Annotated in this window: 55 protein-coding genes, 3 pseudogenes and 1 other annotated feature (1 of these 59 cut by a window edge); of the genes and pseudogenes, 29 read left to right on the top strand and 29 right to left on the bottom strand. The window is 49.1% G+C overall.

The features are described 5' to 3' along the window. The first annotated feature begins 39 nt into the window (after positions 1 to 39). Positions 40 to 798 carry an SDR family oxidoreductase gene (locus ACLD72_RS08260; RefSeq protein ID WP_285889889.1) on the top strand — a complete coding sequence of 253 codons (759 nt, stop codon included), beginning with the start codon at positions 40 to 42 and terminating at the stop codon, positions 796 to 798. A 62-nt stretch (positions 799 to 860) separates the two neighbouring features. Here the strand turns inward: ACLD72_RS08260 and ACLD72_RS08255 are convergent, their stop codons facing one another. Beyond that, on the bottom strand, positions 861 to 1,715 hold the full coding sequence (locus ACLD72_RS08255) for an SDR family NAD(P)-dependent oxidoreductase (protein WP_410999016.1): 855 nt from the start codon (positions 1,713 to 1,715) through the stop codon (positions 861 to 863). Positions 1,716 to 1,906: 191 nt separating this feature from the next. Here ACLD72_RS08255 and ACLD72_RS08250 point away from each other — a divergent pair, with 191 nt between their 5' ends. From ACLD72_RS08250 to ACLD72_RS08230, 5 genes are all read left to right on the top strand, one after another. Continuing rightward, complete coding sequence (locus tag ACLD72_RS08250) at positions 1,907 to 2,395, top strand: MerR family transcriptional regulator (protein WP_410999014.1); 489 nt, start codon at positions 1,907 to 1,909, stop codon at positions 2,393 to 2,395. A 148-nt stretch (positions 2,396 to 2,543) separates the two neighbouring features. Beyond that, complete coding sequence (locus ACLD72_RS08245; RefSeq protein ID WP_036622993.1) at positions 2,544 to 2,813, top strand: ACT domain-containing protein; 270 nt, start codon at positions 2,544 to 2,546, stop codon at positions 2,811 to 2,813. 22 nt (positions 2,814 to 2,835) lie between these two features. Further along, positions 2,836 to 4,194 (top strand): PFL family protein, encoded by a 1,359-nt coding sequence (locus ACLD72_RS08240; protein ID WP_410999012.1) that lies wholly within the window; start codon positions 2,836 to 2,838, stop codon positions 4,192 to 4,194. A 44-nt stretch (positions 4,195 to 4,238) separates the two neighbouring features. After that, positions 4,239 to 6,218 carry a GTP-binding protein gene (locus ACLD72_RS08235; protein ID WP_410999010.1) on the top strand — a complete coding sequence of 660 codons (1,980 nt, stop codon included), beginning with the start codon at positions 4,239 to 4,241 and terminating at the stop codon, positions 6,216 to 6,218. Between the two features lie 117 nt (positions 6,219 to 6,335). Continuing rightward, positions 6,336 to 6,425 (top strand): sporulation protein YjcZ, encoded by a 90-nt coding sequence (locus ACLD72_RS08230; RefSeq protein ID WP_128633637.1) that lies wholly within the window; start codon positions 6,336 to 6,338, stop codon positions 6,423 to 6,425. Between the two features lie 127 nt (positions 6,426 to 6,552). On the opposite strand, the gene ACLD72_RS08225 is transcribed toward ACLD72_RS08230, so the two are convergent. Further along, the gene (locus ACLD72_RS08225) at positions 6,553 to 6,915 is read right to left on the bottom strand and encodes a hypothetical protein (protein WP_410999008.1); all 363 of its coding nucleotides are present in this window, start codon (positions 6,913 to 6,915) and stop codon (positions 6,553 to 6,555) included. Between the two features lie 159 nt (positions 6,916 to 7,074). Then, positions 7,075 to 7,306 (top strand) — a binding site (T-box leader). A 102-nt stretch (positions 7,307 to 7,408) separates the two neighbouring features. On the opposite strand from ACLD72_RS08225, the gene ACLD72_RS08220 reads away from it, so the two are divergent. After that, entirely contained in the window at positions 7,409 to 8,935 is a 1,527-nt protein-coding gene (locus ACLD72_RS08220) for a 2-isopropylmalate synthase (RefSeq protein ID WP_410999006.1), read from the top strand. Positions 8,936 to 9,008: 73 nt separating this feature from the next. On the opposite strand, the gene ACLD72_RS08215 is transcribed toward ACLD72_RS08220, so the two are convergent. Next, entirely contained in the window at positions 9,009 to 9,188 is a 180-nt protein-coding gene (locus ACLD72_RS08215) for a small acid-soluble spore protein H (protein ID WP_410999004.1), read from the bottom strand. A 206-nt stretch (positions 9,189 to 9,394) separates the two neighbouring features. Here ACLD72_RS08215 and ACLD72_RS08210 point away from each other — a divergent pair, with 206 nt between their 5' ends. Both ACLD72_RS08210 and ACLD72_RS08205 read left to right on the top strand, forming a co-directional pair. Continuing rightward, on the top strand, positions 9,395 to 10,015 hold the full coding sequence (locus ACLD72_RS08210; RefSeq protein WP_410999002.1) for a VC0807 family protein: 621 nt from the start codon (positions 9,395 to 9,397) through the stop codon (positions 10,013 to 10,015). Positions 10,016 to 10,045: 30 nt separating this feature from the next. Continuing rightward, positions 10,046 to 10,639 (top strand): TetR/AcrR family transcriptional regulator, encoded by a 594-nt coding sequence (locus ACLD72_RS08205; RefSeq protein ID WP_458475690.1) that lies wholly within the window; start codon positions 10,046 to 10,048, stop codon positions 10,637 to 10,639. Positions 10,640 to 10,696: 57 nt separating this feature from the next. On the opposite strand, the gene ACLD72_RS08200 is transcribed toward ACLD72_RS08205, so the two are convergent. Beyond that, positions 10,697 to 11,164, bottom strand: coding sequence for a GreA/GreB family elongation factor (locus ACLD72_RS08200; protein WP_410998998.1), 468 nt, complete (start codon positions 11,162 to 11,164; stop codon positions 10,697 to 10,699). Between the two features lie 242 nt (positions 11,165 to 11,406). On the opposite strand from ACLD72_RS08200, the gene ACLD72_RS08195 reads away from it, so the two are divergent. From ACLD72_RS08195 to gerPC, 6 genes are all read left to right on the top strand, one after another. Beyond that, positions 11,407 to 13,581 (top strand): 5'-nucleotidase C-terminal domain-containing protein, encoded by a 2,175-nt coding sequence (locus ACLD72_RS08195; RefSeq protein ID WP_410998996.1) that lies wholly within the window; start codon positions 11,407 to 11,409, stop codon positions 13,579 to 13,581. Between the two features lie 119 nt (positions 13,582 to 13,700). Continuing rightward, positions 13,701 to 14,021, top strand: coding sequence for a spore germination protein (locus ACLD72_RS08190; protein ID WP_458475687.1), 321 nt, complete (start codon positions 13,701 to 13,703; stop codon positions 14,019 to 14,021). Continuing rightward, positions 14,021 to 14,233, top strand: a complete 213-nt coding sequence (locus ACLD72_RS08185) for a spore germination protein GerPB (RefSeq protein WP_410998992.1) — start codon at positions 14,021 to 14,023, stop codon at positions 14,231 to 14,233. Before ACLD72_RS08190 ends, ACLD72_RS08185 begins: the two co-directional genes overlap by 1 nt. 51 nt (positions 14,234 to 14,284) lie before the next feature. Continuing rightward, on the top strand, positions 14,285 to 14,458 hold the full coding sequence (locus tag ACLD72_RS08180; protein ID WP_251588812.1) for a spore gernimation protein GerPD: 174 nt from the start codon (positions 14,285 to 14,287) through the stop codon (positions 14,456 to 14,458). A gap of 3 nt (positions 14,459 to 14,461) precedes the next feature. Next, entirely contained in the window at positions 14,462 to 14,830 is a 369-nt protein-coding gene (locus tag ACLD72_RS08175) for a spore germination protein GerPE (protein WP_251587322.1), read from the top strand. A gap of 65 nt (positions 14,831 to 14,895) precedes the next feature. Beyond that, a complete protein-coding gene (gene gerPC, locus ACLD72_RS08170; protein WP_410998990.1) occupies positions 14,896 to 15,522 on the top strand; it encodes a spore germination protein GerPC in 627 nt (208 codons plus the stop codon). Here the strand turns inward: gerPC and ACLD72_RS08165 are convergent. Further along, on the bottom strand, positions 15,501 to 15,872 hold the full coding sequence (locus tag ACLD72_RS08165) for a YmaF family protein (RefSeq protein ID WP_410998988.1): 372 nt from the start codon (positions 15,870 to 15,872) through the stop codon (positions 15,501 to 15,503). The genes gerPC and ACLD72_RS08165 overlap by 22 nt on opposite strands. A 99-nt stretch (positions 15,873 to 15,971) precedes the next feature. Here ACLD72_RS08165 and ACLD72_RS08160 point away from each other — a divergent pair, with 99 nt between their 5' ends. Then, positions 15,972 to 16,670, top strand: a complete 699-nt coding sequence (locus ACLD72_RS08160) for a nucleotidyltransferase domain-containing protein (protein ID WP_410998986.1) — start codon at positions 15,972 to 15,974, stop codon at positions 16,668 to 16,670. A gap of 76 nt (positions 16,671 to 16,746) precedes the next feature. Here ACLD72_RS08160 and ACLD72_RS08155 read toward each other — a convergent pair whose 3' ends face one another. Then, entirely contained in the window at positions 16,747 to 17,220 is a 474-nt protein-coding gene (locus tag ACLD72_RS08155) for an Hsp20/alpha crystallin family protein (protein WP_410998984.1), read from the bottom strand. A gap of 173 nt (positions 17,221 to 17,393) precedes the next feature. On the opposite strand from ACLD72_RS08155, the gene ACLD72_RS08150 reads away from it, so the two are divergent. The 3 genes from ACLD72_RS08150 (at position 17,394) to xerS (ending at position 19,915) form a co-directional block, all read left to right on the top strand. Next, the gene (locus tag ACLD72_RS08150; RefSeq protein WP_410998982.1) at positions 17,394 to 17,840 is read left to right on the top strand and encodes a ferritin-like domain-containing protein; all 447 of its coding nucleotides are present in this window, start codon (positions 17,394 to 17,396) and stop codon (positions 17,838 to 17,840) included. A 166-nt stretch (positions 17,841 to 18,006) separates the two neighbouring features. Next, entirely contained in the window at positions 18,007 to 18,720 is a 714-nt protein-coding gene (bglS, locus tag ACLD72_RS08145) for a beta-glucanase (protein ID WP_410998980.1), read from the top strand. Positions 18,721 to 18,844: 124 nt separating this feature from the next. Continuing rightward, positions 18,845 to 19,915, top strand: coding sequence for a tyrosine recombinase XerS (gene xerS / locus ACLD72_RS08140; RefSeq protein ID WP_410998978.1), 1,071 nt, complete (start codon positions 18,845 to 18,847; stop codon positions 19,913 to 19,915). A gap of 126 nt (positions 19,916 to 20,041) precedes the next feature. On the opposite strand, the pseudogene ACLD72_RS08135 reads toward xerS, so the two are convergent. After that, positions 20,042 to 20,266, bottom strand: a pseudogene (locus tag ACLD72_RS08135) (TetR/AcrR family transcriptional regulator); the annotation flags it as partial. A gap of 437 nt (positions 20,267 to 20,703) precedes the next feature. Between ACLD72_RS08135 and ACLD72_RS08130 the strand changes: the two are divergent. Further along, entirely contained in the window at positions 20,704 to 21,363 is a 660-nt protein-coding gene (locus ACLD72_RS08130) for a TetR/AcrR family transcriptional regulator (RefSeq protein ID WP_410998976.1), read from the top strand. Between the two features lie 53 nt (positions 21,364 to 21,416). Then, on the top strand, positions 21,417 to 22,553 hold the full coding sequence (locus ACLD72_RS08125; protein WP_410998974.1) for an alpha/beta hydrolase: 1,137 nt from the start codon (positions 21,417 to 21,419) through the stop codon (positions 22,551 to 22,553). Positions 22,554 to 23,030: 477 nt separating this feature from the next. Here the strand turns inward: ACLD72_RS08125 and ACLD72_RS08120 are convergent, their stop codons facing one another. Then, positions 23,031 to 23,618 (bottom strand): TetR/AcrR family transcriptional regulator, encoded by a 588-nt coding sequence (locus tag ACLD72_RS08120; protein ID WP_410998972.1) that lies wholly within the window; start codon positions 23,616 to 23,618, stop codon positions 23,031 to 23,033. A gap of 154 nt (positions 23,619 to 23,772) precedes the next feature. Here ACLD72_RS08120 and ACLD72_RS08115 point away from each other — a divergent pair, with 154 nt between their 5' ends. Next, positions 23,773 to 24,450 carry an SDR family NAD(P)-dependent oxidoreductase gene (locus ACLD72_RS08115; protein ID WP_410998970.1) on the top strand — a complete coding sequence of 226 codons (678 nt, stop codon included), beginning with the start codon at positions 23,773 to 23,775 and terminating at the stop codon, positions 24,448 to 24,450. Positions 24,451 to 24,496: 46 nt separating this feature from the next. Here the strand turns inward: ACLD72_RS08115 and ACLD72_RS08110 are convergent, their stop codons facing one another. Continuing rightward, positions 24,497 to 24,880: a MerR family transcriptional regulator gene (locus ACLD72_RS08110; RefSeq protein ID WP_410998969.1), complete on the bottom strand. Its 384-nt coding sequence runs from the start codon at positions 24,878 to 24,880 to the stop codon at positions 24,497 to 24,499. A gap of 230 nt (positions 24,881 to 25,110) precedes the next feature. Here ACLD72_RS08110 and ACLD72_RS08105 point away from each other — a divergent pair, with 230 nt between their 5' ends. Then, positions 25,111 to 25,899, top strand: coding sequence for an SDR family NAD(P)-dependent oxidoreductase (locus ACLD72_RS08105; protein WP_410998967.1), 789 nt, complete (start codon positions 25,111 to 25,113; stop codon positions 25,897 to 25,899). 212 nt (positions 25,900 to 26,111) lie between these two features. On the opposite strand, the gene ACLD72_RS08100 is transcribed toward ACLD72_RS08105, so the two are convergent. Then, on the bottom strand, positions 26,112 to 27,611 hold the full coding sequence (locus ACLD72_RS08100) for an alpha/beta hydrolase family protein (RefSeq protein WP_410998965.1): 1,500 nt from the start codon (positions 27,609 to 27,611) through the stop codon (positions 26,112 to 26,114). A 688-nt stretch (positions 27,612 to 28,299) separates the two neighbouring features. Here ACLD72_RS08100 and ACLD72_RS08095 point away from each other — a divergent pair. Both ACLD72_RS08095 and ACLD72_RS08090 read left to right on the top strand, forming a co-directional pair. Beyond that, a complete protein-coding gene (locus tag ACLD72_RS08095) occupies positions 28,300 to 31,149 on the top strand; it encodes an alpha-amylase family glycosyl hydrolase (protein ID WP_410998963.1) in 2,850 nt (949 codons plus the stop codon). A 739-nt stretch (positions 31,150 to 31,888) separates the two neighbouring features. Continuing rightward, positions 31,889 to 32,803, top strand: coding sequence for a hypothetical protein (locus ACLD72_RS08090; RefSeq protein WP_410998961.1), 915 nt, complete (start codon positions 31,889 to 31,891; stop codon positions 32,801 to 32,803). A gap of 187 nt (positions 32,804 to 32,990) precedes the next feature. Here ACLD72_RS08090 and ACLD72_RS08085 read toward each other — a convergent pair whose 3' ends face one another. From ACLD72_RS08085 to ACLD72_RS08040, 10 genes are all read right to left on the bottom strand, one after another. Next, the gene (locus ACLD72_RS08085; protein ID WP_410998960.1) at positions 32,991 to 33,833 is read right to left on the bottom strand and encodes a hypothetical protein; all 843 of its coding nucleotides are present in this window, start codon (positions 33,831 to 33,833) and stop codon (positions 32,991 to 32,993) included. A 555-nt stretch (positions 33,834 to 34,388) separates the two neighbouring features. Next, positions 34,389 to 35,396 carry an SGNH/GDSL hydrolase family protein gene (locus ACLD72_RS08080; RefSeq protein ID WP_410998956.1) on the bottom strand — a complete coding sequence of 336 codons (1,008 nt, stop codon included), beginning with the start codon at positions 35,394 to 35,396 and terminating at the stop codon, positions 34,389 to 34,391. Then, positions 35,393 to 36,781: an FAD-dependent oxidoreductase gene (locus tag ACLD72_RS08075; RefSeq protein WP_410998954.1), complete on the bottom strand. Its 1,389-nt coding sequence runs from the start codon at positions 36,779 to 36,781 to the stop codon at positions 35,393 to 35,395. Before ACLD72_RS08075 ends, ACLD72_RS08080 begins: the two co-directional genes overlap by 4 nt. A 367-nt stretch (positions 36,782 to 37,148) precedes the next feature. Next, positions 37,149 to 38,159, bottom strand: coding sequence for a glycoside hydrolase family 130 protein (locus ACLD72_RS08070; protein WP_410998952.1), 1,011 nt, complete (start codon positions 38,157 to 38,159; stop codon positions 37,149 to 37,151). A 32-nt stretch (positions 38,160 to 38,191) separates the two neighbouring features. Then, positions 38,192 to 39,094 (bottom strand): carbohydrate ABC transporter permease, encoded by a 903-nt coding sequence (locus tag ACLD72_RS08065; RefSeq protein WP_410998950.1) that lies wholly within the window; start codon positions 39,092 to 39,094, stop codon positions 38,192 to 38,194. 77 nt (positions 39,095 to 39,171) lie between these two features. Continuing rightward, complete coding sequence (locus tag ACLD72_RS08060) at positions 39,172 to 40,071, bottom strand: carbohydrate ABC transporter permease (RefSeq protein ID WP_410999200.1); 900 nt, start codon at positions 40,069 to 40,071, stop codon at positions 39,172 to 39,174. A gap of 293 nt (positions 40,072 to 40,364) precedes the next feature. Continuing rightward, positions 40,365 to 41,771, bottom strand: a complete 1,407-nt coding sequence (locus ACLD72_RS08055; protein WP_410998948.1) for an ABC transporter substrate-binding protein — start codon at positions 41,769 to 41,771, stop codon at positions 40,365 to 40,367. A gap of 129 nt (positions 41,772 to 41,900) precedes the next feature. Beyond that, positions 41,901 to 43,535, bottom strand: coding sequence for a response regulator (locus tag ACLD72_RS08050; protein ID WP_410998946.1), 1,635 nt, complete (start codon positions 43,533 to 43,535; stop codon positions 41,901 to 41,903). After that, complete coding sequence (locus ACLD72_RS08045) at positions 43,522 to 45,297, bottom strand: cache domain-containing sensor histidine kinase (protein ID WP_458475684.1); 1,776 nt, start codon at positions 45,295 to 45,297, stop codon at positions 43,522 to 43,524. Before ACLD72_RS08045 ends, ACLD72_RS08050 begins: the two co-directional genes overlap by 14 nt. A 141-nt stretch (positions 45,298 to 45,438) precedes the next feature. Beyond that, positions 45,439 to 47,640 carry a family 16 glycoside hydrolase gene (locus ACLD72_RS08040; RefSeq protein WP_410998942.1) on the bottom strand — a complete coding sequence of 734 codons (2,202 nt, stop codon included), beginning with the start codon at positions 47,638 to 47,640 and terminating at the stop codon, positions 45,439 to 45,441. Positions 47,641 to 47,899: 259 nt separating this feature from the next. Here ACLD72_RS08040 and ACLD72_RS08035 point away from each other — a divergent pair, with 259 nt between their 5' ends. From ACLD72_RS08035 to ACLD72_RS08025, 3 genes are read left to right on the top strand one after another with little or no spacing between them, the layout of a single operon-like run. Further along, a complete protein-coding gene (locus tag ACLD72_RS08035; RefSeq protein WP_410998940.1) occupies positions 47,900 to 48,847 on the top strand; it encodes an iron-hydroxamate ABC transporter substrate-binding protein in 948 nt (315 codons plus the stop codon). 16 nt (positions 48,848 to 48,863) lie between these two features. After that, positions 48,864 to 49,886, top strand: coding sequence for a FecCD family ABC transporter permease (locus tag ACLD72_RS08030; protein WP_410998938.1), 1,023 nt, complete (start codon positions 48,864 to 48,866; stop codon positions 49,884 to 49,886). Then, positions 49,883 to 50,896: a FecCD family ABC transporter permease gene (locus tag ACLD72_RS08025; RefSeq protein WP_410998936.1), complete on the top strand. Its 1,014-nt coding sequence runs from the start codon at positions 49,883 to 49,885 to the stop codon at positions 50,894 to 50,896. The genes ACLD72_RS08030 and ACLD72_RS08025 overlap by 4 nt, the downstream gene beginning before the upstream one ends. A gap of 302 nt (positions 50,897 to 51,198) precedes the next feature. On the opposite strand, the gene ACLD72_RS08020 is transcribed toward ACLD72_RS08025, so the two are convergent. The 6 genes and pseudogenes from ACLD72_RS08020 to ACLD72_RS07995 all read right to left on the bottom strand — a co-directional run bounded on the left by ACLD72_RS08020 (position 51,199) and on the right by ACLD72_RS07995 (position 54,780). After that, entirely contained in the window at positions 51,199 to 51,834 is a 636-nt protein-coding gene (locus tag ACLD72_RS08020; protein ID WP_410998934.1) for a hypothetical protein, read from the bottom strand. Between the two features lie 109 nt (positions 51,835 to 51,943). After that, positions 51,944 to 52,105, bottom strand: a pseudogene (locus ACLD72_RS08015) (RCC1-like domain-containing protein); the annotation flags it as partial. 285 nt (positions 52,106 to 52,390) lie between these two features. Continuing rightward, entirely contained in the window at positions 52,391 to 53,140 is a 750-nt protein-coding gene (locus ACLD72_RS08010; RefSeq protein ID WP_410998932.1) for an ABC transporter permease, read from the bottom strand. Then, positions 53,141 to 53,902 (bottom strand): ABC transporter ATP-binding protein, encoded by a 762-nt coding sequence (locus ACLD72_RS08005; RefSeq protein ID WP_410999199.1) that lies wholly within the window; start codon positions 53,900 to 53,902, stop codon positions 53,141 to 53,143. 173 nt (positions 53,903 to 54,075) lie between these two features. After that, on the bottom strand, positions 54,076 to 54,417 hold the full coding sequence (locus ACLD72_RS08000; protein WP_410998930.1) for a DUF1048 domain-containing protein: 342 nt from the start codon (positions 54,415 to 54,417) through the stop codon (positions 54,076 to 54,078). A gap of 42 nt (positions 54,418 to 54,459) precedes the next feature. After that, positions 54,460 to 54,780 (bottom strand): PadR family transcriptional regulator, encoded by a 321-nt coding sequence (locus ACLD72_RS07995; RefSeq protein WP_410998928.1) that lies wholly within the window; start codon positions 54,778 to 54,780, stop codon positions 54,460 to 54,462. Positions 54,781 to 55,046: 266 nt separating this feature from the next. Between ACLD72_RS07995 and ACLD72_RS07990 the strand changes: the two are divergent. After that, positions 55,047 to 55,643, top strand: a pseudogene (locus tag ACLD72_RS07990) (amidohydrolase family protein); the annotation flags it as partial. Here the strand turns inward: ACLD72_RS07990 and vanX are convergent. The 3 genes in view from vanX to ACLD72_RS07975 are tightly spaced (at most 4 nt apart) and all read right to left on the bottom strand, a layout consistent with a single transcriptional unit that may run on beyond the window. Beyond that, complete coding sequence (vanX, locus tag ACLD72_RS07985) at positions 55,618 to 56,268, bottom strand: D-Ala-D-Ala dipeptidase VanX (RefSeq protein ID WP_410998926.1); 651 nt, start codon at positions 56,266 to 56,268, stop codon at positions 55,618 to 55,620. The pseudogene ACLD72_RS07990 and the gene vanX overlap by 26 nt on opposite strands. A gap of 4 nt (positions 56,269 to 56,272) precedes the next feature. Then, positions 56,273 to 57,304 (bottom strand): D-alanine--(R)-lactate ligase, encoded by a 1,032-nt coding sequence (gene vanA / locus ACLD72_RS07980; RefSeq protein WP_410998924.1) that lies wholly within the window; start codon positions 57,302 to 57,304, stop codon positions 56,273 to 56,275. After that, positions 57,305 to 57,671, bottom strand: the 3' end of a protein-coding gene (locus ACLD72_RS07975) for a D-isomer specific 2-hydroxyacid dehydrogenase family protein (RefSeq protein WP_410998922.1). It continues 596 nt past the right edge of the window; the window shows 367 of its 963 coding nt (coding positions 597-963); the start codon falls outside the window, past its right edge; its stop codon occupies positions 57,305 to 57,307. It abuts the gene before it with no gap.

Below are 57,671 nucleotides of genomic sequence, written 5' to 3'. Positions count from 1 at the left end.
GTTTAAAATTTTAATAGTGCGAATTGGAGGAAACACACTTTGAAACTGGAGAACAAAGCAGTCATCGTAACGGGAGCCGCATCGGGAATGGGCAGGGAAATCGCACAGCTGTTTGCCAAGGAAGGCGCCAAGGTCATGGTCTCGGATTTGAATTTGGAGGGCGCGAACGCTACGGTTGAACGGATCACAGCTGCAGGCGGGACAGCTCAAGCCGTGAAAACAAACGTCGCCGTGGAGGAAGACATTCAGCAGTTGGTGGATGCGGCCGTTAAAGCTTTCGGCACGGTCGATATTTTGGTGAACAATGCAGGGATCATGGATAATTTCGAGCCGGCCGGCGATATCACGGATGAGCAGTGGGAGCGGGTGTTTGCCGTCAATACGACAAGCGTAATGCGTGCAACCCGGAAAGTGCTGAAGATCTTCTTGGAAAAAGAAAGCGGCGTGATCGTCAACGTTGCATCCGCCGGCGGGTTATACGGAGCTCGCGCGGGCGCGGCGTATACCGCTTCCAAACATGCCGTGATCGGATTTACAAAAAACACCGGGTTCATGTATGCTCAAAAAGGCATCCGCTGCAATGCGATCGCTCCTGGCGGCGTGGAAACAAATATCGGAGCTTCGATGACCAATATCAATCCGTTTGGCGCTTCCAGACAACAGCTTGGCATGGCTATTAATCCGCGATTAGGCAGCGCCGATGAAATCGCCAAAGTGGCGTTGTTCCTCGCTTCCGACGATTCCAGCTTTGTGAACGGCACCGTCATCACGGCGGATGCCGGATGGACCGCCTATTAAGCATGTTAAGCAAGCCTCCTGATCCGGGAATGGAAAAGGAGGCTCGCTCTGTTAGCCAGTCTTCATTCACTTTTAAGATATTCCCGCTCATAAACCGCTTTGACCTTGTTCAGTACCTTTTGCGCGAATTCGGTGTAATTTAGTTCTTTAACTCGGCCTTTTTCCAAATACACGCCGGCAAGATCGCCGTGAGGTCCTAACGCCCCGTCGTACAACCGTCCTGCCCCGTAAGACGGCGGCTGGAAAAACAGCTTCATCATCGGTTTCACATACCACGGCAACCCGGATTTTTTGCTTTTTCGCGCGGTGTTGTTGCTGCCTGGGTCAACGCTGCGGATTTTGATTCCTTCCTTGGCCAACTCCGGAGCTGCGGCCTGCGTCCAAAGCGACAATGCCAGCTTTGAGGTGGCGTAAGGACCCAGCAGCTTGCGGAACGTTTTCGGGCGGTCCAGCGAATCCGGATCGAACGGCTTCACCATATTTGTCACGGCGGACGAGGTGTTGATCACCGTTTTGTGGCGGCCGTTTTTTAAAAGCTCCTGCAACTCCATCAAAATAATATAAGGAGCGACCGTCATCAACTCATAATGGAGCTCGCGCCCCTGTGCGGAGAAGCGCAGCTCGGGAAAGCTCCCGCCGGCATTGTTGAACAACACATCGATGTATGTTTCTCCTGCTTTAACCTCATCCAAAGCTTGCTTCAAGCTGTCAAAGTCCGATAGGTCCGAAGCTTGATAAATTCTCAACTGCCCGCCGTTTGCCGCTTGACTAATCAACGCATCGTCCGCCGGAAAAGCGGACCGGATCAAAGCGGCGACCTGCCAGCCTTCGGACAATAACTTCCGGGTAAGCTCCAGCCCGATACCGGCGTTTGCCCCCGTGATTAACGAAACTTTTTCCCGCTGGTTTGTGTTCATATCATGATGCCTCCTATTTTTTTCGGAATTTTGGGTTCCCCTGCTGATAGGGCACATTGTATGACTTGGAGCCGGCTCCAAGTCAAGGCGGGATTTGCAGAAATTTTTCAAAAAGACATATCAAGCTTGACTTGGAGCCAGCTCCAAGTTGTAAAATTCAAATAAAAGCTAAACTGCTGGAGGGGAACCGGATGAATGAAACCGAAGATTTCTCGATCAAACAAGCCGCGGAGCAAACCGGAATTTCCGAGGACACGATCCGTTATTATGAGAAGATCGCGCTGCTCCCGCGAGCCGAGCGCAAACCAAACGGCCACCGCGTTTACTATCCGGAGGATGTCGACACGATCAAGCTGATTTCCTGCCTGAAAAAGACGGGGATGGCACTCGACGAAATGCGCCCGTTTCTGAAGGTAAGTGCCGATGCCGATCCCGTCGACCATCCCGAGCTCGTCCAGCTCCTGATGAATCACCGGGCAAACATCGTCAGTCAAATCGCCTCCCTGCAGCAGGTGGTCGATTTTATTGATTTGAAGCTGGAGCAGGGGGTGCGGCGTCAGGAGTGTTCGGACCAAGATACGGGGAACGGCAACGGTACACAAAACATAGGCGCCGAGAAAAGAAAGCAAAAATCGCTCCATGAAATGAAGTTCTTTGCAGATTACACCGGTACAAAGTGAATGTTTGTAACCATCCGCGAAAGCCCGTCAGGGGGAGTTTCTTTGCGGATTTTTTTATTGAAGATTCCGCTATCTTTTGCCATAATAAGCGAAGCGGACGGCCTGCCGCGAAAGACGGCGGAGCCGTAATCAAAAGGGGGAACGTCGTTTGAAAGGAATCATTACGGTTGTCGGGAAGGACAAGGTTGGCATTATTGCGAAGGTATGCACGTATTTGGCGGATCATAACGTTAACATTCTGGATATATCGCAGACCATCATTCAAGGGTATTTCAACATGATGATGATCGTGGACATTTCGGCGCCGTCGAAATCGTTTGAGCTTCTCGTCGAAGACCTGCAGCAGTTAGGGACATCCATCGGCGTGGAAATCAAGCTGCAGCATGAGGATATTTTCAACATCATGCACCGCATCTAAGGAACGGGAAGGGGAGAAAAACATGATTTCACGCGTGGAAGTGCAGGAAACGAATTCGATGATCCGGGAAATGAATCTCGATGTGCGTACGATTACGATGGGCATCAGTCTGATGGACTGCGCTCATGAAGATATGGACGTATTCAACCGGAAAATCTACGACAAAATTACCCGCCTTGCGGAGAACCTGGTCAAAACCGGAGAGGATCTCGAAAAACAGTTTGGTGTTCCGATCGTGAACAAACGGATTTCCGTGACGCCGATTTCGATCGCCGCAGGCGGTCTCAAAACCGATACGTATGTGACGGTCGCGGAAACGCTCGACAGAGCGGCCAAAGAGGTCGGCGTCAATTTTATCGGCGGCTTTTCCGCGCTTGTGCAAAAAGGCTTCACGGCCGGCGACCGCCTGCTGATCGAAAGCATTCCGGAAGCGCTGGCCGTAACGGAGCGGGTGTGCTCCTCGGTGAATGTCGGCTCCTCCCGCAGCGGCATTAATATGGACGCCGTCAAGCTGATGGGCGACATCATCGTGCGCACCGCCGAACGGACGGCGGACCGGGGTTCGATCGGCTGTGCTAAGCTGGTCGTGTTCTGCAACGCTGTCGAGGACAATCCGTTTATGGCCGGCGCTTTCCACGGCGTAGGCGAACAAGAATGCGTCATCAACGTCGGCGTTAGCGGGCCTGGCGTGGTCAAGCGGGCTTTGGAGGAAGTGCAGGGCAAAGACTTCGAAACATTGTGCGAAACGATCAAACGGACAGCCTTTAAAGTGACCCGGGTCGGGCAACTGATTGCCCAGGAAGCGTCCAAGCGGCTGGAAGTGCCTTTCGGGATCATCGATCTGTCGCTGGCACCGACGCCGGAAATCGGCGATTCCATCGCGGAAATTTTCCAGACGATGGGCTTGGAGGAAGCAGGAGCGCCGGGCACAACGGCCGCGCTGGCGATTTTGAACGATAACGTGAAAAAAGGCGGGGTGATGGCCTCCTCCTATGTTGGCGGACTCAGCGGGGCGTTCATCCCGGTCAGCGAGGACCACGGCATGATCGAAGCGGTGCAGCGCGGCGCGCTGACGCTGGAGAAGCTGGAGGCGATGACGTGCGTCTGCTCCGTCGGGCTGGATATGATCGCGATCCCCGGCAGCACGAGCAAAGCGACGATCTCCGGCATTATCGCCGACGAGGCGGCGATCGGCATGGTCAACCATAAAACGACCGCCGTGCGCATCATTCCGGTGATCGGCAAGGATGTCGGCGAGGTCGTGGAATTTGGCGGTCTGCTTGGCTATGCGCCGATCATGCCGGTCAACTCGTTTGGCTGCGCGCCGTTCATCGAGCGGGGCGGCCGCATTCCGGCGCCGATCCACAGCTTTAAAAACTGATAGATAGAACGGACGACAGGTCCGTAAATAGAGGTGCATGGACGTTGAACAAAACGATCGGCCTGCTGGCCCATGTCGATGCAGGCAAAACGACTTTTGCCGAAGCGTTGTTGTATCGTACGCAGGCGATCCGCAGCCGGGGGAGAGTGGATCACCGGAACGCCTTTTTGGATGGTCACGAGATCGAAAAGGCGCGCGGTATCACCGTGTTTGCCGATCAAGCGGAAATAACGTACGGGAATTCCGTTTATTATTTGCTGGACACGCCCGGGCACGTCGATTTCTCGGCGGAAATGGAACGCGCTTTACAAACATTGGACTACGCCGTCATGATCGTCAGCGCGGTTGAAGGGGTGGAGGGCCATACGGAAACGGTGTGGGAGCTCCTCCGGGCATACGGTATTCCGGCGTTTTTTTTCATCAATAAAATCGACCGTACCGGGGCGGATCCGGAACGCGTACTGGCGGACATCCGCCGGCAGCTGACCGATAACGCGCTGGATCTTGCCGCCTTTGACCCGAACCATTGGGGGGATTCGCTGAAGGCCTGGCTTGCGGAACGGGACGAAACACTGCTCGAGCCTTATCTTGAGGGGACGTTGGACGACCGGGAGTGGACCGGACACCTGATCCGCCTGATTCGCGGCAGGAAGGTGTTTCCCTGCATGCAAGGGTCGGCGCTGCTGGATACCGGCATCGATGTTTTTCTAGAGCGCTTGGATGAGCTGACGGTCACTGCCTATGACGATCAGCTTCCTTTTGCGGGACGGGTTTATAAAATCCGCCATGACGAGCAAGGGGCACGGATTACGTTCATTAAAGCGTTGCAGGGCGCGCTGAGGGTGCGGGGGGAAGTGGAATATGGTACGGAGGAAGCCCGTAAATTGGAGAAAATTACGACCATCCAGAAAGTTAACGGGCAGCGCTACACCCAAACCGATTCGGTAAGCGCAGGCGAGTTGTTTGCCGTTACGGGATTAACCTCGGCGCTCCCGGGGCAGGGCGTCGGCGCCATCCTGGATGCTGCTCCGCCCCAACTTGCGCCGGCCCTGCAATCCAAAGTGCTGTTCGAACCCGCGATGCATATCAAGGAAGTGCTGCGGGTGTTCCAAATGCTGGATGCGGAAGACCCGGCTTTGGGGACAAGCTGGGACGAGCATCTGCAGGAGCTGCATATTCACGTCATGGGCAAGATACAGCTTGAAATTTTGCGGCAGGTGGTGCGGGAACGCTTCGGTCTTGAAGTATCCTTCGGGCCCCCCGAAATTCTCTATAAAGAGACGATTGCGGGGCCGGTATACGGCTGCGGCCATTTCGAGCCGCTTGGCCATTATGCCGAGGTGCATTTGCGGCTGGCTCCGGCGGCGCGAAACAGCGGTGTCACGTTTGTGAACGCATGCCATCCCGACGAACTGGCGGGAGGATATCAGAACCTGGTCGGCCAGCATGTGACGGAGCAAGCGCATCACGGGCTCTTGACCGGTTCGCCGCTCACGGACGTGCAGATTACCTTGCTCACCGGCCGTTCGCATAACAAGCACACCAGCGGGGGAGACTTCCGCGAAGCGTCCTTCCGGGCGATCAGACAAGCCTTGGAGCAGGCGGAAAATGTGCTGCTTGAACCGGTATACCACGTAAAAATCAAAGTGGACACGGAGCATTTGGGCAAGGTGCTGACCGATATCCAGCAGGCTCATGGCCGGTTTGATCCCCCGGAGCTGACGGAGAGTTTGGCGGTGATCACCGGCGTCGTTCCCGCCGCTACTTTTTTGGATTACAGTACGGTTTTGGCGTCCATGACGCACGGCAAAGGTTCCATCTCGCTGAAGTTCGGCGGTTATGAAGCCTGCCATAATCCTGGAGAAGTCATCCGCCTTCAAAACTATGATAAAAATGGGGATTCGGCCTATACCTCATCCTCCATTTTTTGCGCGAAGGGCCAGTCCTATTCCGTGCCCTGGGATGAAGCCGAAAGGCACATGCATGTTCAGGTACAGCCCGAACAAGCGGATCTCCGAGGATAAATGCAAATCGTTACATCGTGAAACCTGCCTTTTTTTTCGTTCCGGGGCATCCAACCAATCCAACGTTTCCATCGCGTCATATGCTTAAGTAGATTGAAAGGAAGGGAGGAATCACCGATGTCGTGTTTTAGAGGCGGTTTTACGAGCACCGGAGTCATCCTGGTTTTGTTCATCCTTTTGGTAATTGTTTTGACTGCCTGGATCTAAATCTACTTGAACCAGGAAAACGCATATGACGGGATTTAGGATTTACCGCCCGTATGCGGGATACCTCGAAGCAGGTGTCCCGCATACGGGTTTTTAGAAAAAGAGGTGACTTCTGATTGGTCAGAAGTCACCTCTGCTTGTTGATTTTTCTTGTGTTTACGGTCCGCCGGGGGCGTGCTCTGCCTTTTCTTACGCTTGCCGTAGCCGCTTTGGGGAAAAACAATTTAATGAGCGGGTAAAACTGCTTGAACATCCCGTACATCTTTTGAACCTTGCCCATGGTGCCCAAAATGCCGTCAAATCCGCCCAAACCTTTAAAGAGGGAGCCAAAACCGGGCGAAGCGGCGGGAGGACCCGCTGACTGCTGCGCCGGCCCGAAAATTCCCGGCAATCCCGCCCCGGGATTAAAGAAGGTGGGGGAGAACGGATTTTGACTCGGTTGAGTTGGAGTAAATTGCTTCAGCTTTACTTTTTTCTTTTTCCGTTTCAAGGGGCTTCCATCTCCTTGCCGTTAATTGAAAATCTAATGCAGTATATGTATCAACAAGCCATCTGCCCCTCCGCACATGCACAATTTCCGTAAGCGAACGAGAAAATCCGGTTGACAATGGCGCTTGGGGTGCATATAATTACCTATAATTCCATATGGCCAATTGTGTTGATTAGAAATAGTAAAAATGACCGGACCTTTCAGAGAGCCGTTGGTTGGTGAGAAACGGCAGCGCTCGTCATTTTGAACTCGTCTATGAACAGCTGCCTGATATGTAGGGTAAGCCGGGATTCCGCCGTTACAAGGATAGATGGTGTTGGCCATCGAAAGAGATCATTTCAGCGTGTGAAATGAATTAGAGTGGTACCGCGGGTTAAACCTCGTCTCTATTGTAGAGACGGGGTTTTTTTGTTGGTTAAAGTCCGGGTTTAATCAGCCCCGCTTCACATAGATTCCATAACCTATTAATCGTATGATCAAGGAGGAGTTTCAGATGAATCGCAAAATAATCGTACTCGATACGACTTTACGAGACGGTGAGCAGGTCCCTGGGGCCAAGTTGAACGTACAGCAAAAATTGGAGTTTGCGCAGCAGCTGAAGCGCCTCCGTGTAGATATTATCGAGGCCGGGTTCCCCGCCTCGTCGCAAGGGGATTTCCAGGCGGTTCAGGAAATCGCCCGGAGCGTGGGCGATAGCGCCGGCATTACGGCGCTGGCCCGTGCGGTAAAAAGCGACATTGACGCGGTTTATGAAAGCATCCGGATCGCGCAGGACCCGCTGATCCATATCGTGCTTGGCGCATCGAATGTGCATGTGGAGAAGAAATTCAACCGCTCCAAGGATGCGGTGCTGCAAATGGGCGTTGACGCGGTCAAATACGCCAAGACGCTGCTGCCGCAGGTGCAGTACTCGACGGAGGACGCCTCGCGGGCCGACTTCGAGTATTTGTGGAAGACGATCGAAGCGGTTGTCCGGGCTGGCGCCACGATGATTAACGTTCCCGATACGGTGGGATATGCGATACCGGAGGAGTATGGCGAACTGATCCGGAAAATTCATGACCGTTTGAAAAACTTGAACGACAAGGTCATACTGAGCGTGCACTGCCACAACGACCTTGGTTTGGCCACGGCCAATACCTTGAGCGCGGTCAAAAACGGCGCGGAAAAAATCGAATGCACGATCAATGGCCTGGGGGAACGGGCGGGGAATACCTCCCTGGAGGAAACGGTCATGGCGCTGAAGGTCAGAGAATCACTGTACCGCTGCAGCACGAACATCGACACAACCGAGCTGCTCCGAACGTCCAGGCTGCTGACGCATTTGACGGGGCTTGATGTGCAGGCCAACAAGGCGATTACCGGCGAAAACGCGTTTGCTCATTCCTCCGGCATCCATCAGGACGGATTGCTCAAGGATAAACAAGTGTATGAAATCATGTCTCCCGAAGAGGTTGGGGCGGAGAGCATGGAGCTGGTGCTGACCGCACGGTCCGGCAGACACGCGGTCAAGCATGCGATCGCGAAGCTGGGCTTCGATACGTCCGATGCTGACGCATTCGAGGGCGTGTTTCAAAAGTTCCTGACCCTGGCCGATGCGAAGAAAGAGGTTTACGATCACGATCTGTACTACTTGTTGAACGATCAGCGGGAACAAGCGGAGCAGGGGAGCCGGCTGTTTGAATTGCGGTCGTTCCAGGTCGTAACGAATGATCTGTGCCCAACCGCGACCGTGGTGCTCATGCAAAATGGGGAAGAGTTTAAAGGCAGCGCCGTCGGGGACGGACCGATCGATGCTTTGTACACGGCGATCAAAACGTTGACCGGTTTGGACGTTCATCTGACGCATTACAAAATCAACAGCATTTCCCGGGGGAAGGAAGCGGTGGGCCGGGTCAATATCCAGCTTGACTATCACGGAAAAATGTACGTCGGCCGGGCCATGGACACCGATATCATCAAAGCGAGCGGCCAGGCTTTCTTGAACGGTATTAACGCCGCTATCCTGGATCAAAAATAACGAAACATAAATATTGTTATGTTAACTAGAAATACAAGTCAGGAGGGATGCATCACGCATCGCCTCCTGCTTACTAATGCTCGTGAAGTTGGGAAAGAGCCACGTTCCTCTCTTGTTCCGGTTCGTCCAGTGGATAGATTCTGGCGGTTTCGTTTTTTTCATCCACATGCTGAATGAAGATCGGAACCCCATCGCAGGTTACGTTTACCATTGTCGGCGAAGCGACGATTTCTTTAGCGCGTTGACTGTTCATTACTGAAGACCTCCTGAAATGAAAAATATCACAAACTTGGGGAAGAAGTTTCAATCATCCATAAGTTGTCCTTGCCATAGCGATGTTATTCAAATCCACAACAAAACACTTGACATACCTACCGAAGGTATGTAAAATTCAAAATACCTACCGAAGGTATGGAACATTTCAGCCAAACTCATGTTAAAGAAAGGACTTCAACCAAGATGAACCATACGCGAAAAGAAATCATCATCACGCTAGCTGTAAACATTGTGCTTCCCTATCTGATTTACACCCTGCTCATTAAACACACTGGCAGCTTATGGGCACTATCGGCTGCTGCCGTTGTCCCGCTTGTTGATTCCTTATACAGTCTGATTAAATCGCGAAAAGCGGATGTATTTTCCGCCTTTATTTTCATCGGCCTGATTTTAGGCGCTGTTGCGGTGCTCCTGGGCGGTGACGAGCGGTTTATATTGCTGAGGGAGTCGTATGTTACGGGGATCATGGGAGTCCTATTTCTGCTCTCCTTGCTGTTTACCCGTCCGCTAATTTATTATTTTGCCGAGCGATTTACCGGGCACGATGCGAATATGGACGAGAAGTGGAGAAGCTTGCCGAGATTCCGGCATACCTTCCGGCTTCTTACCGCCGTGTGGGGCGTTGCCCTTGTACTGGAGGCGGCCGTCAAGGTAGGGTTGGTGTACACTCTGTCGGTCCCGTCATTCCTTGCGGTATCCCCGATTGCCGGTTATGGAATCGTGGGGCTGGCGATCTGGTGGACCGTTCGTTACGTGAAACGGGTGAAACGGCAGGCTTCCCCAAGCCTGCAACCGTCGAAATGAACACCGCTTATATAATGGAGGTATTTAGCCGTGCATGATAAAACGATGAATCCCACGCTTAAGCTGCTGCTGGAAACGGCGGAAGAAATGATTTTGGAAAAAGGCTGCCGGGCCACCACGCTGCAAGACATCGCCGACCGGAGCGGTCTCACCAAAGGAGCGATCTATCATTATGTCAAAAGCAAAGACGAATTGTTCGCTTTGATCCTGGAATCCGGATTCGAGAAAACGAATGAGCTTTATTTCGAATCCGTGGCTCAAGCCGCCAGCAAACCCGCCGATATTCAGGGACCGCTGAACCTAGTATCCGGCAGAATGCAGCACGCCGCCAGTCCGGACAGTGTTTCCAACCTGATCTTCATTTATTTGCTTAGCCAAAGGGATAAGCCAGCCGTGGACGATATTCTTCGGCGCTATCACGAAACCGCGATCCGAAATTCGGCAACTTGGATTGAAGTCGGCAAGCGGCATGGCGTGATTCCTGCGCATATCGACGCAAAAAAGGTGGCGCAGTTGTTTGCCACGTTAAAATACGGCTTGCAAGTTCAACAGATCGTGACCCCCGATGACGAAGTATTAAGCGACCAGGATATCTATGAGTTTATGCTAAACGCGTTGAGTTGAGCGTTTTTGGAAATATCCCCCGCGCGCTAAGCGGGGGGATGGATTAAGGCGTGATAGTTATTGATCATGAAATCCGCCGATATAAGCGTATTTTATATCACGGACTTGAATCCGCTGTGTTCCGTCCGGAACCTCCAAGGCAAGGGGAGAATGGCATTCCGCACAAAGCAGTTGCCTGCCGATCGGGGAAATAAAAGAGATCCGGTTGTTGTCAGGGTCGCTTTCCGTGGGGTATACCACGGTGAACAAATCCGTTGTTCCATCTTCCTCAAACTCCACTCTCACACTGCTTCCGATCAAAACGACTTGATGAAGCATTTCTTGAAGTGCATGGTCATCGTTCGCCAGCATGGATATCAAGCCGGCGGTGTATTTGCGCAGGAGATCGTCCATCATTTTTCGATCGCGATAGGTCAATCCCAATAGATAAGTATCCGCAAAAAACGGGTATTGTTCGTCAAAAAATACGAGCTGGTTCACCAAATGCGTTCTGGTTCCGTCGAGGGCATTAAAACTAGGGTTCATAGTAGATATCACCCCCAACTTGTTTTTCCCAACCAAGTGTGACCATGTTGATGGTTCTCATACAAGCAGTCCTCCTTAAAGAAAATAAGCCCGCAGGGGGCTTACATTCAGTATAGCATCTTTCCTGATTATGGTCATCCGGAGGGATTCGCATGATTTGTTTGAATTGTTTACAGCCAACTCTATTAAACTTATATTTATTTATGTAGTACATCAATATGGGATGAGGAGGAATGGGTTTTATGCAGTTGGGGAACAAGTCATTCGGCAAGCTATTTGCGGCCGCTGTCATTACGGCTGGACTTGTGTCCGGTACGGCCGGGGGGACGCCGGTCAGCGCTGCCGAAAACGCAAACGGATCAGGGGAGTTTCAGCTTAGGGTGTTACATACGAATGACACACATGCCCATCTGGACAACATCGGCCGCCGGGTTACGGCCGTGCAGGAAGCCAGAACGTGGAATACCCTGCTCCTGGATGCGGGCGACGTATTTTCGGGGACGCTCTATTTTAATCAGTTTAACGGCCTGGCGGATCTGTATTTTATGAACGCAATGAAATACGATGCCATGACGTTCGGGAACCATGAATTCGATAAAGGTCCCGCGGCGCTGGCCGAGTTTGTGAAACAAGCCAAGTTCCCGTTCGTAAGCGCGAACGTCGATTTCGGCACGGAGCCGGCGCTTAACGGTATGGCGAAGAGCGAGCTTGGAAAACCCGGAGAAGAAGGAAAAATCTATCCGGCCGTCATCAAGGAAATCGGCGGAGAGAAGATAGGCATTCTCGGCCTCACCACACCGGAGTCTTCGGTATTGTCTTCGCCGGGGCCAAATATTAAGTTTAATGATGAAGTGGAAAGTGCGCAAAAGCAGGTGGATGCGCTGGAAGCGGAAGGCATCGACAAAATTATCGTATTATCGCATCTGGGATATACGGTCGATCAGAAACTGGCTGAAGCGGTGGACGGCATCGACATCATCGTCGGCGGCCATTCCCACACGCAGCTTGATGTTCCCGAAGTGCATCACGCTGACGCGGAACCGACGCTGATCGTTCAGACGGGTGAATATGACGAGCATTTGGGCCAACTGGATGTGACGTTTGACGATAAAGGCGTACTGACGGAATGGAAAGGCGGGCTGATCGACCTTAATGCGCAGGATGATGCTGACAATTACATGATTAAAGGCGATGCGGAAGCGGCAGCCAAACTGGCCGAATACGCCGCTCCGCTGGAAGAGTTGAAGAAAACCGTTGTCGGCGAATCGGACATTGCCCTTGACGGCGAACGCGACAGCGTGCGCAAGCAGGAGACGAACCTGGGCGATTTGGTAGCCGATGGCATGCGTTCGAAAGTGATGAGCATCGTCAAGGAACCCGATGTGAAAGGATATGTAACGATTCAAAATGGCGGCGGCATTCGCGCCTCGATCGACGCTGGCGATATTACGCTTGGCGAATTGCTGACGACGATGCCTTTCGGCAATAACTTAACCGCGCTTAAGATGACCGGTAATGAAATCACTGCGGCATTGGAGAACGGCGTAAGCGGCGTCGAAAACGGGGAAGGCCGTTTCCCGCAGGTTGCGGGCTTGCGCTTCTATTATGACTCGACCAAACAGCCTGAAGTCGTCGACGATGTAACCGGACAGAAAACGCAATCCGGACATCGCATCGTTAAAGTACAAATTCAGAATGAGGACGGCACATACTCCGACATCGATCCGAACGGTAATTACATCGTGGCCACCAACTCCTACATGGCGAACGGTGGAGACTTCTACAGCTCGATGAAGCAGGCCAAAGACGCCGGCCGTTTCTATGAACTGAATCTGGTCGATTATGAGGTGTTCCGCGAGTACCTGGACAAATTGAGTACGGTCAACCAGAAGACGGATGGCCGTATCACGGATTTGAAAGGAGCGGCGCTTCCGGCCGAAGCAGGGGATAAGGGCGCAACCAGCGGAGCGGAAGCGGAGAATGCGGCTTCCCGGTTTAAGGATATCGCTAACGATTCCAATAAGTCGGCCATTGCCCGGGCAGAGTCTGCCGGCATTATCAACGGTTATGGCGACGGGACGTTCCGTCCGAATGAACTCGTGACCCGCGCCGAATTTGCGGTCATGGTGAGCCGGGCTTTTGATCTGAGCGCCGCCGCCGGGGAAACCAGATTTTCCGACGAAGCTAGCATCGAGCCCTGGGCATTGTCTGCCGTATCCGCGCTTAAGCAGGCAGGATATACGGACGGCTTCGCGGACACCGCTTTCCGCCCTGAGCAACATTTGACCGTTAAAGAAGCCGCATCCTTGATTTCCGCGGTGTCTGGCAAGGCTTTGAGCGGGTTGGATCTGAAAGAAACAGCGCAGGTGACCCGCAGCGATTTAGTGCTGATGATTATGTCCGCGCTGAACGAATAGGACCGATACATCCGTTTTAAACCTGAAAAACCGCTCCACCTTTAGCGTGGGGCGGTTTTTTGCCGTATGACAATTTATGCGAAACCGTAACGAAATGGCTTTTTACTCCATATGATGAAATGACCGAGAAATCGGGATATTTACCCAGCCCGGAAAACAAATTGACTTTTAAGCTGCGGGACGAATCGGAGAAAGAGGGTGTAAAACAAATGCCTGCCATCGTTGGAAATATAAAGATCGTTAACATCAGTTCCGGTGGAGTGGTGCAATTTGGCGATACTCTGCTTATTTCCCCGCAGTCGGCCACGAAAACCTTTGCGGGCTCGGGATCGTTTAATACCGGGGATTTTCCCGTTACAAACAGCGGCTTGAGTGCGACATTGACTAATGACCCCGATGTTATCGATGGTTCGGTTACTAAGGGAGGGACCTTAGCCTAATGATACAAATTCAGCAAACCATTTCGATTCAGTGCATTCGGATTAACGGCATTTCAAATTCTTCCGTTTTACAAATCGGAACAGCCGGGATCATAAAATCGTTATCCAATCTGTACAATACCGGAGGGTTTACGGGCCCCGCCCCGACGGCAGCCCCAACTGCTCCTGGTGCCTTACCGGGACCGGTGGTTCCTTTTGCCACCGGGCGATGATCACCGATCTTGAATGCCAAAGCGGAAGGTGTGAAAAGGGTGAACGAAAAAATTTGCTTGGATGTTACAAACGATAAAATTTTGGTGGACAACATTAAAATCATCGCCGTGGGCAGTTCATCAGTCGTTTTGGTTGGGGATACCGGCTCCATTCGGCTCTCCTCCATATTCGATACTCCGCCGGAATCCCTCATTATCGGGCCGCTTGTCCCTTTTGCGAGGTAGACCATGATGCGGACAGCTTGTGTTAATCGGCTAAAAGTCACTTTGGTCATTTATTCTTCATTTGTTCATGTGGGAGATGTATGGGGAATCTTTCCGGAATCGCAAGTTTTCGCCTTACAGCGCCAAATTCCTGTCTTTTGGGGTGATGAGGGGAAGCTTGAGAAGATGCCCGTGTTCTTTCAACCGTTTCCCACCCAAGAAATCAATGAGGAAGTCAGTTTTACGCAAGCGAACAAAACCCCCTGCATTGGCGTGAACAATCTCTATATTATAGGCCTTTCAACTTCCGCCGGGTTGCAAATCGGCAATACCGCGGTACTTGACGCGAAGAATCGCACCAAGCACATCAGGCATCTTATCCCAAGTGATTAATTGCTTTGCAAGACGGGCGATGGATTGGCATACATTGATAAAGAACAAGAAAGGAGGAGGGGCCATTGTCGGGATATTCCCCCAATCATTGGCTGGATCAAATCAATCACGCCTTGCGCTGGCAATACGATAAATTGTCTCAACTGGAAAACGATATTTCGGCGCTGAATAAGCAGCTTGAGGTCTTGAAATCCATGCCAAGGCAACATGTCGATAAGATAGACTACAATTTTGAGCAGTTGAAAGTGGAGAATCTCAACGGCACTTTGATCATCGGGATCAGCCCTAATGATCAAGGAAAGATTGAAGATTTATCGGTAGCCGGCAAACAAAAGGAGGACGTTTCGCTGGGCCAGAACTCCGATGATCCAACTGAATCGTCTGTCCAAACCATCAAAATCGAAGTGCAACGATACATAAAAGAGGATATCGCCCCTTTGCTCGCCGAGAAAGCGAATCACCGCAATATGAACCTCACGGCCGATCAACTGCAGAACATCATGGACGATATGATCCGGCAAGTTGATGACCGCCTTGCCTTTTATGTGGCCCAATTGCAAGAGGGGGCAAACGGTCATGAACAGCATGAACTGCATGAACAGCATGAACAGGTTGAGCGGCGTTTAAAGGATGATCTGCTGCAAGCGACGGATAAATATATCGATTACTTTCACCAACTGGAAGGTTCGTAACCCAGTGGGGGACCAGTTTGCCCCTGAAAACTGTGGCGATGCCGCGGGATGCCCGTCACGGTTATATAATATTGGCCTCTAAATTCGAACGGCTCGTCATCCACAACATCGTCAACCCTATGAAAATGTGATCCGTCGGGCAAATAAACCGGCGGACCGGTGTAGCCTGCGAACCGATGAAAATGCCGATCCTGGGTATAGGTGATTCCTTGGTAGCGATGAAAGTGGCAGTCACCAGGGCCTCCATTAATAGGGTAAGTAAAAAACCGGACCCTATGCCGATGGCCTAAACTGATGGATGTCGACCCATAAAACTCATGCGTATGCGGCTGACAATTTGTATCAGACATCGGTATGCTTCCCTTCATGTGATGTACGACTTCCTTAAAAAGGATTACGCCGATTCGTTTGTTCATATAATTTATTGATACGGAGGGGAGGGGGATTCTATGCGAAATTCGCCAACGGAGGCCGCTCAAGCATTTGTAGCCCAGCAATATCCCGATTGCATGTTAGCGGTATTGGGCGGCAGCGCCAGTTTAAACCAGCATGATGCGGCTTCGGATTTGGATATCGTCGTTTTTGAAAAAGAGGATCCGGGTTATGTTCTTAAAGTAAGCTCCTTCATGGATTGGATCATTGAATGTACGGTACTTACTCCGGAGAATTACAGGGAATACTACGATTTAGGAGTGCAGGCGGCCAATCCCACTTTGCTGAGACTGGTGGCCGGAGGCGTTGTTTTGGCTTCGCGGCAAAGCGGTCTGAAATTTATCGAAGAGGCGCGAAACGATCTGCAGTATGGCCCGATGCCCTGGTCGCAGGCAGAACTTGATTTCGCCAGATATGCGATTTCCGACAAAATCACCGATTTGCACGGCCAAATTCCACGCTGTGAACAATGGTTTGTGGCCGGCAAGCTCCTCATATTAGTAAGCGAGTTTATCCTGCGGGCCAACGATCAATGGCTTGGCGAGGGGAAGCATTTATACCGGTTTTTGCAAAATTATGCTCCTGAAACTGCCGCGGAGTTGGAGAAGGGGCTGGAAACGCTGTTTCTTCGGGATGACCCGGGCGAACTGGTCAGGGCTTGCAGCCGGGCGTTAGAGCCATATGGAGGAATCCTGCTTGACGGGTATGAGGAATGATACTTTACTGTTCGATTAAAACCGGAGGAGAACGCCCCGTTGCGGCTGTGCAACGGGGCGTATTTTTGCTAAACGGTTATTCCTCGTTTTCGCTTTCGACAAAGACATCGTGAAAATTTTGGTGTTCCGGCAACTTAGGCATTTGGATTTCCAAAATTCCTTCCTTGTACTTTGCGCGGGCCTGTTTAGGGTTCACTTGTTTTTTGAGCTGGATTTCCCGCTTTTCCCCGGACGGCAAAACAATCCGCAGCTTGTTGCGATTTACCGAGACTTTTGTTTGGTCTAGAGAGAAATCCTCCGAAACGGGCAATCGGACGATTAGATTGCGGTGTGTTTCGTAAAGATCATAATTCGCCGTCTTGTTATTGAAGATAGGGATATTGAAATCGGCTGGCATGGACTTTTGAAGCTGCTTTTGGACAAAGTCGCCTACCCAGGAAAAATTTCTGGCGGGATTCCCCTGCGTGAAGTTCTTTGGCAGAAACGGAAACTGCTCCAGCATTTGCTTTTCGAATTCTTCCCAGCTTGTCAAACCGCCCTTATTTCGCATATGGCATCACCTACAACTAATTTTATTCAGCAGAGCATGTTCATGTTCGAACGTTAGCAAGTGATGCGGAAAAACAGCGCGAACCGGAGAACCATTCCCCTTTGCGGGCCATGCACCAAAACGCCTATGGGCTCATAGCCTAGAGTTGAGAAGAGCGAGAGGGGAAGGTAAGCTTGTACCATGATTTTAGTTTTTACGATCCGTTTCGTGTTACATCCGACCAAAATTTAATTCCTGACATCGTGCAAGCCATTAACGGTGAATACAGCGCCATCATCTGCTACGAACAATTGGCCCATATGGCTCCGGATGAAGAGATAAAGAGGAGAATTATGGAAATCCGCCAGGACGAGATTCGGCATTATCACAGCTTCTTGCAACTTTATACTTCGTTAACCGGCACGCAAGCGACTCCACGGCAAACGGAACGATGCCCGGCCGATTACCGGTCAGGAGTGATCAGCGCTTTTTTGGATGAGCAAAAAACGGTTGATCAGTACTTGGAAATCGCAGATAAAGCGCACGATCCTAATATCAAGGAACAATTTCGACGTACGGTTTTCGATGAACAAAATCATGCCGTGTGGTTTTTGTATTTTATGGTGGGCGGGAAAGAGTAGGAGCGTTTGTTAGAACCCGACTGGTATCAGGGAAAACTGGTCGGGTATTTATTTACAGGTTGCCGCATTTCAATGTAAGCGCTATACTATAAATACCCAGGGAAAATATTCCAACATCATGGCTCCACAACTTCGTTCATATTTAAAATCGTTCTGGAGGTGTATTATGAAAAAGAAGTCTTGTTTTACACTGGTGACCACATTTGCGTTTTCTTTGATTTTTTCTGTAAGCGCTTTTGCGGGGAATGTGTTCTGGGAACCATTAAGTTATTTTAATCCGAGTACATGGGAAAAGGCAGACGGGTATTCCAATGGGGGAGTGTTCAATTGCACATGGCGTGCCAACAATGTTAATTTTACAAATGATGGAAAGCTCAAGCTGGGCTTAACGAGTTCTGCGTACAACAAATTTGACTGCGGGGAGTACCGATCAACGAACATTTACGGATACGGCCTGTACGAGGTCAGTATGAAGCCAGCCAAAAATACAGGAATTGTCTCATCCTTTTTCACGTATACAGGACCTGCTCATGGCACACAATGGGATGAAATAGATATCGAATTTCTAGGAAAAGACACGACAAAAGTGCAGTTTAACTATTATACCAATGGGGTCGGCGGTCATGAAAAGGTTATCTCTCTTGGCTTTGATGCATCAAAGGGTTTCCATACCTATGCTTTCGATTGGCAGCCAGGGTATATTAAATGGTATGTAGACGGTGTTCTGAAACATACAGCCACCACGAATATTCCGAGTACGCCAGGCAAAATTATGATGAATCTATGGAACGGAACCGGAGTGGATGACTGGTTAGGTTCTTATAATGGAGCGAATCCGTTGTACGCTGAATATGACTGGGTAAAATATACGAGCAATTAATATGATTGCAGCTGGGCATGAGCTTTTTAGTCCAGCTGCAGGAGTTTATATAATTACGTAAAATAATAATTTGACGAATAATTATAAATGAATTATGCTTGGTTTAGGAGGTGCCGAGCCCAACATGGATAAAACGTTAAAAGCACGTTATATGAATCGCATCGATGAAAAGTTAAATGAACTGCCTTGGTACGTGACCGAATACATAGATAGCCGCAAACGCAAATTATCGCCGACGACGCTGCTGAATTACTGTCATGATTTTATTATCTTTTTTGACTGGCTGATCGCCGAAAAGCTCGCAGCCGCAAGCCGCAAAGACGTTGAATTACCTAGCTTGGAAAAATTGACGGTTCGCGAGATCGAAAATTTTCTTTCCCATTTAGAGTACCGATTGGGAAACAACAAATATACGATCAACCGCAAATTGTCCGCGTTAAAATCGCTGTTCGATTATTTGCAAAATAAAGCGGAAACCGAGGATTTACAGCCGTATATTCAACGTAATGTTATGGCCAAAATAGAATTTAACGCCGTTAAGGAAAGCCAGGAAACGCTCGCCAACCGGATTGAAGGAAAAATTTTACGGGACGATGATTTTGAGCGATTCCGGCAGTTTGTGGCTTATGATTTTGGCGCGCAAAACAAAGACAACAAGCGAATTTTTCGTTTCCATGAGTTTAATCGCGAGCGAGACACCGCGATCGTTTCCTTGATTCTTGGTTCCGGACTGCGCTTATCGGAAGTAGCGGGAATCAACAACGGCGATCTGGATATGAACAAAGGATTGGTCCGGGTAATCCGTAAAGGAAATAAAGAACAATACGTGTATTTTAGCGAACAAGCTTTAGCGGACCTGGAAAATTACCTAAGCGTCCGGGAAGCAAGATATGCGCCGGACAAGTCGGAAAATTCCTTGTTTTTGGCGGCTCCGATCGGCCGCAAAGGCACAAACCGCCGGCTGACGCCAAGAGCCATTGAGAAGCTGATCGAAAAATATGCGGCAGCGTTCGGCAAACCGGCGTTAACGGTACACGCGTTAAGACATTCTTTTGCGACACGCTATCATCAAGAAAACAACGACGTACCGAGATTAAGAAATCAATTGGGCCATTCATCAATTCAAACTACGATGATTTATACGCATTTAACGGATGAAGAGATGCGAAAAGCCGTGAATAATATGGATAAGTAGAAAGCAAATTAATCCAATCAAAGAGCCGGTTTAGGCCGGTTCTATATTTCAATAACATTACTTATTCACAAAACTCGTATTTTGTACATATGTCTTTCTTATATTTACTAAAAAGAATTACGCTCAATCATCTCCAGACATACAATGTCGAAGTAACTGGTTAATTTGAGCTGTTATACATTGCTCGCGCAGATCGTACTTGTCATCGAAATGCAAATACACCGTTCCTCGATTGACATTTGCTTCTACCGCAATCTGATTGATCGTTATGCTCTCGAATTCTTTTGCTGACATCAGCCTCATAAAAGCCTCCATGATCGCTTGTCTCGATTTTTGAATACGCCTGGTCATCTCTTTCTCCCCTTTATCCCTTTCAAAAAATAATCACTTCAAAGCCCTCTGTTGAAAAATCAACAACCGAGCTCGTTTTAACCATTGAGCCCCATTTATCGCCCTGATACATTCACTATATAAAACATATATTGATAATTCAACATATGTCCAAGCAATGCCACTTGCGTCATTCATTGAAGCAACGATAAAGATACTTGGCACGGATACAGACGAGCAGGTATCTTTGGGCCAGCGTATAGGTATGGAGTGCTGCCTTCGTCAGAAGTGCCGATGGTGCCTGTCAGTGCTTCTTCTGAGAATAGGATCATTTTCATCAAAATCACGTGGTTCTTCCTCTCCATTCTTTCCAACTAGAAGAATGCAAATTACTTGACATGTGAATTTATTATCAGTATAGTATGAATCAATTCACACTTCACATTAAGGAGTAATCTATGCCAAAAAATACTTTCTTTCGTTTAGATGAAGCAAGGCGCGAGGAAATATCGAATAGCGCTATACATCTTTTTGTTGATAATCTTTACGAGGATATAACTATGAAGATGGTTTTGGATAGTTTGTCCATGCACCCCGGAACATTTTATCGGTATTTTGAAGACAAAGATGACCTTTATTGTCTCTTAATACGTAATGTGACCCAGAAAAGAGCTGCGTATTTTAATAACAGTAATGAAGATTCCCTTTTCCAGTTTTTCCTTACTGGCATATTTGGTAACGTTAATGGCATTGTGACCGAGCCACTGAATGAGTTGGAAATCAAACTCACTGAAACACTTTTACACATTCCTGAGAACATTTTGCTTAAAATATATCTGAATGTGCTAAAGGGCGAGTCATTCCCCTTAATCAAGGACATTTTACGCCGACTGAGGGTTGATGGATATCTCCGGCCTGATATTGACGACGACCTGATTTCTTTTATGTTTGAGTCAATGCAGTTTAATTTAGTCATGTTTTTTAGGGAATTCGATATTAAGGACTCTAAGCTGCAACATAAGATTAGCAAGTACTTTGCTGACTTTATGGGTCATGGGCTGCTTGAAGATCATAAATATTCTGAAATTGTTAGCGATCTCAAGAAAGCCAAGGAGTAGAAGTATATGTATTTCACATTCGCCACTTTTAATAATTAAGGGGGAACAAGAAAATGAAAACTTATGACGCATTTCCTGAACCAATTGGCGGCTATACTGTCGGTCGAACCCAAATGGATTTTGAGTACACGGCATCAGATCACTCAAAAAGAGAACTGACGGCGTTTGTGTACTATCCGTCCGACAGTAGCGAAGGTAAGACTTCATCAACGTACATGTTTCCTGAAGTCTACGAGATGTTTAATGAGCAGCCACTTGTCACTGCGTTGAAGGATGTTTTCTCTATAGATATCAAGACCCAGTGTTACGACGACCTTGCTCTCTCCGGGAAGGAAAAGCGCTATCCGGTGTTATTCTATGTTTGCGGCGGGGGCGGTTCTCCAGAATGGGGTACAGTGATCTGTACAGACTTGGCAAGCATGGGATATGTTGTGGTAAGCATCGGCCATCAGAATAGCACGATGTATAAGCGTAAAGATGGGCGCCTGTTTAATGTATCAACGGATTTTTCGGATGTCATTATGGCGTTTTCTGAAGATCCGAAGATGCTGGCGTTGGCTGGTAAGATGGAGATGCGGCCTGACGATGAAACTGCCATTGAGATGTGCCATAACGTGCTTACACTGCCGATACTTGCCAAGTTAACAGAGTTTAGTGAATTACAGGCAGAAGATGTAAGGTATGCAGCCGATTATCTTTACAAACTGGACTCTGGAGAGCAGAATTCCATCTTTAAGGGCAGATTGTTGCTTGACATTGGCATGGGCATAGTCGGACATTCTTTTGGAGGGGCTACGACGGCGATTGTTTGCCGGGACGACGACCGGTTCGCCTGCGGGATTGGCTTGGATAGCGGTGCGTTCGGCCTTCAGGGCAGCGACCTTAAGAAACCCTTCTTGCTGCTGTTTTGTGAACCTAACTATAACATGAATGCGATAATTGGCGCTAACAATAGCATGGAAACCTATTATTTCTCTGTTGATCGTGTTGGGCATTTAGATTACTGCGACATCGTGTTTACCAGTGTTAATGAGGAAGTCAGAGGCGAACGGGATGCTATGGAGATGCGAAATCTTGTTACAGACTATACGAAGAACTTTTTTAATCATTACATACTTCAGAAGGCTGCAAGTGTGGAAAGTCTGGCATACGATGGCGTGGACTTGATCAAGAAGACCAGCAACAAGTGACATACCGAGAGGTTGCTGATAAACGCATGTCAAAGAGCTAGCCGTACAGACACAGAGCCGATAACCCTATTACGCGGTTATCGGCTCTCTCATATTTCAGGCTTGTTTTCTATTTGAGGCAATTCCCTTCCTATGGCCAGAAATATCCAATAATAATTTAACTTACACTTTGCATGCCATCTCTTCGATCTGTCTCAACCAAGCCGTTCGCGTCGCTTCGTCGGAACCCGGTACGGACTCGAAAAATTCATGATGCAACACTTCTATGCCGCAATATAATGTTTATTGATTGATCAATCACTAATATGTTGATATTGTATGTTATCTTTTCTTATAATGCAACTCATATTTCATCCTTTATTCCGTTACAGAAATTAAACATAGCTGTTCTTATTTTTTATTCCTTGTATCTACAAATGAAAATGGGAACTTAAGGATGGAACTGTCCTTCTCACAGCTCCATCCTTTGCTTATCTATTAGCGAAATGTTCTTAATGTTCCTTCAAAAAAATGAGATTTATCTGTTATAAATAGTGCGATCTTTTTGGCGACCTCCTCCTTACTCATAGTGATATTGCCGCTGGCCCATTGCACGGCTCCTTCATGGATGATTTGTGCAAAAATTGGCGCAAACATATTCTTTTCGTTTTCCGTATAAATATGCTCCAAACTTTTCGACAAGAAAATCTTCAATTCGTTTAGTATTTTTTCTTTCATTTGAGGCAACATCAAGCCACCATAGCTACCGCGACATTCAATGTTCGGTTGTTGGTAAAAATCCAATACCGCCAAAACAAGTTGATTTATACTGTCCTGATCAAACTTCACAATACCTGAAGTCCGATTATTGATAGAAACCGAGGCGAAATCCCCCATAAGGTACTCTATTAGATCGTATTTATCATTAAAGTGTGCATAAAAAGTAGCCCGATTAACTTGTGCTTCCTTTGTTATATCTGCTATTGTGATTTTTTCAAAATCCTTTTTAGAAACCAAGCTATAAAAAGCATTAATCAATGACTGTTTGGTATGTGTGTTACGTAAATTTCTTACTTTTGATGCCATTTTTCTCTCCTCTTTCCTGACAATATATCACTTTTGTCGTTATAGCAACATTCACACGTGATTGTTGATTGTTGTCTTATTTCAATGGAAGTATAGTTTTTATTAAAGCAACAAACGTTACTTTAATATATCAGAGATAAGGAGTAAACGAAAAATGAAAACTATTGCCATTGTTGGTGCAGGTCCTGGATTAGGCTTGTCTCTCGCCAAAAAATTCGGAGAGAATGGATTTAGGGTAGCAGCCATTGCACGTAACCCTGAGAAATTAGCAATAATCGAGTCTGAACTTCGGAAATTAAATATTCAATCGCAGTCTTTTGTTGCGGATATCACGGACTTAGCTGCATTAAAACAAGCCATTCAATCAGTAAAAAGGGAGTTTGGTTCGATTGATGTGCTGGAATTTAGTCCCTATGCCAAAGGGGATAATTTCACAAACGTGCTAGGAACTACGCCTCAAAGTGTGTCAGAATTAATGAACAGCTACTTGCTGCCTGCCGTTCTTTCCGTCAATGAGGTGCTACCGGATATGATAAATAACGATTTTGGTGCAATTCTGTTTACAACGGGTGTATCTACCATGTTTCCTATCCCTTATGCTGGGAATGCGGGAATTGTTGGGGCGGGCATTCGTAATTATGCTGCAAACCTGCACAATGAATTGAAGGAAAAAGGCGTATTTATCGGACATCTTTCGATCGGAGCCATGATACAACCAGGTACAGCAGGAGACCCGGATGCTATTGCAGACACTTGGTTTAATTTATATGAGAGAAAGGACCATTTTGAAGAAATATTCCCTCACGGTTTTGATCCGGCTACGATTACCTAATTGAAATTTTCTTCTATTAAGAGGTTTTTGTCTGGGTTTATCTATCCTATATTTTAATACTAGTTCGTTCAATCTGAGATTCTAAAACATCATATAGAGCAAGCTTATAATTTATTTTATCCAAGTTAAAATAGAGATTCCTTATGCTTCGCTCTATTTCTTTTTTATGATTGAGCATCATCAATTTTCGTTCTGAAATTGTTGAGTCCCCTTCTTTGTATAAGTAAACGTATTTCTGAATTTGAGCAATAGGCATTCCTGTTGCCCGAAGTGCTGTAACAAAGTGTATCCAACTTAAATCTTCTTCGTCGTATAGACGCTTTCCATTATCGTTCCTTTTAACATGTGGAAGCAAGCCCTCTTTTTCATAATATCGAAGGGTGTGTGCGGCTATTTTCGTTATTTCAGTAACTTCTTTTATAGTCAGCATTATAACCTTTTAAGCCTCCTCTTAAAGTACACTTTAAATAATTTCTTCAAATTTATAAATTGGATTCTCTGATTTCACGCTATAAAAGAATAAAACTATTATTAAATCAGGGTTTCCTCTATTCTATTATACTGTTTTTATTTTTCGAAAAAAACCTTTGACTTGAAGTGAACTTTATAAACTATGATAGCAAGGTAATTAAAAAACGATTTTTGAGAGGAATGTATACGTTGGAAAAGAAACTTTTAGCACATGAAGCTACACAGACCACAATTTCAATTGTCACTGGCGGCAGTCGGGGACTTGGTCGTAATACTGCCATTAGCATTGCACGTCATGGTGGTGATGTCATTTTGACCTATCGTAGCCAAGCAGAAGAAGCAAAATCAGTCGTTGCTGAGATTGAAGCTCTGGGGCGTAAAGCGGTCGCTCTACAACTCGATATAGAAAATACATCCAGCTTCGCTAACTTTGCTGAAACCGTTGGTTCTATTTTACAATCTAATTGGGGGAGCGCCACTTTCAATCATCTGGTGAATAATGCGGGTCATGGAGAAATGATCAGCTTCACCGAAACAACAGAGGCTCAATTCGATAGCCTGTTCAATGTGCATGTAAAAGGCGTATTTTTCTTGACTCAAGCCCTATTGCCGCTTCTTGCAGATGGTGGTCGTATTGTTAACTTCTCATCAGGCCTCACTCGTGTCTCATATCCAGGCTTCTCAGCTTACTCTGCAGCTAAAGGTGCAGTAGAAATTCTAACCATCTATATGGCAAAAGAGCTGGGCCACCGCGGTATCACCGTTAATACCGTTGCACCTGGTGCAATTGAAACTGATTTTTTAGGCGGCGCTGTGCGTGACACGCCAGCTTACAATGATGCATTTGCTGCGATGGTTACCCTTGGTCGTGTCGGCGTGCCTGACGACATTGGTCCCGCAGTTGCCAGTCTACTCGATCCCGATAACCGCTGGGTTAATGCACAGAGAATCGAGATCTCCGGTGGTCAAAACATTTGATTTTTCGGCGAAAAAACGATTATATCCTACGACTTTTTATGTTAATGTACTTTTGTCACACGATATGATTTCCACCACGCAACTTTATAGAAAATAATCTAATCGGAAATGACACCAAGTTCTTATCCTCTGGTTAGGACCAGAACTTGGTTCCTTAAAACAAAAAAGCCACTAAAATAGAGCGGACTTTGAATGGAAGCCTGCTCCGTACTTTATAGCGAGGTTACGAACTTCACCTCCGGAAAGCGGCTATCCGGTCCTTTCATTAAGATTCTGCCTTGATATTTCAGATACATATCGAAAAAATCCAGCATATAGGCATTGATAACGGAGTTGGCTCTTTCGGGCGCAATCGTTCCTGTAATGCCCAGCATGTTGAAAACCGGAGAAATGAACTGAACGTCGGCAAAATTCAAATGCTCCGTATTTTCGATATAGAGGACTTCTCCTCCTTCGTCAACCGTTTCCCGCATCCGTTCAAGCTCCAACTTTTTATCTTCCGTTACTTGGTCCTCCCACTCTCTTGTTGAGCCCATACGGTTAAGCTCTGCATCCGTGTATACCCGGTTATCCATCACCCTTTTTAATTTTTCGAAATAGCTTTCCGAGTTGATGAACAAAAACGGCTTTTGCAGACCCTCTCTGTCACGCAGCCGATAAAGCCCTCCATCAAGGTCGATTCCAACCGCGATTCGCGGATCGTAAGAAGCGTCATAGGCCGTCGCTCCGCCGATGGAATGGCCGAACACCCCGACATGACGAAGATCAATCCTCCCTTTTAGATGACTTGGAATCTGCCCCGATTGGATGAGCTCGAATTGGTCCAGCGCAAACGCCACATCCCCGGTTAGAACTTCTCCCAGCTTGTCGCGATTATCTCTACTCGTCCGGTAATCTTGGGCCGGCGAGAATAAATCGTTGGTTGTGCTGGTCGTGATTCGCCCGTCCGGAAACTCGGTTGCAAATGTATTGTAGGTGTGGTCGATCACGGCCACGATATATCCGTGACTCGCGAGATTTTCGGCTTGCGACGTGTGGAGGAACCTAGAAGAGCCGTTGCCGGGATTCGCAAGGATCAGCGGGTATGAAGTCTGCGCCGAAGAGACTTCGGCCCCCGAATAAGCATGACTGGATACGTACTTCAGGTGTTGAAAAGTAAACACGGGAAGGCCATAGTCCGCGGCCATATAACGTAAAATCTGGGGATCGGGAACAAAGGGAGCGTACTTGCCGGTGCCGGCTTGAGCCGGATACCATACCTGAACCATCAATTCTCTCTTGCCATCGCGGGCTTCGCCGAAAATCTCTTCCCTATTCGTATCCACGAAATGAAAAGTTTGAGTTCCTACCTTTAATTCACCTGTCGGTTCAGGTAGTTTAAATACAGGAAAAGCATACATGAGACCCGCTGTTACGACCAGCATTATTGCTATAGTGGTATAAGCTGAACCCAATATGAATCGTGGGATTTTTTGGGGACCGTTTTTTTTAAAATAGCTATAACCTGAAATGGCTAAAAATATGATCGTGAAGCAATATGGGAAAAATAGCTGAACTCTGTATCCTTCCACCGTCCAATGAATGACCAGTAAAAGTGTGGCGAACCCGCTTGCAACGGATACTGGAATTCTACGACGCTCTTTTTTTAATAGAACTGTTAACGTAAACAAGCCGATGTTTGACAATAAGAGCAACAGCTCAAACAACCTCATCTCCATTCTCCTTTTAAAAAATTTCCATTTTCGTTCGTCCCAATCTTATCCTCCACGCTAGCCTTAGCCCTCCTCCTTTCACTGCTTTAATATAAAGACGGTTTCGGAATCCAAAATGTATCAGTTAACGTCAATGTAATCTGTCCGTTAGCTTAACGCCGCCGCGCCAGTCTAGAACTTTTCTAAGTTAAAATAAGCAAGGATCTCCTCTTTGAATTCCAGTCTTGGAACCTTTGCACCGCAACCAACACAGGCCATCTTTGTCGGACATACTGAATCGATCGTACATATCCCACCGACCACCTTTGACAATGTTCCAACTCTCTCGCGGTACTCTTCGAACATATCCTTGAGCTCATCAGGAGTCCTTAGAATTCCTTTTTGAATATCAAGTTGGCTTCAATTATGAACTGGCTATCTTTGAATTATGTCCCTAGCAATGCATTGACCAGTAAAAGTATGGATGATATAATCAAAAAAGGAAAAAAATCATTGATATAGAGCTCTGTGTGAAGGGGCTATTCTCATAGTTTATTTTGTAAGCGCGTACAATGATTATTTTCCATATATACCACGGAGGAGGCGATCAATGAATCCATTTTATCAAAATAAATGCTCTTCTTTTTTTTACTTTTAATGCAATCGTTTGCACGATCTATCCCACTAAAATTATCAGGAGGTTGTTAACTTGCTAAGAAAAAAACCGGGACGTTTTATTTCTTGGTTGATTATTTTATCGCTTTGCTTCAACTTCTTCGGTTTACCCGGCGTAGCTTCGAGTAACAACGATTATACGGCCGCCTACACGAATTCCACAGCGACTGCTCTTCCATCGACAACCGCTCCAATCACGACTACTGTTACCGCAACGTATGCACCTACCACAACACCTAAATCAACTCAAACTGGGTTAACGGTTCACTTTAAGAAACCTTCAAGCTGGAATTCAGCGATTCGAATCTATTACTGGAACCTGAATCCGGCAACCGTTCCAATAAGCGGGGCGTGGCCGGGAATTCTGATGAAGTCGGATGGAAACGACTGGTACAGTTACACCATTGCCGAGGCCACAGGCTCAAGTCTCATCTTTAATGACGGTAGCGGCAAACAGACGGCCGACTTGTCCCGCAGTGTGAAAGAGGGCTGGTATTACACAGATAACACATGGTATGATGCCAACCCGGAAATGCCTAAAATTCCGGCGATTTCTGCCTCTCCTGTACCCAAAACATACGATTCGTCCCAAGCGGTGACGCTTTCCAGCACCAACAGTGACGATAAGATTTACTATACGTTAGACGATTCGACACCTACGACAGCCTCAACTTTGTATACCTCTCCAATCCAAGTTGCGTCCTCTTTGACCATTAAGGCCATTGGTGTCAACTCAATCGGTCAAACTGGAAATGTATCCTCTTTCGCTTATGTGATTGACCTGAATGCAGATCTGCAAGCTCCCACAATCACTGCGAATTTGCCTGCCGGGCATTCCGATTCCTCGGTGACTGTATCCTTCACTATCAAAGATAACAAGGCGGCAACGACCAAGGCATACTACACGGAGGATGGTACGGAACCAACCATAAGTTCAAAAGTCTATGTCCTTGGCAACGCTCTGGCCGGATTGACCGGACCGCCCATCCTTATCTCCAAGACCACGACATTAAAGTTTCTCGTTATAGACGGCGCTGGCAATCAAACCAAACAGAGCTTTGTTTATAATATTGGAAATAGAGGTGACTTTCGGGAAGACACTATTTACTTCGTGATTACTTCCCGGTTCTATGACGGTGATCCGAGCAACAACATGCACGCATGGGATGATGTTAAGGCGCGTAATCCGGATTCGGACCCGGCTTGGCGAGGGGACTTTAAGGGGCTGATTCAAAAGCTCGACTATATCAAAGCCCTCGGATTCAGCGCCATCTGGATTACACCAGTTGTGCAGAATGCCAGTGGTTATGATTATCATGGCTACCATGCAATAAATTTTTCCAAAGTAGACCCTAGATATGAGTCGGAGGGAGCTACTTATCAGGATTTGATTAATGCGGCCCATGACAAAGGGCTGAAGGTTATACAGGACATCGTTGTCAATCATACTGGTAATTTCGGAGAAGAAAATCTGTATCCCATGTTCAAGAAAGATCCGGCTATACCGGATACTGCTAGCAACTTGGTGAAAACTACGGATAAGTTGCCGTCAAACTATGATACTATGACGCCCGATCAGCAATATCAAGCAAGGCTCGCTTTAATGAAGAACGAGGAAACGAATAATAACATTTACCATACAGAGAAAAGTCTTTCCTGGGAATCCTATACTGTTCAAACAGGACAGATAGCGGGAGATTGCGTGGACCTGAACACAGAAAACCCTGCGGTTGACCAATATTTAATTGATACCTACAATCACTATATAGACATGGGTGTTGACGCTTTCCGTGTCGATACGGTGAAGCATGTGAGCCGGTATATTTTCAATAAATACTTTATTCCTGCCTGGAAGACAAGAGGCGGCTCTGATTTCTATATTTTTGGAGAAGTAGCCACCCGGTACAGAGATGTCTGGAATAGCGGAATTCCGGCGATTTCGACGCCATTCTATACTTGGAAAAGCTCGAAATCGTATCCGGGCGATGGTAAAAATGACTATGCCACCAATAAAATGTCGGTTGAACAAGAGTGGGCGGATAACTCCTCTACTACAGCAGGACAGCCAACCTCAAACAACGCTTTTTTAATCGGCAATACCTATCATAAGCCTGACTATTCCATGAAATCGGGCATGGATGTGATTGATTTTCCGATGCATTGGGCATTCAAGACCGCGCATGAAGCATTCAATATGAGAAGTGGCGACCAATACTATAATGATGCTACGTGGAATGTAACCTATGTCGACTCGCATGACTATGCGCCTGATCAGGCTCCGGAAAATCAAAGATTCGCGGGTTCACAGGACACTTGGGCCGAGAATCTCGATCTGATGTTCACCTTTCGCGGTATACCCGCCATCTTCTATGGTTCCGAAATCGAATTTCAAAAGGGGGCTGTCATTGATCCGGGTCCAAACGCACCGCTAAGCAAAACGGGACGGGCTTATTACGGCGATCACATAGAAGGCAGTGTTACGGTACAAGATTACGGCAAATACACAAATGCTACCGGCACGCTTGCGGAATCGCTCAACCATCCTCTGGCGAAACATATCAGACAGCTTAATTTAATCAGAAGAGCTGTTCCCGCCTTGCAAAAAGGCCAGTATTCCACAGAGAATGTAACGGGCGATCTGGCGTTTAAGAGAAGATATACCGACAGCGCCAAAGGTATTGACAGCTTTGCATTGGTCACGATTTCGGGAAACGCCACGTTTACCGGAATCCCCAACGGAACCTATGTAGATGCGGTAACCGGTGATTCCAAAACTGTTACTGATGGCAAGATTACCCTGACATGCTCCGGCAAAGGAAATGCAAGGGTATATGTATTGAATGGCAGAGGCGGAATTGGAGAAACGGGAACCTATCTGAAGTAAGCGGCAGTATGTCTTAGTTAACTGAAGCAACCTCAGTTCGGTATTGCACCGCGCTAAAGTTTAACAAGATGCACCAACGACAGCTTCTATGTGCGTACAATCCTCCGTATATTTAATGACCAACAACCATCAAGTATTAACTGGTTATCGCTTCTTGCAATAAAGCAAATGTATATTTTAGAAAAGAGCCGAAGAATACTTCGGCTCTTTTCGTAATGCAAGTAAACTTGCTAATTGTAGTCGTTATTTTTGCATGAACATATCGTCAAAAGGTTTAATTGTACTAACCTCCTCCCCACCTTCATCTTCACAAAAAAAGTGGACAATTCCGTTTCTCTAAAACGGATGTCCATATATCCCTTTAGCCCCTTATTCCCATGCACAACCGAACACTGCACTTTGAAATCGCTTTCTCGAATTATTTTAGAGAATCGGACCATTGGCGCATATATCCCTATTTATCAAACTTAAACTGGATTCCACTGTTAATATTGCTAATAATATGGCAAAAATAATCCTTTAGACCTATGTAGAAATTTGACGAATCCGACGAAAATATGATCATACCCCATCCTTAAGTCGCAAATTACATTTGTTAATAGGGATTTACGACCTAAATATCGGGCACATCACTGCGCGGGAGGTAAGGCCTAGAGTTTCATATGATCCTTAATCGTGTCGTCCGCTATTCCTAACCGTAATCACACATTTTTATTATCTTAAAGGAGTGTACATCTTCGTGAAAACTATCTCTTACCCCCGCAAATCCGCAATGCTTCTTGTCTTTGTTTTGATGTTGGCGCTTTTGGGCAATCCGGCCACCAAGGCCTCCAGCGCTGCAGATGAACCCGTCTCCAAAGCCAGAACGACTTGGTTATGGCACACCGCTCTTATCCAAACATCGTCCTCCGAGCTGTTGAACTTTACCAAGTCCCAAGGTGTCGGAATTATATACTTGCAAATTAGTACCAAAGTGGATCTTGATTCCTATCGCAGCTTTATTCGCCAGGCCTCGGAAATGGGTATCGAGGTTCATGCTCTAAACGGAGCCCCGGACTGGGCCCTCGCCACAAGCCGTCCGAAATTGGACGCTTTTATGAAATGGATTAACGATTACCAGCAGCATGCCGCGCCGGAAGAGAAGCTAAAGGGAATTCATGTTGACATTGAGCCGTATTTGCTTCCGATTTGGAAAACGGATTATGACACCCTGGTGACTGAGTGGCAGGGCAATGTCGATGAGTTGGCCCGACAGGCGGCTGACTTGGAACTTCCGCTGTCAGCGGCTCTTCCCTTCTGGCTCGATAATTACAAAGTACCGGACAGCGAGCAAACTTTGAGCTCCTGGATGATCTCGCGCTTCGAATCCGTGACCCTGATGTCTTACCGTGATAGCGCCCAGGCCATTTACAATACGGCCAAAACCGAGTTTGCCGAAGGCGAAAGCATGAACAAGAAAATCTATACCGGTGTGGAAACCAAGCCCTCCACCGAAGGAAACTTCATCACTTTTTACGAAGAAGGCAGTCAAGTTCTGAATGAGCAGCTCGTCCAGTTGGAGCAATTGGGCGAAGCACACACCTCGTTCGGCGGTATCGCCGTCCATGATCTGGTAGGCTGGATGAATCTCGTTGAACGAGACCAATCGATGTAAGCTTACTGACCTTCTCATATATAAAAAAATCACCCTCTATTTGGCCCTAGAGGGTGATTTCTTCAACTTAAATGCTGACATTACTTCAGCAAAAATTCAATCTGATACTCAAACATCTTAATGATCCGCCCCATGATTTACAGTTATTACGCCAGGTGTACTTGGTACTACGGGTACTACAATCACGCTAATTAACCCCAATGCGATCGCCATCGAAAAAAATGCTTTTTTCATTACTTAATTCCTCCTTAAGAGTATTATTCATAAATAGAGTGTACCGCTTCTGTTGATCTTCGTTAGCATGTTTTCTAAATGATTCGAACAATGCAGAAAACTTTTTAAATGCGAATGTATCTTTAAGTATGTTAGAGAATTCCAAACCTTGTAATGTTTTATCTATTGCAGCACTATACTGCTGACGAACAAAGTGATACAGCGACAATTTGAAGAATACTCTCATCAAGTACACTGTTCGCTTCAGCTTATAGTATTCGAGTGCTTTATTTATATCATCTTCAAATAAAGTCAACACCTCACCAATGTCAAAATCATGTTTTATTGCCGCATCGGTGATGTTGAGTATCCCAGGTATTAACTCTTCGATTCTTGCATCCCTTAGAAATTGAATATACGGGTCAAGGTACTCTAATCTACCTGAGAGTAAATTGACTGCGAGCATGTTGGCTTTAGAGAACAATTTAAAGAATTCGACTTCTTCTTTTGCTTCTTTGCTCCCGTCGTCTAGCCAAGAAAGATCACTATACTCTTCTACAAGGGCCTTTGATTCGCTGTATTGTCCCTTATTTTGAAGAGCTAACCCTTTCATTAACTTGCTGTAGCCAAAGTAGTAAGTCGGATGTCTCTCACAAGCCTTGCTTTTAGTTGATCCTTCGCCTTCAAGCTCTAGGGCGGCCAAGTGAAGCTTGTCAGCTATTTCGATCATTTTGTCCCAATCTTCAAGGGTATATGTAGCCTTTAGCAGATCAACTAAAGAATCAATTTTTAAATCGTCCAAACGTAATTGATTCAAAAATATTACCTCCAATCCCATTTAATTCCTTAACGTAAGAATACGGAATTATTTACCATTAGTCAATTATTCTAAGTCTTTTTGTATAGAATTGGGGGCAATTATTGATCATTTATTGAACAAATTAAATCAATCCTCAACAAATTCCTATAAACGACAAAATCGCCCCCTCCCTTTCGGGAGAGTGCGACAAATTATTTAAAAATGCTCCACTTTATTAAATGGAGCATTCATCATTTTTATGCGCTGAACGTTGCGGTATAAGCAAAGTTAGTTAAATACGGGCTTTTTGCGATGTTTCGTTGTTTGTTCAAAAGAATAAGCTATGCGAATTAAGGTAGGTTCGGTAAATGCTTTTCATTCCAATCGATGAGTTCGGACAATGAATGAAACGACATGTGTGCCGGGAGGCGCTGCAAATAATTTTTGTAACTCGTATATACTTGCTTCTTCAACATCAAAGTTCATCAGCTCAAAGGGATCTTTCATATTCATATACACGACCCATCAGAAGTTTTATATTGTTTAATAATACCACGATAGGTAGACATTACATCACTCCGCAAATCTATATACACCCCGTAACGCAAATTCATGAAGGTCGCGGAAACGCCGGCCTAGCAACTCATACCCATCGGCTCCGGGGTGCAGGCCGTCCGTCAGCAAGGCTTCTTCCTCTGAGCCGAGCCAGTTCAGGCCATCCTGGTAGTAAACTTTACGATCGCCCCGTTCCCTGAGCAGCTCCACGGTCTCGCGGATGGCTTCTCGCATCATGGGCAACGTGAAGCCCAGACGATTCAACTCCGTTTCGCGGACGGTGCCATAAATTGGGGAAATGACAAGGAGCGGGGTCTCCCTGTGTTTATCGCGTATCGTCTCCAGCAGTCCAATCAGCAGCGGCTTGAACATACGCGGGCTTAAGGTGCCTGCGCCATAGATGTTCACGCCCGCACATATGGAGATGAAATCGGCCGGCAGGTCGCGAATCAGCCGCCCGATCATCGGCTCCATGTGGCAGTTGCCGGAGAAGCCGAGATTGGTCAGGTTGAAGCCGCAGTTTGCGGCGGCAATGGCAGGCCAGGTGCGCGAAGGGCTGGAAGCCGCGACGCACTGTGTAATGGAGCTGCCGTAAGTAATCCAGCGGGGCCGGGTGTCCGGCAGCGGAACTCCGACAGCTTGGGCGCCGATCCGCAGGCCGGTGACGGTCATTCCAATATTTTGCGGGAGCCAGATCTCCAGATCCTTGACTCCGCCCCCCAGTCCGCTGAACAAGGCTTCTGTTGCTCCGGCGGGCAGGCTGAGTGTCTGGTGTAATTTTCCTCCTGCCAGGCAGTCCATGGCGGCGGCATCCGCAAGCGGTGTGAACGATACCGCCACCGCTGCGGAATCCGTGCGCAGCCGCAGGCGGACACCGGCGCAAATCTCGGCTTTGCCCTCGATTCCCTCGGGCGGATACAAGTCGTAATCCAGGTAAGGAATGCGCCATGGCTTGATTCCATCCTCCCGCTGCTCCAGCGAAACGGCACCGTGGAACCACTCATCCGTTAAGGGAAGCAGCTTCACGGCGTATTCCCTTCCTTCTTGCCCACGGCCTCCTCAGCCGGTATGAAATCCTCTCCCAGCCATACATCCTGCTCCAGCAGCCGCCGCTGAAGCTCGACTACGGAAATGCCGCGCGAGCCGGTGCCGCCCTGCAGTGCCAATGCAGCCGCCGTCCCTGCGGCCTGACCCATGGAGAAGCAGTTCGGCATCACCCGCAGGGAGCCTTGGACCGCACGATCCGAGGATACGGAGCGTCCGGCGACCCAAAGATTGTCGATGCCGACCGGCAGCAGGATCCGGTACGGTACGCCATGTGAAACTCCCGGCGGCAAGTGGTTGAAAGTCATCTCGCTTTTGCTGCTGGCGAGATGGATGTCGATGTAGTAGGCGTTGCGGGCAATGTCATCCGGAAAGGAGCGCGCAGCAAGGAAATCATCGACCGTCAAGATGTAGTCCCCTTCGATGCGCCGGGTCTCCCGGATGCCGAGCTGCTCTCCGCTCGCCACCATATGGGCGTGCTCAAAGCCCGGCACATAGCGGCGGAAGAACTGCAGCTGGCGTTCCGCCGTGCGGCGTCCTTCAATCGCCCCCCGCGTCAAATCCTCGGCAAGCGTACCGTCGACGCCGAATACATGGCCAAAGTTGACGCCCACCAGGTAGTCGCTGATCCAGGCAAGGCCGGAGATCGACTTGCGGCCCTCCGGCAGCGCTCCTTCGGCAATTGCCAGCTCCACCGTCTTGTGCAGTTGGCCCGTATCCCCGCTCTCCTCCAGGAACCGTTTGAACTTCGGACGGTCCACATTCGCAAGCAGATAGCACATGCTGCCGGGCTGAAGTTCGCCCGCTTCCCCGCCCTTCTGAAAAGGAACTCCCGCCAGTGCGGCAATATCCCCATCTCCAGAGCAATCGATGATATACCGGCAGGGGATGAAAGAACGTCCCGTTTTGTTGACGACAACGACACCTTGGGCCGTCCGGCGGTCCTCGGACAGTACGACATCGTAAACAAAGGTGTGATACAACGGCGTCACGCCGCTTTCAAGAATGGCATCGTCATAGACTCGTTTCAGCACCTCGGGATCGATCGGCACCCAATCCAGCAGCTCTTGATATTCCTCGCGGTACTCAGGATCACATGCCTGCTTCATCCGTTCCATCAGCTGCAGGCCAAGGCCGCGGATAATCGGCTTCCGCTTATCCGTAAAGGGGCAGAAAGCCGGGACGAGCGCAACCGTGCCCATGCCGCCAAGGAACCCTCTCTGCTCCACCAGCATCGTCTGCGCTCCCCCTTTCGCAGCGGCAATGGCCGCGGCGATGCCGGAAGCTCCGCCGCCGATGACCAGCACATCCACCTCACGAGCAACCGGAATGCTGGTGGAAGGCAGCGTAATATGTCCGTAGTTCATAGAAAGTCCTCCAATTCTGTATAGGTTTAATGGCTCAACCTAAAAATCGGTACTTGACAGGCGGTGATGAGAACGGGGGCGTCATCCTGGACCCGCTAAGGGATCGAGGAGACCTTATTGGCCTCAAAATACGGCGTTTTCAGTTTTAACGGACCGGAGTGACCTTATTTACCTGAAAATAGCCCAAAACATGCTTCAAAAGGCCAAATAAGGTCCATAGAGTCCGTTCACCCTCCCAAAACGCATGATTTCGTCGAAATAAGGTCATCTCGGTCCGTTAGGTAGGCCCCACGTACTCCGGATCGTTTGCCCAGCCCCGGTCAAGCTACGATTTCGTTTTTGAGCCGGTTTAATGTTTCATAATTGCTTATTTAACCGTACCTTCAAGACAAAGCCGTAGCAGATCATCTACATGCGCAGTAGCCAGACATTCCACGGTATCGGCGGCGCCGTAATAGATTTTGACTTCCCCGGAATCTTCCAAAATCATGCCCCCGGGAAAAATAACATCATTGCGGAAGCCCCCATCGGTCTCATAAGCAGCTTCCGGCGCAAGCAGCGGCGCCTCCGCCCTGCCGATGATCCGGCTGGGATCGGCAAGATCCAGCAGCATAATGCCGGCGGTATAGCGTTTCTTCCAGCTATCCTCCCAGCCGTTTTTGCCCCGGCTGCGGTCGATGTCCACGGCATGGAACAGGGTCAGCCAGCCTTTGTCCGTTTTGACGGGCGGAGCGCCCGGTCCTACCTTGTCATTGGCATAGGCTACATCTTCAACCGCCAGCAGCAGCTTGGAGTTGCCCCAGTATTTCAGGTCAGGCGAGTCGCTCATCCACATGTCAAAGCGGTCTATGCCGCCCCGGCTGTATACGGGCATCGGCCGCTCCAGCCGCACATACTTGCCCCCGATCCGCTCCGGGAACAATACCATGTTGCGGTTGTCCGGCAGCGACAGGCTAAGCACCTCGAAGGAGCTGAAATCCTCGGTTACGGCGATGCCGCCGCGCAGCCCATGCTTGGTATCGACCGCAAAGCACATATAGCATTGTTCGCCGATTACCGTCAGACGCGGATCATACACGCGGATAACTTCTTCATCACGCCAGGACCAGCACGGCTTAGGCTGCACCTCCCACTTGATGCCGTCATCGCTGAAGGCCAGGCCAAGATTGGTTGTATGATGAGGGGCAACAATCCCTTTATGTTCATCGCCGTAGTCATTGCGGAAGACCATCACATATCTGCCTTTGAATTTGGCGACACCGGCATTAAAGACCATCGCCGGACCGTAAGGCACATCGCCCGGAGACAGAATCGGATTCGCTGCATGCCGGGCGATGACCGGGCTGGAAACCAAAGGTCCTACTGTAAAATCACTCATAGCACACTACTCCTTTGTATAAGAAATTGAATTTAGCCTTTGACCGAACCCGCCGTCACCTGGATAAACGTCTTGTTTGCCAGAATGTACGCGAGCAGCATCGGCAGGATCGACAAACAGGCTCCCGCCATCATCAGATGGATCTGCATCGCCGCGGAAGAGCCGTAGCGGAGATTCGCCAGCCCGACGGTGAGCGTCTGCAGCTGCGGATTGGTCATCGTGAACACCAGCGGCAGAATGTATTCGTTCCACGCATGGCGGAAGGCGAACAGCCCGGCCACGCCCAGCCCCGGAGTCAAGAGCGGCAGGATAATCCGGAAGAAGGTGCGGATGAACCCGGAGCCATCCACCATTGCCGCTTCGTCAAGCTCGCGGGGAATCGCTTTGAAGAAGCCCTGCAGCATAAAAAACGTGCTGGAATGGGCGCTGATCAGTATGAGGATGACTCCCCACAGCGTGGTATTCAGGTGCAGGGCCACCATCAGATCAAACTGTGGGCGCAGCACAATGGCGCCAACGGATATAAACATCATCGATGCCTGCACCGTTACATATAGGGATTTGCCGGGAAAATCGCGCCGGTCCACCACATAAGCCGCCATCGAAGCGACCAGTAAGGTGCCAACTGTAACCATAATGCTGACAAAAGCACTGTTCCAGGTATAGCGGGCGAAATTAGCCTGTTTCCAGGCTTCCGCATAGTTGGCGAATTGCAGCTTGGCCGGCAGCAGGCTGCCGCCGGTCATCATTTCAGCGCCGGTCTTGAGAGAACCGGATAATGTCATAAGCAAGGGAAATAAAGTCAGCATCGCCGTTATCAATAAAAACAGCCACATGACCGTGCGGGCCACAACCCGGCCTGCATGACCGGAAATCGGGCGGGCTGCACTTTTTCCGCGACCGTCCGGCTGTGGGGATAACACCTGTTCGTTCATGGATGGACCTCCTGTACACTAATAGAGGTTGTTCACCAACCTTCTCGGTGCTGAAAACCTGACTTTTTGAACACGCACTAATACACTTTGTTCATTTTACGGCTTAAGAAGAAATACAAGCCGGTGATCGCTCCGACGATAACAGCGCTTGCGAAGCCTACGGCACTGCCGTATCCAAGCTGCTGCGTTACGGGCGAACCTGTAGATACCGGGAACAGCAGTTTGTACAGATAGAGATACATGACCTCGGTTTTGCCGATAGGTCCGCCTTCCGTGATGACCATAATGCTCTCGTAGCCTTTCAGGGATGCGATAATCGCCAGCATGATAACCATCTGAGCAACCGGGGCCAGCATCGGAAGCGTGATGCTCCAGAACCGTCTTCCGGCATTCGCGCCGTCCATGGCCGCACTCTCGTACAAATCCTGCGGAATACTCTGCAGCCCGGCCAGGAACAGCAGCATATAATTGCCGACCGCGCCCCATACCGCCACAAGAATGACCGTCAGCATCGCATGCTTCGGCCCGAGCCAGTCGATCGGCTGCGAGATCAGGTGCAGCTTCATCAGAACGGTGTTAACCATCCCGTTATAGGAATTGAAGATATTATAAAAAACAACGGATATGACTGCGGTACTGATCACCGTCGGCATAAAATAAATGCCCCGCAGCAGATTTCCGCCCCGCAGCTTGCCGTTGAGGATGACTGCCAGCAACAGGGATAACGGCAGCGTCAGCAGCAGCTTGCCTCCAGCAAAGATAAAGGTATTGCCGACCGATCCCCAGAACAGCCCGTCGCGCAGCAACCGGCGGAAATTGTCCAGGCCAATGAACAGCGCATCGCCGTACCCGGCATAATCATAGAACATATAGCGCAGCATCCAGAGCAGGGGATAGATGCCTAAGGCAGCCGTCAGAATACTGCTCGGGACCAGAAATAGAGCATTCTCCCCCAGCCGTTTCCATTTAAAACTCATGATTTGTTCCTCCTTCCATTTAAGTGCAAGTTCAAAAAGTCGGGTTTTCAAGACCGAAGCTTATGCTTCCGAAGTGCGTTTTTTCAAAACGCTTGAGTTGGATGAAGCCAGGGGCTGAGTAGCGGAGCGTAGGTAACCTACGTGAGCAACGGAAGGCCCGGCTGAGTTCAAGATTCGACGTCGAATCGACTTCTTGAACGGCTTCGTCATGGAAAGATGACTTTTTGAACAACCTCTTCAGGAAAAGCAAAGGGGCATCCGCCAAGAAGTGCGCGGCAGCCCCATCCTTCCCGTTATTCTCCCTGCGGTTTGCTTGGATCAAAAGCAGGATCCGGCGTTACGGTAATCTCGCCTTTCTCCACGGCTTTGGACAAGGCGGCGTTGTATCTTGCGTTCAAATCCGCTGTGACCGCTTTCAAATCTCCCCCGTCGAGGATATATTTGAAGTAAGCATCCGCATAGGTGGAACCTTCCGGAGTAACGTTTGGCGCAGCGGGCCAGAGCGAGTCGTGTTCTCCGACCAGGAAGCCTTCCATCCCGCCGATTTCCGGATTTTTGGCCTGTTTCACAATACTTGGCACAACGGCAATCCCGAAGCCTTTTTCATGATAGGTCTTCAAAACCTCGTCGCCGTACATATACTGCACGAATTTCCAGGCTGCGTCCTGATGGGCCGATCTGGCGCTGATGCCGAGCCAGGTTCCGGCGGACACAATTTCGGAGGTTCCCTTGATCTGTCCGTCCAGCGTTGGGGCCAGGGCGCCCGCCCAGTTGATTTCCGTCGGGAACTGATCCTTGTACACGCCCGGCTCTGTCGAGAAGGAAAGATACATACCGATTTTGCCTGCCGCGAATTGGGCGCGCAGCGGGTCGATATCCAACGATTCCGCGCCGGGCAGAATGCTTCCGTCTTTATACATCTGCTTGAAATATTCGATGACCTGCGCGTAAGGCGCGAAATCGAATTGGCCTGTTTTCGGATCAAAGCCCAGTCCCTGATAGCCGCTCAAGGAGAGAATCTCCCGGATGGAACGGTCAAATGCCTGCTTGGGATTTTTGAAGTTCAGCGCGAAGCCGTAGATGCCTTCGGACTTGCCGGCTTCGGTGATTTTCTTGGCATCGTCCACCATTTCCCGGAGCGATACCGGAGGCTTCTCGATGCCCGCTTTGGCAAAGAGATCCTTGTTGTAGACCAGACGCATGGTGAGGCCGGTATTAGCCAAAGAGTAGACCTTACCATCAAAACGGTTGACATTGTCGATCAACAGGCTGCCGAATTTCGTTTTCATGTCATCGGTAAGATAATCGTCAAGCGGCGCCAGATACCCTTTTTTGACAAACTCGGACGTATTTGCGCTCTTGAGGCGCAGCACATCCGGCGCCTGGTTGCTGGAAAAGGCAATGTCGACGCTTTGCGTGTAATTCTCGGACATCACGGTCAATTCCACCTGAATATTGTCGCCGTTCGTTTCATTAAACTTGTTGATCAATTCCTTGATATACTCCTGGTCGTGACGGTCGTCAGTCCAATATTTCAACTGTATGGGTGCGCCCGTCTCGGCTGAGGGAGCCCCTGTGCTGCCGTCGGATTTTCCATTCGCCGCACCGCCATTGCCGTTGTTGCTGCCGTTCCCGCCGCAGCCTGCGATTCCGGCGGCCAGGATGAGGCTCAAGCCGAGACCTAACCATTTTTTTCGCATACATTCTACCCCTTTGATTAGCATTTGTATTGTGAGCTCGCCTTTTATTATAGGTCCTCGTCCGCGGAAAAGGAGTGCGGCAGACTCACTCTCCAGGGACAAAATTCTACGGTCTCCCGCCGCACACGCTCACGCCTCCGGCCGGTCCGGGTGATAGCTCGCCCTGAACTCCGACGGCGTCTGGCCGGTGATCTTCTTGAACATCTCGCTGAAATATCGGCGCTCCTCATAACCTACAGCCGAAGCCACCTCCTGCACCTGCGCCCCCTCCACCAACAGCAGTTTCGCTTTCTGGATGCGTTCCGAGGTCATATACTGGGTGACCGTCATCCCGGTCACCTTCTTGAACAGACTGGAAAAGTAGCTGGCGCTGAGATGAACATGGGCGGCGCATTCGCCGACGGTGATATCCTCGGACAAGCGGCCTTTGATATAGCGGGTGGCTTCATAAATCACCCTCTGCCCTTCGGATAAGCTGTTCTGGCGCACCAGTCCGGCTCCCTCCGTGCACAAGGCCAGCAACTGATGCTGCAGGGACGAAAGCGACAGCCCCGCTGTCCCTTGCACCGCCCGGAATCGCTGGATCAGCGGCTGAATGTCCGGATACGGAACCATCTCGTAAAAGGTGCGAATGGCTGAAGCGGCCAGCTCATCGTACAGACTGAGGAGGTAATCCGGATTTTGCCGGGATATCAAGCTCTGCAGCGTTTCCGAAATCGCGGACAGAATGGCGCCCGTCCGGCTGACATTCCCGGAACGAAGGGCCAGCAGCAGCTCATCCTTGTACTCCAGCGCCAGCGGCTCCTGACTTCCGCTCTGGTGAATATCGTCGTACATAATGGCCGCATTGCCTTCGGTGAACAGGTGATGGGAGAGCGCCCGATGTGCCTGGCGGTAGGAATCCGGCAGCTCGCTGATCTCCTCCACTCTGCCGCCGACCCCGATCGAAATCGTAAACTTGGTATACCGCTCAATATTCCGGCAGCACTGCTCGGCAATTTCGATCGGACTGAACGGACGGGACACACTTGTATCATTCAGTACGGCCAGGTACCGGTCATGACGGGCGCGGAAAACGAGGCAACGCGCATGATCGGCCAGTGTCTCTTGTACGATATTCAGCAGTGAGAAACGGATCAGCTCCATCTCCCGAATGGACAGCTCGGCAACCTGCTCCTGGAAACGGTCGATTTCAATCAGCATCACGACGAAGCCCTGAGGCTCTAGCTCAATATTCAGAAAATCCCACCGCCTCGAAGCCTCTTCCCATGAGGTACGGTGGCTCACGAGCAGTGCAAAGTATTCCTGCCGCAGCACCGGCATACTCTCGCGGAGCTTATTTTCCATTTCCCATAGACTTAGGCGCTTGGACCTCTCTTCCATAATCTCCGCCTTGGCCCGCAGCACCGTCGACATGATCTCTTCCTCTGAAAAAGGCTTCACCACAAAATCAAACGCACCCAGCTGCACCGCCTGCTGCGCATATTCAAAGTCGGCATAACCGCTGATCAAAATGACCTTGCAACTGCGATTCTCTTCCAGAACCGCGCGCAGCAAGCTCAGTCCGTCCATTTTCGGCATCCGTATATCGGTAATGACCATATCCGGCCGCACCCCACCAATCAGCTTAAGCCCCTCTTCCCCATTGTTCGATACCCCTGCGACCCGAATCCCCTGTTCTTCCCAGTTCATCGCGGTCAGCCCGTCCACCACGCTTTTGATATCGTCGATAATGCAGAGACTGACCGCCTCAGGATTGCTCATCCGCATGCTCCCCCTTCCTAGGTAAAGAAATCCGTATTTCTGTTCCGCGTTCCGGCGCACTGTCCACATGAAATTCCGCACCTTCCCCGTAATAGAGCTGAAGCCTCCGGATTAGATTGGATACGGCGTACCCCTTATCCGATTCCCGCCAAAAGAGTGCGCGCACTTGGGTCTCGTCCATGCCGCTGCCGTTATCGCGTACGGCAAGCGTCCAGCGTTCCCCGTCCCTGTCCCCGTCTCCGGCAATTTCAATCTCGATCCGGCCGCCGTTCTCCAGGTCGCGAAAACCATGCAGAATGCTGTTCTCCACCAGCGGCTGCAAAATGATGCGCGGAATCGAAAGCGTGGACAGCTCCGGCTCGCGAACATAAATCTCATAGGAGAACAACCCTTCATAGCAGCTTGACTGCAGCTCCAGATACTGGCGCACATGCTCCAGCTCTTTCGACAGTGTCGTAATTTCCTGGCCATTGTTCAGCCCAAGCTGGAACAGCCGGGAGAGCGACATGACCATTTTTTGCGAAGGCCCGACCTGCTTCAAATTCAGCTTCCAGTATATGGTGTTCAGAGTGTTATACAGAAAATGCGGATCCATCTGCGCCGACAGCGCCTTGATCTCCGCAGACCGCTTATGTGTCTGTGCCTCCGTGACCTCTTCAATCAACACCACAATCTGCTCCAGCATCCGGTTGAACCGGAAGCCCACCTGGGCCAGCTCATCTCCGCTGCCGCTCGCAAAACGGGCGGACAAATCATTGTTCTCCACCCGCTTCATCACCTTCAGCAGCCCTTGCAGCGGCTTTAGCAGATAGCGCGTAAACGCGCCGGAAATCAGCGTTGTTACGATAAAAGCCGCCAGAGCAACCCCGGCGATCAGCCATTTCACATATACCATGTCCTTCAGCACGCCGGCCTGAGACTGGATGGTGGTCATTGTCCAATCCGCAATGCCGAGCCGGGCATAATTGAGCAAATAAGCTTTGCCGTCCAGTTCAAAGGATTGGCTGCCTTCCGGGCGGTTCATCAACTCCCGCAGATTCCCTGAGTCCACCGCCTGCCGAACCAGCGTCTCCTTCACAGGGTAGACTGTCTCGCCTTTAGCGTTCAACAAAAAGCTGGACGCCCCTGTCCCGGTGTCTCCCTGCACCAGCTTGCGAAAGCCGTCCTCGCGGATATTCACGACAATATAGACATCGCTGACCGGAATGTCAAAAATCGGCTCCAGAATCAGCGAGATGACGCGGTCCCTGCCAGAGAAGAGCATATCCTCATGGCCCTCCACCCAGAGGTTCTTTTTCTCCTGTTCGATGCGGTCGTACAGAAAGGTATCCTCAAACGCGGTAAGCCGGTTGCGGTTCATGGACGAAGGGTAGAACTCGCCAATCGGCGTCGAAACGTAGATGGACTGTATCAGCGGCTCGGCGATCCGCGCCTGTGAGAAAACGTTGTCAAGATCGTTCAGATGCGTGTAATATCTGCTGGTGTCCCCGGAGGCGGCATCCTTCAGCATGTCGTGAAAAGGCTGGCTGATCATGAATGTCATCATTATCAGCATCAGCTTGTTCAGCTTCTCATCCACGATCTGCGCGGACCTGACCACCGTGTCCTGTGTGAGCTTCAGCGCGTTCTTTTCCAGGGTGGCGGCCGAAATATAATAAGACAGCCCGCCGGTCATCAGCACGGAGAGCACGATGACGGCCAGAAATGCGACTTTGAGTTTGCTGCGGAACGATTGCCTGCGGAGGTAGTCCAAGCTTTTCACGCCTTCCGTTAAAAATCTCTATCCCTTTGATTATTTCACTGCTACCCCCTATTCGACAATATATTAAAAAAACGAAGCTGTCCCAAGCCATTTCATGGCTTTAGGGGCAGCTCCTTCGTATGATCCATTTACGACGCTACACTAAATCGGGGCAGGCGCCAGCACCAAAGCATCGTCAAAATGGACGCCCGCCGAGGTGGTCCGGAATCCGATCCCGCCTGCTGTCAATTCGGTGACCGGATTGGTCCATTCCATCTTTAATTCTCCGTCCACATAACAGGCAATCTTGTTACCTTGGATAACCGCCTTCACCGTGTACCACTGCTTCTCCTTGGCTGTGAACGGGGTACTGGTTACAGCCGTCAGTTTTCCGTTCACGGATTTGTACAACTCCAGCTTCTGATTCGATGAATTGATGCGATACATATAATAATTATTGGCATCCTTCACCCTGAAGACCATACCTGCATTTGCATCGGTGATGGGCATTTTCATTCTGGCTTCATACGTGTAATCCGTCCATAAACCGCCGCTATTAGCGGTAATCAGGGATGTAGTTGTCTGGCCCCCGCTGGACAGCACTTTATTCGTGCCGTCTGCAGGTACATTCCAGCCGCCGGTAACAGATGTCCATCCCGTCGTATTTCCGTCTTCGAAATTGTCGCTGAACAATGGCGGCTTGGCATTGGAATTGGCAAAAATGATACCGTTTACATTATTGTTGGCGGTGGCATTCAAATCGTTCAGGCTTGTTGCGAGCTTGCCTCCAACATAAATATCTGTGAACGTGACGCCGTTAACCATGCCGCCTTTGGTGGCATTTCCGGCAAGCCTGGATTTCTGCGATCCCGTCTCGCGAACATTGACGTTCTTTAAGATCACATTGCTTACGTCGCCGGAAGTGCTGGTGGAAACCCCAAGCCAATAGTTCCCGAATTGATTGATGCCAACGCGTTCGATATCGATATTTTCAAACGTAATATCTTGGGCGTAACCTTCCTCCGGAAGCGTGTTGTATTGGTAGCCATGATCAATGAGCAACGCCCGGGCGCTTTGAAACACATACGAGTTCCGGATCGTGACACCGATCTGTGGCTGGGCTACGCCCATGCCAATCTTGAATGCCGCGCATCTTGTCCAGGCCAATGCGTCATCAAAGACCACATCCTCCAAATGTTCAAGCGCGCCCGGCCACCCTTTGGACATCCCCGTCTGCAGCCAGGTTTTGGTGGAGTAAGTGTCGTCATCCGATATGGCAATGGCATGTTTGACAAGCACGTGCTGACTTTCATTAATATCGATCACGTCATTTTCAATTTTGTATAAATCCTGGAATCCCTTAAGATTTTTGATGGTCACATGATCGGAACGAACCACCATAAACGACCAGAAACCGGCATCCCGCAATATTAAACCGTCAAACGTAAAATTTGTGGTTGCGATCGGCACGAGCAGGTTGTTCAGAAACCCTTCATTTTTATGCGGCGCCGGCATCTTGCGCTCCCGCATTGCGATGCCTTTGCCGTCAATGGTTCCCCGTCCCCGTATGGTAATATTGCTGGAGTTTATGGCAGTACGAATGAAATACGTTCCATCGGCATTTCGTGAATCCTTGCGAAAATCAATCGCGTAGTCTTCCCCCTTGCCTGTGCCGACAATGACGGCGCCTCCGGCCAGGTAAAAGGTCACATTGCTTTTTAATGTCAGATTCCCGCTTTTATAGACACCGGCCGGAACAAATACAACGCCGCCGCCCGCTTGATGAGCATCATCGATCGCCCGCTGAATCGCATCCGATGCCATCCGTGCCCCCGTGTTATCCGCGTTGTATGGCGACCCTGTCACATTATAGATCCCGGCACCTGTGGACGGGGGGATATCCGTCTCCAAGGGATCTGCTGCGATGACCATCTTCTTCTTCCAGTCATTGATTTTCACGATCACATAGGTTGAGGAAGAAAGCGAAAACGTCAGCTTGTTTCCGGTGACCGTACCCTTGATGTTTTTGGCCTGTGGACTGATGGAATAAGAGGTAATCGGCGCATTGGCAGTAACTTCGATCTTGACCGTGCCGGAAAAAGAAAATTGAGCGTAGTCATAGTCATCCAGATACTTAATAACAGGAATCGTTTCGTTATCCGCTTTCAATGTAAACACACTGGATGCGGTATAGATGGATGGCATCGGGTAATTTTGGATCGTGGCCGGAGCACCGGCGGTCTGTGCCAAAGATTCAGAATCAGCATCCATCTCGGTCGCACCAGCAGTTTGGGGTAAAAATCCTGTGATCATGACGGCAAGCACTACCAACAAACTAACTGCTTTTCTTGTAATGGTAAGCATAAAAAATACCTCCTCAAGATTATTCAGCTAGCAGCTCCACTTCCTGACGATCAAGCCCTCCCTCCATTAAAACTTTTCACTGTCAAGATGGATTATAATCCCTGCTCAAAAAGAAAGGAGTGGGGCAAGCCCACTCTTCAGGGATACATTTTAACTGTTGACAAACGAGCTATAAACCTTTAAAGTTTTCTCAGCGGTCTTTTAATGATAATGATTATCAATATCACATTTAGTGTAGTGGAAAGGGAGAGTACTAGAAATGAAGAAATTGTTGTTACCTCTATTTGTCCTTACCATCCTGGTTATAAGTGCCTGCGGCAACCATGCAAACAATAACTCCGGCACAACCGGCAAGGCTTCGGAAGCTAGCTCAAGCGCTAATACCAGCGGCTCCGATACCATTGCTTATCAATCCGAAAGCGGACCGATTGAGGTCCCTGCCAACCCTCAGCGTGTTGTGGTCCTTTCCGGATATGCAGGCAACCTGCTAGCACTTGATATCCCCCTTGTTGGTGTGGATGCCTGGACCAAAGCAAATCCTAAATTCCAGGATCCATTGAAGAACGTCGCCGAAGTGTCCGATGAGAATGTTGAAAGCATCCTGAACCTTAAACCCGACTTGATCATCGCCATGTCAGATGTCAAGAACGCGGACAAGCTGAAGCAAATCGCACCGCTAGTTACCTATACATACAACAAGGTGGACTATCTGACTCAAATTCTGGAGATCGGCAAGGCCGTTAACCAGGAACAGAAAGCAGCTGACTGGATTGCCGATTTCAAGAAACGTGCCCAAACAGCAGGTGAAGAAATCAAAGCTAAGATTGGTGCTGACAGTACAATATCCGTTATAGAAGGCGATTCCAAGAATCTGTATACCTTCGGTAGTAGCTGGGGACGCGGTACGGAAATCATCTATCAGGCCATGGGGCTGAAAATGCCGGATAAGGTTAAAGAAATGACGGCAAAAGACGGATATTACAATTTGTCATTAGAAATCCTGCCGGATTATATGGGTGATTATGTCATCTATAGTAAAGAATCCGCCGGTGATGCCTCCTTCCAGGAGACTTCAACTTACAAGGAGATCCCGGCCGTTAAAAATAACCATGTCTATGAAGTAGACGCCTCAACGTTCTATTTTAACGATGCCCTTTCTCTTGACTATCAGCTTGATTTTATTTCCAAGTCGTTGCTGGGAAATTAAGGAACGGATGATCGAAATGAAGAAACTGTCCCCGCAAAAGCTGATAAACTCTGCTTTTGCGCTTAAGCTGCTTGTCAGCTTGGTTGTGTTTGTTGTCATGTTCGCACTAGCGATTAGGCTTGGCGCCAAAAATGTTTCCCTCTCCGACATATGGAGCGCCATGTTTAACCCGCTTTTGACAGGTGGCGATATTTCCATCATCCGCGAGCTCCGTTTACCCCGGGAAGTCGGCGGCGTTCTGGTAGGGGCTGCACTTGCGGTTGCCGGGGCGATTATGCAGGTTCTAACCCGAAACCCGCTCGCCGACCCCGGACTACTCGGTCTAACTGCTGGGGCAAACGCTGCACTTGCGGTTACTTTTGCTTTTATACCTGCCATCGGTTATTTCGGAACGATGATTGCCTGTTTTATTGGCGCAACTGTTGGCTTTATGCTTGTATTCGGTATTGCTGCTCTTCGGAAACAAAACATGTCTCCCCTGCATATGGTGTTAGCCGGTTCTGCAGTATCGGCTCTGCTGACGGCAGTGGCCGAAGGAATCAGCCTTCAATTTAAGCTCTCCAAAAATGTATCGATGTGGACGTCCGGCGGACTGATCGGCACGACCTGGGGGCAAATTGCAGCAATAGCCCCGGTTATTATCATTTGCCTCGTCATTTCTATTGTGCTGTCCCGGCAGCTGACGATCCTTAGCCTGAACGAAGGAACAGCCGTGGGTCTTGGGCTTAAGATCACTCATGTCAAGATTGCGCTTTACGTGTTGATCACACTTTTGGCAGGTGCTGCGGTTGCCCTTGTTGGTAACATTGCGTTTATCGGCCTGATGATTCCGCATCTCGTGCGGGCGTTTGCCGGGACCGATTACCGTACCATTCTGCCATTGTCCGCGATCGTTGGCGGTAGTTTCATGTTGTTCGCAGATACGCTCGGGCGGATGATTAACGTCCCGTTTGAAACGCCGGTTGCAGCTATCGTGGCCGTGCTGGGCTTGCCATTCTTCCTGTTCATTGTCCGCAAAGGAGTGCGATCGTTCTCATGAAAACATCCCGTCTGTATCATAAACAACCGTTTGTCATTTCGCTCCTCGTGCTTCTTATCCTGGGCACCATCGTAGCCGGTATAGGTATCGGATCTTCCCCTGTATCGTATGGCAGGCTGATTCCGACAATCCTTGGGCACGGATCGTTCGAAGATCATTTTGTGCTCTTCTCCATCCGCCTGCCCCGGATACTAATTACGCTGCTGGCGGGTATGGCGCTTGCGTTATCCGGTGCCATTCTGCAGGGAATCACCCGCAATGAGCTGGCAGATCCGGGAATCGTAGGCATTAATTCTGGAGCTGGCGTCGGAGTTACCGTATTTTTCATCTTTGCGCCAATCGATGTCGCATCCTTCGTGTACATGATTCCGCTTATGGCATTCGCCGGGGCTCTGGTAACGGCTGTACTGATCTATGCATTCTCGTACACCCGTAGCAATGGGGTGCAGCCGATCAGGCTGATTATCACTGGCGTCGGTTTCTCCATGGCCCTCTCCGGTATGATGATCGTGCTCATCTCTTCCGTTGACCGAACCAAAGTGGATTTTATCTCCAAATGGCTTGCCGGCAACGTGTGGGGAACAGATTGGCCTTTCACCCTGGCCCTGCTTCCTTGGCTGCTCATTCTGGTCCCCTATGTGCTATTCAAATCCAGTGCGCTGAATTTGCTTGCATTAAACGAGCACAGCGCTATCGGTGCCGGCATGGCGGTTCAAAGAGACCGTATCCTTCTGATGCTGGCGGCAGTTGCGCTGGCGGCCTCGGCCGTTTCCATGACAGGCGGCATCGCGTTTATCGGCCTGATGGCTCCGCATATTGCCAGAGCTTTGGTTGGAGCACGTCATCAGCAATTTGTGCCGGTGTCCATTCTAATCGGAGGCTGGCTGCTGCTTCTGGCAGATACGATTGGCCGCAACTTAACTCAGCCGGACGGTACCGCAGCCGGAATCATGGTTGCGTTTATCGGGGCCCCCTATTTCCTTTATCTTTTGTCAAAAAAAGCATGGTAGGCGGATCTTCCCGCTAGCTGGAGGCCCGGCCGGGTTAACGGGGATGGAACGCGGGGCTTGAAGCCGCTAGGAAGAGGGGGGGAATCCTCGCGAGATGCAAAAGTGCAGGCGGTTTTTGTCGAAACTCCTCTAAACAGGTGGTTCAAATGCAAAAGTGCAGTTCATTTCCGGCAAAAGCTGCTTTTTTATCGTATAGCCCTAAATGAGATGTATTTTTGCATTTCAATCGCTCTAAAATGGTGATTTGCGGAAAATAGAATGCACTTTTGCAGTTGATCGCAGCGGATGGTGGCTTTCCCCAATTACTTATCGCTTTGTACGGTAGATAGTGAAATAAGAACCGGTCCGGCGAAATCGGAAGCGTCCTCGCCTTTGGGATTATGAAGGCGGAACAGAAAAGCGTCCCCTGGTTCTGATGTCCACACTATATAATCGCTTATACCTTCCGCTCCGGAAGCTTGAAGGTAGAGTTCCGCGGAACCAAGCGGATGTTCAACCAACTCACCGCTGTAATCGGACACCTCTCCGACTGGACCCAACTCTTCCTTACCCGCAGCTGCAAGCTGAGTCAAATCATAATCGGAAGGCAGCGGTTCAATGTCCACATAATAATCCGGATTGCTGCTTAACGATAAGCGGCCCGCAGCAGCATCAAATGCAAATTTCTCAAAGACATACAAGGAAAACCCTTCCCCCTGATGCAGGACCGCCTCCAATGACTGATTTCCCTCAGCTGTCAACAAATCAAAGCTCTTGGTTTCTGGACGAGTTGCCTCTACGGCTGGCTCCTGCTCGGATGTAGGAGGTGGAGCCGATTCAGCTTCTGGCGCTGCTGCTTCCGGGGGAGCGGAAGGCTCTGTTTCTCCTGTACAAGCGGAAAGTATGAAAACCAAGACGACAATCGGAATGCTTATCCAAAAGGGATACCGATTCTTCAATATGATCGCTCCTTTCGACCTTGACCCTACGGGTCTGGTATTCGATGTGTACAGTAAATTAACGTTCTACCACTTCCTTATGTTGCAACGATTGGCAAATGGACGCCACGCGCCAGCCGCTAACATCACATTGGCCATATTTATTATCACCCACAGCTGTCACCGTGCCGTCTGATTTAAGACCAACGGTATGACGACGCCCCGCCGCGATGGTATGTTTAGGCCACCGTTTCACCTTTAACGCTGCTTCAATCGGTGAAGTGTAATCCATGTTTTACCTCCTTGAAAACATCTACCTGATGGTAATTCCACAAAGGAGATGCACAATCACTCCCGCAGATGCGCCTATCATCATACCCCAATCCCTCTTCCCCGCCGCAATTCACTGCTGAAGCGAGTGTTGCTAGGAGATTCAGAAGAAGGATAGTTTGCATTGTCAACACCTCTTTCAGCTTGAAGATGTGGCCACTCCAACATTAACACGATACCGGAAAGCTGCGCAAAAAGTAATGGAATTGAAGCCGGCCACATCCGAAGGCTTAGCGTTTTGATGTATTTACCCCAACTGGCGTTTAAATGCTTTACTGGCGAAGAAGTAAGCGATGAGCATGATTCCGACACACCAGACAAGCGCGATCCAGATATCGTTGCCAACAGCCCCTTCATACAAGAGGGCACGAATCGCATTCACGATTGAAGTCACGGGCTGGTTCTCCGCGAACGCACGGACAACCTTCGGCATGGTTTCGGTGGGAACAAAGGCCGAACTGATAAACGGCAGGAAAATCAGCGGGTACGAAAAGGCTGTCGCCCCTTCCATAGACCCCGCTGTCAAGCCGGGAATGACCGCCAGCCATGTCAGCGCCAACATAAACAGCCCGAGGATCCCAGCTACCGCGAGCCAATCCAGGATATTAGCGCTGGAACGGAAACCCATCAAGAGTGCGACGAGGATAACTACCACAACAGTAAGCGCATTGGAAACAAGCGAGGTCAACACGTGAGCCCACAATACCGACGAGCGCTTGATGGGCATGGTAATGAAACGCGACATCAGCCCGCTCTTTACATCCGTAAACAGCCGCACGGAAGTGTAAGCGACGCCGGATGCGATAGCCATCAGCAAGATTCCCGGCAATAAATAATTGACATAGTTGTCCGTGCCTGTCTCTATGGCGCCGCCAAAAACGTAGACAAACAGCAGCATCATCATAATTGGCGTAATCGCCACCGTGATTATCGTATCCGGGCTGCGCATGATGTTGCGCATTAAACGCCCAAGCAATACGCCTGTTTTGCTTTTCATTTACATCTCCTCCTTTTTACCGATGATCGCGAGGAAAATTTCCTCCAAGGTCGGCTGCTTCTCAATGTACTCCACTTTTGCCGGCGGGAACATCTCTTTGAGTTCGGTAAGGGTACCGGTCGTGATGATTTTTCCGTTATGCAGGATAGCGATACGATCTGCCAGTTGTTCGGCTTCCTCCAGGTATTGGGTCGTCAGCAAGATGGTCGTGCCGCTGCCGGCAAGCTCCTTGACGGTATCCCATACTTCAATCCGCGCTTCGGGATCCAGTCCTGTCGTCGGTTCGTCGAGAAAAATGACGGCCGGCGTCCCGATCAGACTCATGGCGATGTCAATCCGGCGCTTCATCCCCCCGGAATATTTGTCTACCCGGCGGCCCGCCGCATCGGTCAGGCTGAATCTTGCAAGCAGATGGTCGGCGACTTGAGCAGGATTGGAAACTCCCCGCAACTTGGCGATCATCATCAGGTTTTCCCGCCCGGTGAGCATGCCGTCTAAAGCTGCGAACTGCCCTGTCAGGCTGATGCTCTGGCGAACATGATCCGGTTGACGCTGGACGTCAAAGCCGCAAATCCCTGCTTCGCCGCCATCGGGCTTCATCAACGTCGAGAGGATGTTGACCGTTGTCGTCTTGCCCGCTCCATTTGAGCCCAGCAGCGCGAAAATTTCGCCACGCCGCACCTCAAAATCCACCCCCTTTAAGACTTCCTTGTCTTTAAAGGATTTTTTTAACCCTTTTACAGAAATCGCTGCATGGCTCATCATTTTTCCTCCTTATAAAAAGTGCCTATCTTCTGCTATTTAGTCTGACTGATAATCTGTATAACTTAGTACTGGACTAAAAATATAACTGAATAGCAAGGCGGCAATTTACATTTGTAACCAGCTAATCAGTTGGTGTTGCCTATTGAACAGTTTGTGTTACATGTCTGAATTTATTTTTTTCCCAATCGCTTCATGATACTCTGATTCAAATCTTCACGATACTTGGCGACATAGGTTTTAGCATTTGCGACGAGTTCGTCGGCGAAGGATGCCACGTCTTCCCCGGTGATTTCCAGAACTTGTCTGCCTTCCGCCGCACCGGCTTCGAACAACTCGATTAATTCATACTGCATGTGCAGCATATCCATCCCGTTGCCCGCGGAGAAATTCCACATGTAGTTTTGAATTTTCTTAAATACATACTGGTAGTCCTCCGGCAGAGCTTCAACCCGTGCCATCATCATTTTGTACTCTTTTTTTTCACCAATCAATTTTTTGAACATTTCCATCATGTTATGTTTCCTCCTTTTTTAGGTGCGGAATATCTTGTGAAGCTAGTTTGACTTCAAAATGTTGATTTTTGATGATACAAAATCCCACTTTTTCCAAAACAAATCAAGTTCCTGGCGGCCAGCCTCATTAAGTGAGTAAAACTTGCGGGGCGGCCCCATATCGGACGGCTTCTTTTCGATGTTCACCAGTTTTTTCTTTTCTAGCCGCACGAGGATAGTGTAGACCGTCCCTTCCACAACTTCGGTAAACCCAAGCTCGTTCAGGCGGCGGGTAATCTCGTAGCCATAGGTTTCACGGCGGCTGATGATTTCCAGCACGCAGCCTTCCAACGAACCTTTCAGCATTTCAGTTAAATTTTCCATGTTCAAAAACCTCCTCGATTTTGCCCCTCCTCTATTTAGTCTGACTAATAATCAGTATTACATAGTACCAGGGAAAAATTTAACTTAATAGCTTTTGGAAAATCACGCTATTAAGTATTACTTATTACATGTACATTGTATTACCGAGTAGCAGAGGTGTCAACTACTTTTTATATGTGCTCATTAATTTTGATCAATAATTTCTTTAAGATTTGCTTTTCTTCGTCGGTAAGGACCTGAATGATCTCATCCTCCACCTTTTTTGAATGGTGCTTGCTCATGTTTTGACGGCTCGATCTTCGCAAACGGCTATCGATCTGGGAGTCGACGGATTGGCCCATTTGTTTATCGATAGACCCGGCTTCACGTTCGTTACGCCTTGCTTGGTATTGAATTCATCTATTCTAGGACAGCCGGCACGAGAATTGGCAAGCGACCCTCGGGTGTATTCCAAATTAAGTCCGGATTGGATCGATATTCTGAACTCCAGCTTTAATACGTATCCCCAAGGTGATATGGAGAACAGCTTAAAAAATGTCATGGATCTTCACAGAGCTGGTGTGGATATTCTGGTAGGTACAGATGTATCCCCCGTGCCTGTTCCGAACCTTGGCGGTCTTGCCCATGGTGCCAGCGTTCACCATGAGCTGCAACTGCTGATCAAGGCAGGCTTCACTCCAATCGAAGCGCTTCAAGCGGCTACCTCGAAACCGGCGCGCCGCTTCGGTCTTCACGATCGTGGCCGCATTATCGAAGGTGCGCGCGCTGACTTTATTCTCTTAAACGGTGATCCGACAACCAATATCTCGGATTCCTTGTCAATCAAATCCGTGTGGTTCAATGGTGTGCTTCAAGGTGAATGATATTAGATTTCCTGGCCAGTGATATAGGAAAATCAAAATAGGTATTGGGATATGGCTCATTTTTCAATGTATAATGCCACCATTCATACTCATAAGAGCTAAAGCCGCTGGACTCCATGATAGAACGCAATAACCGGCGGTTTTTAGCTTCAGCTTTAGTGATTCCCTTCGCTTCGTGATGGGAAATGACATCCATCAGATCAAAATCACCGCCCATCGGAACAAGCGCGTCTGTATCTAACCGATAAAGAGTCAGATCAATTGCACTACCGCGGCTATGACCCGATTGAGTCGCTACGTAACCCTGCTGAATCATTTCGGAACGGTTGATATTAGGATAATGTTTTGATTTTGTACGCCCATCTTCCGGCTCTTCAGACCACGTTAGAAAGCGATCCACAGCGCGTTGCGGACGATAACCGTCCCAGAGAAGCAAGCCATACCCAAGGACAGCCGCCTGCTCCTGTGCCACATGCAGCGCGGCAGCCAATTCGTGGGTGCCAACAATACGATTGACTTCATAACCATCGACCGGTTTTCCGGTGAAATTGTCCCATGTGGCATACTTAGCATCCCAACGAATCCCGGGGAGAACTTCATCAAGGAACACAAATCCTTTTTCCATATTCTTATCCCTCCATCGCTAATGCAACCACGCGTTCAATCACATCGGCAAGCGTTAAACCGGCGGCGGCCATCATTCTTGGATAGCGGCTGTATGAGGTGCAACCAGGCATCGTGTTGACTTCATTGAGCACGACTTGCCCGTCTTCCTGTAGAAACATATCCACACGAGCAAGCCCACTGCAGCCCAAAGCCCGATAAACCAGCTTCGCTGTTTCTTGTACCCGTTTCTTATCCTGATCTGAAAGATCGGCCGGAACCTTGATCGTAGAGTTTTCGGAACCGTTCTCCGGATTTTTCTCCTGATGGATGCGGAAGAAGCCATGGGACAACTGGATTTGATCCACTTCACCAACAAATAAGTCGTTACCGGTTCCAAGCACTGCGCAGCCTACCTCGCTGCCGGAAATCATTTGCTCAATCAGAATTTTTGAATCATATTGGCTTGCGCTTTCAATGGCTTCCGGCAATTCGTCCATATGGCATACCTTTCTGACACCAAAAGACGATCCGGAACGGGCTGGTTTAACAAAGACAGGATAAACAAGTTGCTCCGCGTCCGGCATGTCACCTTTGTTGAATGCCAAAAAATCAGGCGTAGCGATTCCTGCGTTTCTTACGATCACATAAGCCAAAGACTTGTCCATGCACAGCGCTGAGCTCTGGATATCGCAGCCTGCATAGGGAATGCCGGAAAGCTCCAACAGTCCTTGCATTGCGCCGTCCTCTCCCATTTTTCCATGCAACACAGGAAACACGATATCCAGGCGGATGATCTTGTATTCTCCCTGCTCCAACACAATTAATCCGTGGACATTTCTGTCCGGCGACAAAATGGCGGGAAGACAATTTCCGCTTTCCCAATTCGCATCGGGATAATCGCAGAGCTTCCATTCACCGGCTTTGGTTATCCCGATGTAAAGCGGATCAAATTTCTCTGGGTCAAGGTTTCTGGCGATCTCCTGTGCGGATTTTATGGAGACATCATGTTCTTCTGAGCAGCCTCCGAATAAAACGGCAATCTTGAGCTTGTTCATCTATCTTGTTCCCCTTTCGAATTCTAAGCAATTCTGAATCGTGTTCTCTACGATATCTTGCAGCGCGTGATCTGTGTAAAAAGCGGTATGCGGCGTAATCATCACATTCGGCAATTTTTGCAGCCGCGGCAGAAATTGATTATTGACCGGCTTGTTTGTACGGTCGTGATAGAATAAACCTTCTTCGTCTTCAATGACGTCCAATGCGGCGCCCCCCAGCCTCCCATTTTCCAGAGCCCAGATCAGCGCCTCTGTGTCAATAAGAGATCCGCGTGCGGTGTTAATCACAAATGCCCCGTGTTTCACGCTTTTGATTCGCTTCCGGTCAAGGATATGGTAAGTATCGGCGTTGAGCGGCATATGAAGC

The sequence above is a fragment of the Paenibacillus lacisediminis genome, from assembly GCF_046567315.2.
The sequence above is the reverse complement of the archived record's forward strand: the minus strand, read 5'-3'. Positions and strand labels throughout refer to the sequence as shown.

What these genes read in the sequence shown, in the direction of transcription:
- ACLD72_RS08035 (WP_410998940.1), top strand. Translation starts at nt 47,900, where the DNA reads ATGAAGAAATTGTTGTTACCTCTATTTGTCCTTACCATCCTGGTTATA.
- ACLD72_RS08210 (WP_410999002.1), top strand. Translation starts at nt 9,395, where the DNA reads ATGAACCATACGCGAAAAGAAATCATCATCACGCTAGCTGTAAACATT.
- ACLD72_RS08115 (WP_410998970.1), top strand. Translation starts at nt 23,773, where the DNA reads ATGAAAACTATTGCCATTGTTGGTGCAGGTCCTGGATTAGGCTTGTCT.
- ACLD72_RS08240 (WP_410999012.1), top strand. Translation starts at nt 2,836, where the DNA reads ATGATTTCACGCGTGGAAGTGCAGGAAACGAATTCGATGATCCGGGAA.
- ACLD72_RS08230 (WP_128633637.1), top strand. Translation starts at nt 6,336, where the DNA reads ATGTCGTGTTTTAGAGGCGGTTTTACGAGCACCGGAGTCATCCTGGTT.
- ACLD72_RS08165 (WP_410998988.1), bottom strand. Translation starts at nt 15,872, where the DNA reads ATGTCTGATACAAATTGTCAGCCGCATACGCATGAGTTTTATGGGTCG.
- ACLD72_RS08175 (WP_251587322.1), top strand. Translation starts at nt 14,462, where the DNA reads ATGATGCGGACAGCTTGTGTTAATCGGCTAAAAGTCACTTTGGTCATT.
- ACLD72_RS08200 (WP_410998998.1), bottom strand. Translation starts at nt 11,164, where the DNA reads ATGAACCCTAGTTTTAATGCCCTCGACGGAACCAGAACGCATTTGGTG.
- ACLD72_RS08185 (WP_410998992.1), top strand. Translation starts at nt 14,021, where the DNA reads ATGATACAAATTCAGCAAACCATTTCGATTCAGTGCATTCGGATTAAC.
- ACLD72_RS08075 (WP_410998954.1), bottom strand. Translation starts at nt 36,781, where the DNA reads ATGAACTACGGACATATTACGCTGCCTTCCACCAGCATTCCGGTTGCT.
- ACLD72_RS08190 (WP_458475687.1), top strand. Translation starts at nt 13,701, where the DNA reads ATGACCGAGAAATCGGGATATTTACCCAGCCCGGAAAACAAATTGACT.
- ACLD72_RS08010 (WP_410998932.1), bottom strand. Translation starts at nt 53,140, where the DNA reads ATGAAAAGCAAAACAGGCGTATTGCTTGGGCGTTTAATGCGCAACATC.
- ACLD72_RS08220 (WP_410999006.1), top strand. Translation starts at nt 7,409, where the DNA reads ATGAATCGCAAAATAATCGTACTCGATACGACTTTACGAGACGGTGAG.
- ACLD72_RS08110 (WP_410998969.1), bottom strand. Translation starts at nt 24,880, where the DNA reads ATGCTGACTATAAAAGAAGTTACTGAAATAACGAAAATAGCCGCACAC.
- ACLD72_RS08050 (WP_410998946.1), bottom strand. Translation starts at nt 43,535, where the DNA reads ATGAGCAATCCTGAGGCGGTCAGTCTCTGCATTATCGACGATATCAAA.
- xerS (WP_410998978.1), top strand. Translation starts at nt 18,845, where the DNA reads ATGGATAAAACGTTAAAAGCACGTTATATGAATCGCATCGATGAAAAG.
- ACLD72_RS08120 (WP_410998972.1), bottom strand. Translation starts at nt 23,618, where the DNA reads ATGGCATCAAAAGTAAGAAATTTACGTAACACACATACCAAACAGTCA.
- ACLD72_RS08040 (WP_410998942.1), bottom strand. Translation starts at nt 47,640, where the DNA reads ATGCTTACCATTACAAGAAAAGCAGTTAGTTTGTTGGTAGTGCTTGCC.
- ACLD72_RS08160 (WP_410998986.1), top strand. Translation starts at nt 15,972, where the DNA reads ATGCGAAATTCGCCAACGGAGGCCGCTCAAGCATTTGTAGCCCAGCAA.
- ACLD72_RS08065 (WP_410998950.1), bottom strand. Translation starts at nt 39,094, where the DNA reads ATGAACGAACAGGTGTTATCCCCACAGCCGGACGGTCGCGGAAAAAGT.
- ACLD72_RS07995 (WP_410998928.1), bottom strand. Translation starts at nt 54,780, where the DNA reads ATGGAAAATTTAACTGAAATGCTGAAAGGTTCGTTGGAAGGCTGCGTG.
- ACLD72_RS08100 (WP_410998965.1), bottom strand. Translation starts at nt 27,611, where the DNA reads ATGAGGTTGTTTGAGCTGTTGCTCTTATTGTCAAACATCGGCTTGTTT.
- ACLD72_RS08060 (WP_410999200.1), bottom strand. Translation starts at nt 40,071, where the DNA reads ATGAGTTTTAAATGGAAACGGCTGGGGGAGAATGCTCTATTTCTGGTC.
- ACLD72_RS08195 (WP_410998996.1), top strand. Translation starts at nt 11,407, where the DNA reads ATGCAGTTGGGGAACAAGTCATTCGGCAAGCTATTTGCGGCCGCTGTC.
- ACLD72_RS08215 (WP_410999004.1), bottom strand. Translation starts at nt 9,188, where the DNA reads ATGAACAGTCAACGCGCTAAAGAAATCGTCGCTTCGCCGACAATGGTA.
- ACLD72_RS08255 (WP_410999016.1), bottom strand. Translation starts at nt 1,715, where the DNA reads ATGAACACAAACCAGCGGGAAAAAGTTTCGTTAATCACGGGGGCAAAC.
- ACLD72_RS08025 (WP_410998936.1), top strand. Translation starts at nt 49,883, where the DNA reads ATGAAAACATCCCGTCTGTATCATAAACAACCGTTTGTCATTTCGCTC.
- ACLD72_RS08155 (WP_410998984.1), bottom strand. Translation starts at nt 17,220, where the DNA reads ATGCGAAATAAGGGCGGTTTGACAAGCTGGGAAGAATTCGAAAAGCAA.
- ACLD72_RS08070 (WP_410998952.1), bottom strand. Translation starts at nt 38,159, where the DNA reads ATGAGTGATTTTACAGTAGGACCTTTGGTTTCCAGCCCGGTCATCGCC.
- vanA (WP_410998924.1), bottom strand. Translation starts at nt 57,304, where the DNA reads ATGAACAAGCTCAAGATTGCCGTTTTATTCGGAGGCTGCTCAGAAGAA.
- ACLD72_RS08030 (WP_410998938.1), top strand. Translation starts at nt 48,864, where the DNA reads ATGAAGAAACTGTCCCCGCAAAAGCTGATAAACTCTGCTTTTGCGCTT.
- vanX (WP_410998926.1), bottom strand. Translation starts at nt 56,268, where the DNA reads ATGGAAAAAGGATTTGTGTTCCTTGATGAAGTTCTCCCCGGGATTCGT.
- ACLD72_RS08000 (WP_410998930.1), bottom strand. Translation starts at nt 54,417, where the DNA reads ATGATGGAAATGTTCAAAAAATTGATTGGTGAAAAAAAAGAGTACAAA.
- bglS (WP_410998980.1), top strand. Translation starts at nt 18,007, where the DNA reads ATGAAAAAGAAGTCTTGTTTTACACTGGTGACCACATTTGCGTTTTCT.
- ACLD72_RS08130 (WP_410998976.1), top strand. Translation starts at nt 20,704, where the DNA reads ATGCCAAAAAATACTTTCTTTCGTTTAGATGAAGCAAGGCGCGAGGAA.
- ACLD72_RS08005 (WP_410999199.1), bottom strand. Translation starts at nt 53,902, where the DNA reads ATGAGCCATGCAGCGATTTCTGTAAAAGGGTTAAAAAAATCCTTTAAA.
- ACLD72_RS08250 (WP_410999014.1), top strand. Translation starts at nt 1,907, where the DNA reads ATGAATGAAACCGAAGATTTCTCGATCAAACAAGCCGCGGAGCAAACC.
- ACLD72_RS08055 (WP_410998948.1), bottom strand. Translation starts at nt 41,771, where the DNA reads ATGCGAAAAAAATGGTTAGGTCTCGGCTTGAGCCTCATCCTGGCCGCC.
- ACLD72_RS08125 (WP_410998974.1), top strand. Translation starts at nt 21,417, where the DNA reads ATGAAAACTTATGACGCATTTCCTGAACCAATTGGCGGCTATACTGTC.